This is a genomic window from Brevibacillus massiliensis, from assembly GCF_000311785.1.
Classification (GTDB): Bacteria; Bacillota; Bacilli; order Brevibacillales; family Brevibacillaceae; genus Brevibacillus_C; species Brevibacillus_C massiliensis.
On the sequence record NZ_HE978548.1, the window covers coordinates 60,162 to 110,397 of the forward strand.

43 protein-coding genes (1 of these 43 running past the window's edge) are annotated in these 50,236 nt (G+C 53.2%); 42 read left to right on the top strand and 1 reads right to left on the bottom strand.

Going from position 1 to position 50,236, the window contains the following annotated elements; translation table 11 throughout:
* The 28 genes from secA2 to HGBM_RS22275 form a co-directional block, all read left to right on the top strand.
* Positions 1–1,177, top strand: partial view of an accessory Sec system translocase SecA2 gene (gene secA2, locus HGBM_RS22135; RefSeq protein WP_019123278.1) — the 3' end only. 1,343 nt of this gene lie to the left of the window's left edge; the window shows 1,177 of its 2,520 coding nt (coding positions 1,344–2,520); the start codon falls outside the window, past its left edge; it ends in the stop codon at positions 1,175–1,177.
* A 116-nt stretch (positions 1,178–1,293) separates the two neighbouring features.
* Positions 1,294–2,298 (top strand): ketoacyl-ACP synthase III, encoded by a 1,005-nt coding sequence (locus HGBM_RS22140; protein ID WP_019123279.1) that lies wholly within the window; start codon positions 1,294–1,296, stop codon positions 2,296–2,298.
* 78 nt (positions 2,299–2,376) lie between these two features.
* A protein-coding gene (gene prfB, locus HGBM_RS22150; protein ID WP_147512961.1) for a peptide chain release factor 2 occupies positions 2,377–3,496 on the top strand; the annotation gives its coding sequence in 2 pieces (ribosomal slippage) (positions 2,377–2,457 and positions 2,459–3,496; 1,119 coding nt in all).
* 131 nt (positions 3,497–3,627) lie between these two features.
* The gene (locus HGBM_RS22155) at positions 3,628–3,897 is read left to right on the top strand and encodes a YciI family protein (RefSeq protein ID WP_019123281.1); all 270 of its coding nucleotides are present in this window, start codon (positions 3,628–3,630) and stop codon (positions 3,895–3,897) included.
* 135 nt (positions 3,898–4,032) lie between these two features.
* Positions 4,033–4,431 carry a cytochrome c551 gene (gene cccB, locus HGBM_RS22160; protein ID WP_019123282.1) on the top strand — a complete coding sequence of 133 codons (399 nt, stop codon included), beginning with the start codon at positions 4,033–4,035 and terminating at the stop codon, positions 4,429–4,431.
* A gap of 101 nt (positions 4,432–4,532) precedes the next feature.
* Positions 4,533–5,579, top strand: a complete 1,047-nt coding sequence (argC, locus tag HGBM_RS22165) for an N-acetyl-gamma-glutamyl-phosphate reductase (protein ID WP_019123283.1) — start codon at positions 4,533–4,535, stop codon at positions 5,577–5,579.
* Between the two features lie 9 nt (positions 5,580–5,588).
* On the top strand, positions 5,589–6,383 hold the full coding sequence (argB, locus tag HGBM_RS22170; RefSeq protein ID WP_019123284.1) for an acetylglutamate kinase: 795 nt from the start codon (positions 5,589–5,591) through the stop codon (positions 6,381–6,383).
* Between the two features lie 20 nt (positions 6,384–6,403).
* Positions 6,404–7,585 carry an acetylornithine transaminase gene (locus HGBM_RS22175; protein ID WP_019123285.1) on the top strand — a complete coding sequence of 394 codons (1,182 nt, stop codon included), beginning with the start codon at positions 6,404–6,406 and terminating at the stop codon, positions 7,583–7,585.
* 178 nt (positions 7,586–7,763) lie between these two features.
* Positions 7,764–8,606 (top strand): transporter substrate-binding domain-containing protein, encoded by an 843-nt coding sequence (locus HGBM_RS22180; RefSeq protein ID WP_019123286.1) that lies wholly within the window; start codon positions 7,764–7,766, stop codon positions 8,604–8,606.
* 132 nt (positions 8,607–8,738) lie between these two features.
* Positions 8,739–9,845, top strand: coding sequence for a carbamoyl phosphate synthase small subunit (locus HGBM_RS22185; protein WP_019123287.1), 1,107 nt, complete (start codon positions 8,739–8,741; stop codon positions 9,843–9,845).
* Positions 9,838–13,077, top strand: coding sequence for a carbamoyl-phosphate synthase (glutamine-hydrolyzing) large subunit (gene carB / locus HGBM_RS22190; RefSeq protein ID WP_019123288.1), 3,240 nt, complete (start codon positions 9,838–9,840; stop codon positions 13,075–13,077). Before HGBM_RS22185 ends, carB begins: the two co-directional genes overlap by 8 nt.
* Positions 13,022–13,993 carry an ornithine carbamoyltransferase gene (gene argF, locus HGBM_RS22195; RefSeq protein ID WP_019123289.1) on the top strand — a complete coding sequence of 324 codons (972 nt, stop codon included), beginning with the start codon at positions 13,022–13,024 and terminating at the stop codon, positions 13,991–13,993. Before carB ends, argF begins: the two co-directional genes overlap by 56 nt.
* A 503-nt stretch (positions 13,994–14,496) precedes the next feature.
* Positions 14,497–15,048, top strand: a complete 552-nt coding sequence (locus HGBM_RS22200; RefSeq protein WP_019123290.1) for a DUF5317 domain-containing protein — start codon at positions 14,497–14,499, stop codon at positions 15,046–15,048.
* On the top strand, positions 15,032–16,351 hold the full coding sequence (locus HGBM_RS22205) for an HD-GYP domain-containing protein (RefSeq protein WP_019123291.1): 1,320 nt from the start codon (positions 15,032–15,034) through the stop codon (positions 16,349–16,351). Before HGBM_RS22200 ends, HGBM_RS22205 begins: the two co-directional genes overlap by 17 nt.
* Before the next feature lie 132 nt (positions 16,352–16,483).
* Positions 16,484–17,743, top strand: a complete 1,260-nt coding sequence (locus tag HGBM_RS22210) for an argininosuccinate synthase (RefSeq protein WP_019123292.1) — start codon at positions 16,484–16,486, stop codon at positions 17,741–17,743.
* The gene (argH, locus tag HGBM_RS22215) at positions 17,740–19,185 is read left to right on the top strand and encodes an argininosuccinate lyase (RefSeq protein WP_019123293.1); all 1,446 of its coding nucleotides are present in this window, start codon (positions 17,740–17,742) and stop codon (positions 19,183–19,185) included. Before HGBM_RS22210 ends, argH begins: the two co-directional genes overlap by 4 nt.
* A gap of 138 nt (positions 19,186–19,323) precedes the next feature.
* Positions 19,324–21,327, top strand: coding sequence for a transporter substrate-binding domain-containing protein (locus HGBM_RS22220; protein ID WP_019123294.1), 2,004 nt, complete (start codon positions 19,324–19,326; stop codon positions 21,325–21,327).
* A 5-nt stretch (positions 21,328–21,332) separates the two neighbouring features.
* Complete coding sequence (locus HGBM_RS22225) at positions 21,333–22,688, top strand: sigma-54-dependent transcriptional regulator (protein ID WP_019123295.1); 1,356 nt, start codon at positions 21,333–21,335, stop codon at positions 22,686–22,688.
* A 146-nt stretch (positions 22,689–22,834) separates the two neighbouring features.
* Positions 22,835–23,662, top strand: a complete 828-nt coding sequence (locus tag HGBM_RS22230; protein WP_019123296.1) for a transporter substrate-binding domain-containing protein — start codon at positions 22,835–22,837, stop codon at positions 23,660–23,662.
* Positions 23,663–23,711: 49 nt separating this feature from the next.
* Positions 23,712–24,383, top strand: coding sequence for an amino acid ABC transporter permease (locus tag HGBM_RS22235; RefSeq protein WP_019123297.1), 672 nt, complete (start codon positions 23,712–23,714; stop codon positions 24,381–24,383).
* Positions 24,383–25,141, top strand: coding sequence for an amino acid ABC transporter ATP-binding protein (locus HGBM_RS22240; protein ID WP_019123298.1), 759 nt, complete (start codon positions 24,383–24,385; stop codon positions 25,139–25,141). The genes HGBM_RS22235 and HGBM_RS22240 overlap by 1 nt, the downstream gene beginning before the upstream one ends.
* Before the next feature lie 19 nt (positions 25,142–25,160).
* Complete coding sequence (locus HGBM_RS22245; RefSeq protein WP_019123299.1) at positions 25,161–26,138, top strand: agmatinase family protein; 978 nt, start codon at positions 25,161–25,163, stop codon at positions 26,136–26,138.
* Positions 26,139–26,335: 197 nt separating this feature from the next.
* Positions 26,336–27,493 (top strand): iron-containing alcohol dehydrogenase, encoded by a 1,158-nt coding sequence (locus HGBM_RS22250; RefSeq protein ID WP_019123300.1) that lies wholly within the window; start codon positions 26,336–26,338, stop codon positions 27,491–27,493.
* A 238-nt stretch (positions 27,494–27,731) separates the two neighbouring features.
* Positions 27,732–28,418 (top strand): cell division ATP-binding protein FtsE, encoded by a 687-nt coding sequence (gene ftsE / locus HGBM_RS22255; protein ID WP_019123301.1) that lies wholly within the window; start codon positions 27,732–27,734, stop codon positions 28,416–28,418.
* The gene (gene ftsX / locus HGBM_RS22260; RefSeq protein WP_019123302.1) at positions 28,408–29,301 is read left to right on the top strand and encodes a permease-like cell division protein FtsX; all 894 of its coding nucleotides are present in this window, start codon (positions 28,408–28,410) and stop codon (positions 29,299–29,301) included. The genes ftsE and ftsX overlap by 11 nt, the downstream gene beginning before the upstream one ends.
* A 36-nt stretch (positions 29,302–29,337) precedes the next feature.
* Positions 29,338–30,528: a murein hydrolase activator EnvC family protein gene (locus HGBM_RS22265; RefSeq protein WP_019123303.1), complete on the top strand. Its 1,191-nt coding sequence runs from the start codon at positions 29,338–29,340 to the stop codon at positions 30,526–30,528.
* 91 nt (positions 30,529–30,619) lie between these two features.
* The gene (locus HGBM_RS22270) at positions 30,620–32,107 is read left to right on the top strand and encodes a S41 family peptidase (RefSeq protein ID WP_019123304.1); all 1,488 of its coding nucleotides are present in this window, start codon (positions 30,620–30,622) and stop codon (positions 32,105–32,107) included.
* Positions 32,108–32,205: 98 nt separating this feature from the next.
* A complete protein-coding gene (locus HGBM_RS22275; RefSeq protein ID WP_019123305.1) occupies positions 32,206–33,486 on the top strand; it encodes a PDZ domain-containing protein in 1,281 nt (426 codons plus the stop codon).
* A 13-nt stretch (positions 33,487–33,499) separates the two neighbouring features.
* Here HGBM_RS22275 and HGBM_RS22280 read toward each other — a convergent pair whose 3' ends face one another.
* Entirely contained in the window at positions 33,500–34,198 is a 699-nt protein-coding gene (locus HGBM_RS22280; protein WP_019123306.1) for a flagellar hook assembly protein FlgD, read from the bottom strand.
* A gap of 178 nt (positions 34,199–34,376) precedes the next feature.
* Here HGBM_RS22280 and uvrB point away from each other — a divergent pair, with 178 nt between their 5' ends.
* From uvrB to HGBM_RS22350, 14 genes are all read left to right on the top strand, one after another.
* Positions 34,377–36,353, top strand: a complete 1,977-nt coding sequence (uvrB, locus tag HGBM_RS22285) for an excinuclease ABC subunit UvrB (protein ID WP_019123307.1) — start codon at positions 34,377–34,379, stop codon at positions 36,351–36,353.
* 16 nt (positions 36,354–36,369) lie between these two features.
* Positions 36,370–39,237: an excinuclease ABC subunit UvrA gene (uvrA, locus tag HGBM_RS22290; protein WP_019123308.1), complete on the top strand. Its 2,868-nt coding sequence runs from the start codon at positions 36,370–36,372 to the stop codon at positions 39,235–39,237.
* Positions 39,238–39,498: 261 nt separating this feature from the next.
* Complete coding sequence (gene hprK, locus HGBM_RS22295; RefSeq protein ID WP_019123309.1) at positions 39,499–40,431, top strand: HPr(Ser) kinase/phosphatase; 933 nt, start codon at positions 39,499–39,501, stop codon at positions 40,429–40,431.
* A 23-nt stretch (positions 40,432–40,454) separates the two neighbouring features.
* Positions 40,455–40,940: an acyltransferase gene (locus HGBM_RS22300; protein ID WP_026074601.1), complete on the top strand. Its 486-nt coding sequence runs from the start codon at positions 40,455–40,457 to the stop codon at positions 40,938–40,940.
* Between the two features lie 171 nt (positions 40,941–41,111).
* Positions 41,112–42,293, top strand: coding sequence for an ATP phosphoribosyltransferase regulatory subunit (locus tag HGBM_RS22305; protein WP_019123311.1), 1,182 nt, complete (start codon positions 41,112–41,114; stop codon positions 42,291–42,293).
* On the top strand, positions 42,290–42,949 hold the full coding sequence (gene hisG, locus HGBM_RS22310; RefSeq protein ID WP_019123312.1) for an ATP phosphoribosyltransferase: 660 nt from the start codon (positions 42,290–42,292) through the stop codon (positions 42,947–42,949). The genes HGBM_RS22305 and hisG overlap by 4 nt, the downstream gene beginning before the upstream one ends.
* An 18-nt stretch (positions 42,950–42,967) precedes the next feature.
* Positions 42,968–44,242, top strand: coding sequence for a histidinol dehydrogenase (gene hisD / locus HGBM_RS22315; protein ID WP_019123313.1), 1,275 nt, complete (start codon positions 42,968–42,970; stop codon positions 44,240–44,242).
* Positions 44,243–44,283: 41 nt separating this feature from the next.
* Positions 44,284–44,880: an imidazoleglycerol-phosphate dehydratase HisB gene (hisB, locus tag HGBM_RS22320; RefSeq protein ID WP_019123314.1), complete on the top strand. Its 597-nt coding sequence runs from the start codon at positions 44,284–44,286 to the stop codon at positions 44,878–44,880.
* 1 nt (position 44,881) lies between these two features.
* A complete protein-coding gene (gene hisH, locus HGBM_RS22325) occupies positions 44,882–45,502 on the top strand; it encodes an imidazole glycerol phosphate synthase subunit HisH (RefSeq protein ID WP_019123315.1) in 621 nt (206 codons plus the stop codon).
* A complete protein-coding gene (gene hisA / locus HGBM_RS22330; protein ID WP_019123316.1) occupies positions 45,499–46,236 on the top strand; it encodes a 1-(5-phosphoribosyl)-5-[(5-phosphoribosylamino)methylideneamino]imidazole-4-carboxamide isomerase in 738 nt (245 codons plus the stop codon). The genes hisH and hisA overlap by 4 nt, the downstream gene beginning before the upstream one ends.
* A 1-nt stretch (position 46,237) precedes the next feature.
* A complete protein-coding gene (gene hisF / locus HGBM_RS22335; protein ID WP_019123317.1) occupies positions 46,238–46,996 on the top strand; it encodes an imidazole glycerol phosphate synthase subunit HisF in 759 nt (252 codons plus the stop codon).
* On the top strand, positions 46,993–47,628 hold the full coding sequence (gene hisIE, locus HGBM_RS22340; protein ID WP_019123318.1) for a bifunctional phosphoribosyl-AMP cyclohydrolase/phosphoribosyl-ATP diphosphatase HisIE: 636 nt from the start codon (positions 46,993–46,995) through the stop codon (positions 47,626–47,628). The genes hisF and hisIE overlap by 4 nt, the downstream gene beginning before the upstream one ends.
* Before the next feature lie 85 nt (positions 47,629–47,713).
* Positions 47,714–48,424: a hypothetical protein gene (locus HGBM_RS22345; RefSeq protein ID WP_019123319.1), complete on the top strand. Its 711-nt coding sequence runs from the start codon at positions 47,714–47,716 to the stop codon at positions 48,422–48,424.
* Positions 48,425–48,591: 167 nt separating this feature from the next.
* On the top strand, positions 48,592–49,974 hold the full coding sequence (locus HGBM_RS22350) for an L-cystine transporter (RefSeq protein WP_019123320.1): 1,383 nt from the start codon (positions 48,592–48,594) through the stop codon (positions 49,972–49,974).
* Positions 49,975–50,236 lie beyond the last annotated feature (262 nt).

Here is a 50,236-nt window from a genome sequence, read left to right on the forward strand (position 1 = left end):
GTTGAAGGAAAAAGGCATTCCCCACAACGTCTTGAATGCGAAGCATCATGCCCGCGAAGCCGAGATCGTGGCCCGGGCCGGGCAGTTCGGTGCCGTGACGATCGCCACTAACATGGCGGGCCGCGGAACGGATATTCAATTGGGCGAGGGCGTTGCAGAGGTAGGCGGACTGCACATACTGGGTACGGAGCGCCATGAGAGCCGCCGCATCGACAATCAGCTGCGCGGCCGTTCCGGACGCCAAGGGGACCCGGGTTCTTCCCAATTTTTCCTGTCTCTGCAAGATGAGCTGATGCGCCGCTTCGGGGCAGAAAATATCATGAACATGATGGACCGCCTCGGAATGGAAGAAGACATGCCGATCGAAAGCCGCTTGGTGTCACGGGCTGTAGAATCCGCCCAAAAGCGGGTTGAAGGCAGCAACTTCGACGCCCGCAAGGTGGTTCTGCAGTACGACGACGTGATGAACCAACAGCGCGAAGTCATCTACAAACAGCGCCGGGATGTACTGGAGAATGAGAACCTGCGCGACATCGTACTGGGTATGCTGCACAGTGTGATCGAGCGCAGTGTAGAGGCGTACTGCCCGAAGGAGGAAGTGCCGGAAGAGTGGGATCTGCAAGGTCTGCTTGAAGTGATCAACAACACGCTGCTGCGTGAAGAGACCATTTCGCTCAGCGATTTGAAAGGCAAGGAAGCGGAAGAGATCCTGGAACTCGTCAAAGCCGAAGTCGAACGTCAATTCGCCAAACGCGAAGAAGAGATCGGCGACATGATGCGCGAGTTCGAGAAAGTCGTCGTGCTGCGTGCCGTCGACAGCAAGTGGATGGACCACATCGATGCGATGGATCAACTGCGGCAGGGTATTCACCTGCGCGCTTACGGACAGACAGATCCGCTGCGCGAGTATCAATTTGAAGGCTTTGAGATGTTCAATGCGATGATCGCCAGCATTGAGGAAGAAGTCGCGATGTACATCATGAAAGCAGAGGTAAGCCAAAACCTGGAGCGGCAGGAGGTCGTGAAAGGGCAAGCGGTTGACCAGAAAGCATTGAGGGCTTCCGGTCCGAATGAGCGGCCCAATTCCGAAACCAGCGGCGACGCGGAACCAAAAAATCGCGCCCAGCGCCGGGCTGAAGCGCAGGAAAAAAAGCGGCAGATAAAACGAATGAAGTAAATGAGAAATAGCAGCCTGCCATCGTCCTTTGCGGCGGTGGCAAATTTTTTTGCAATTTTTATTACCAGGTACTATAATCTAATAATAAAACCTAATTACAAACGGAGGGACAGACCTTGGACGACCAAACATGCCAAAATACCGCGGCCAAAGCGCGGATTACAGCAATTGGAACCTATGTACCGGAACGCAGACTGACTAATTTTGAGCTGGAACAGATGGTAGATACAAGCGACGAGTGGATCGTACAGCGAACCGGAATACGCGAACGGCGCATTGCAGGGCCCAGCGAGTATACCAGCGATCTCTGCGTGGCGGCGGTCAAGGATTTAATCGAACGTTACGGCAAATCGGTCAGTGATGTTGACTTTATCATTGTGGCGACGACGACGCCGGACTACCCTTTTCCCAGCGTCTCCAGTCAGATTCAGGCAAGATGCGGGATTGAGCAGGCAGGGGCGATTGATATCAGTGCGGCATGTGCCGGATTCACCTATGGGCTGCATCTCGCCAGCGGGTTGATTGCCTCCGGATTGCACAAGAAGGTCCTGGTGGTCGGCGGGGAAACCTTGTCGAAAGTGACCGACTATCACGACCGTACGACTTGTATCCTGTTTGGAGACGGAGCAGGGGCGGTACTGGTGGAGCGGGACGAGGAAGTATCAGGCTTTTTAGCCGCCCATGTAGGCGCCAAAGGAGAGGGAGGCGTTCATCTCTATCGAAGCGGCTTGTCGAAGCAGATGGGCGAAAAGGAATTGGCCGGGAATGGCTGCATCGTCCAAAATGGCCGGGAAGTGTATCGCTGGGCAGCGACCACTGTTCCGGTCGGGATGAGGAAGGTGATGGAAAAAAGCAGCTTGCAGCTGGCCGACGTGGATTGGTTTATTCCCCACAGCGCCAATTTGCGGATGGTCGAATCCATCTGCGAAAAATCCGGATTCCCGATGGAGCGGGCGTTGTACAGTATGGAGTATTACGGAAACACTTCATCAGCCAGCATACCGCTGGCGCTGGATAAAGGCTTGAAAGACGGCAAGGTAAAAACAGGCGACGTACTGTTGATGTACGGGTTCGGCGGCGGCCTGGTCCACGCCGGTCTGCTGCTGCGCTGGACCATCTAAGAGACGGCTGTGCCCTTGGTTTTATCGCGGAATTTGGCTACAATAGAACGTAGATAAAAAAGAAGGTGGTATCGATACATGGCATTAATTGATGTGGCAGATGTCAAGCAGGAGCTGGCAAGCATGGCTAAGCGTTTAGCGGATATCAGGGGGTCTCTTTGACTTACCGGTAAAACAGGAGCGAATCGGCGAGCTGGAAGAGCGGATGATCGCTCCGGACTTTTGGGACGACAATGAGGCCGCCCAGAAGACCATCAGTGAATTGAATGCGTTGAAACATCTGGTGGATAAGATGAACCAATTGGACTCATCCTACGACGATATGCAGGTCATGCTGGAATTGGCGGTAGAGGAAGGCGACGCTTCCCTGATCCCCGACCTGTACGACAGTACACAAGAGTTGAAGAAAGAGCTGGAAAGCTTCGAGTTGGAACTGCTGCTCAGCGACCAGTACGATAAAAACAACGCCATCCTGGAGCTTCACCCGGGTGCTGGCGGCACCGAATCACAGGACTGGGCATCCATGCTGCTGCGGATGTACACGCGTTGGGCGGAAGATCACGGCTTCAAGGTAGAAACGCTGGATTACCTGCCCGGTGATGAAGCGGGTGTGAAAAGCGTAACACTTTTGATCAAGGGGTATAATGCCTACGGGTATTTAAAGTCGGAAAAAGGCGTGCACCGGCTGGTTCGCATCTCTCCGTTTGACGCTTCCGGCCGCCGCCATACTTCATTTGTCTCCTGCAACGTTTTGCCGGAGATCGAAAACGATACGGAAGTGGATATCCGCAGCGAGGATTTAAAAATTGATACGTACCGCTCGAGCGGTGCTGGAGGACAGCACGTAAACACGACGGACTCGGCGGTGCGAATTACGCACCTGCCCACTGGGATCGTCGTCACCTGCCAGTCAGAGCGTTCTCAGATCAAAAACCGCGAGCGGGCGATGAAGATGTTGGCTGCCCGGCTGTTTGAACGGCAGCGGGAAGAACAGGAAAAGACATTGGCAGCCATCCAGGGCGAACAGAAAGACATCGCGTGGGGGAGCCAGATACGTTCCTATGTGTTTCATCCGTACAGCCTGGTGAAAGATCACCGAACCAATGTGGAGGTCGGCAACGTACAGGCCGTTATGGACGGGGAGCTGGACACGTTTATCGACGCTTATCTGCGCTCCCAGTTGAAAACTTCATCTTGATTGTCAATGACTGCCCTGCCGCTGCTCCGGCGGGGCGTTTCCATGAAGTTCACCAATTCGTTAGATTTGCCAATCGGCGTAAGTGATATACTTAGCAGTGGAAAATTACCATTTTGGAGGAATGACGTCCGATGATGTACGTTGCCATGCTGCCGATTATCGACGAGGCTAAAAACAGCCAATTTCGTCCCGCACACTTGGAGTATATCAACAAGTTGTTTTTGGAAGGGAAAGTTGTCATGGCCGGGCCTTTTACAGACAAACGCGGGGGTATGGTGATTTACCGGGCGGATACCTGGGATGAAGCACTGGCGCTGGCACAAGCTGACCCGGTAGTTGTCGAAGGGGCACGCTCGTTGGAATTGCGGGAGTGGAGCCCGCTGTCTTTGCCGCTGGGCTGAGGCCCCAAGTATAGGCGCTGATGTCGCTCAGGGGAAGGAATAGCTTTTCCAAGATGGAGTTATACTTTGAGAAGCACAAGAAATTCGTCCCCTGAAGGATGTCTTTCTTCCACGATACAAGGAGGTAACACCACCATGAAACGATTCTCATTCATCTTGCTCGCAGGTGCAATGGTCCTGGTGCTTGGAGCATGCGGTAAGTCTGCTCAACCGGCTCCACAGCAGCCTGCTACCCCCCCTGCGGAACAACCGGCAAAAGGTGGCGAGACTACAACGCCGACCACTGAACCGGGAGCGACTGCAGGTGAGTTTGACGCAGCCAAAGCGGAAGCTGTCTACAAGCAAAACTGCTCCAGCTGCCATGGTGTCGACCTGAAGGGCGCTGTCGGACCAGACCTGACGAAAATTGGAGATCAACTGAGCAAAGACGACATTTTAGGGGTCATCAACAACGGGAAAGGCATCATGCCGAAAGGTCTTGTATCGGGTGCAGATGCAGATAACCTGGCCGCTTGGCTGGCTTCCCACAAATAGGAGATCAGCAAACCAACGACCACTTTCGCTAAGAAGGTGGTTGTTTTTTTTATGTATTGTTATTATATTTATTGTATAAATATGCAGTAGGGGGAGAGGGAATGATCCGTGCTGGAATTGTCGGTGCGACCGGGTACAGCGGAATTGAGCTTGTTCGCTTGCTGTCCGGCCATCCGAATGTGCATATTCAGCGATTGTATACGAGTTCGGCTGCTTCCGAAGGGGAGGCGTTGGCCAAGGTTTTTGGACATATCGAACAGCTGCAGCTTCCCGAGCTTCAGGCGATTGACACGAAGAGCATGACGGACGACACGGATGTGATTTTTTTGGCCGCTCCGGCGGGAGTAAGCGCGAAACTGACACCCGGGCTGCTTGCGGGAAACTGCAGAGTGATCGATCTGTCAGGAGATTTTCGGTTAAAATCGGCAGACCTGTACCGGCAGTGGTACAAAAAAGACCCGGCGCCAGAAGAACAGCTGGCCCAGGCGGTATACGGCTTGCATGAATGGAATCGGGAAGCGATAGCAGACGCCGTCCTGCTGGCCAATCCCGGCTGCTATCCGACTGCGGTGCTGTTGGCGCTGGTTCCGCTCATCAAGAGCGGCTGGGTCAATCCCGGCAGCTTGATCGTTGACGCCAAGTCAGGGATATCAGGGGCGGGACGGGGGGCATCGCTCGCTGTGCACTTTAGCGAGGTGAACGAGAACTTTTCTGCCTACAAGGTAGGTCAGCATCAACACACTCCGGAGATTGAGCAGGAACTTTCCCGGTTTGGCCAAGAGAAGGTCATCGTGCAGTTCACGCCCCACCTGGTTCCGATGACGCGGGGCATCTTCGTGACAGCGTACGCTCAGTTGGAAGCGGGCAAATCGCTCGAAGAACTGCAGCAATTGTACGAATCTGCCTATGCTGACAAACCTTTCGTCCGCGTCCGTCCGGCTGGCAGTTACTTGCGAACCAAGGATGTATACGGTTCGAACTACTGTGATATCGCCCTGCATCTGGACGAGCGGACGGGACGGGTCATCGTATTGTCCGTGATCGACAACATGGTAAAAGGTGCGGCCGGCCAGGCTGTACAGAACATGAACACAATGTTTGGAATGGCGGAAACAACGGGTTTGCTGCTATCCCCCGTGTTTCCATAGGAGGGTGAAATGAGCTCAATACTGGTGATAAAATGCGGAGGCAGTACGATGGAGCAGCTCCCGGCGGATTTTTTTCAGGCGATGTCCGAGCTGCAGCAAACAGGTCATCAGCTTGTGATCGTGCACGGCGGCGGGCCAGCGATCAATGCCATGCTGGAAAAAGTGCAGATCACCCCCCGCTTTGTGGACGGGTTGCGCTATACTTGTGAGGCGACCTTGGAAGTCGTTGAAATGGTCTTGTCCGGTTCGATCAACAAACAGCTCGTGCGCCGCATCAGCCAGTCCGGCGGCAAAGCGTGGGGAATGAGCGGAGTGGACGGCGGTCTCATTACCGCCCGGCAAACCGACAGGCCGCTTGGGCTGGTCGGCGAGATTGTGCACGTGGAGTCAGCCATGCTGGGCCATCTCCTCGAGCTGGGGTATATTCCTGTGGTCGCACCGCTTGCCGTCTCCGCAGACGGTCAGAATGTTTACAATTGCAATGCAGATGTGGCTGCCGGAGCGGTCGCCGCGGCCCTGGGTGCGGATAAACTGCTGATGGTGACAGACGTTCCCGGCATTTGCCTGCCGCAAGCCGACGGGGAAATGCAGGTAAAAAGGGAGACAGACCCGGCAGAAATCGATCAATTGATCAAGGAAGGGATCATCTACGGGGGGATGATACCCAAGGTACAGTCGGCTGTTGACGCCTTGAAACAAGGCGTGGGCCAGGTGGTTATTTGCCGGGGGACGGCGTCGGATTTGCGCGATGCAGTGATCGGACGCCCGGTAGGCACAGCGATCAAAAGCACCATACTGCAATAGAGGAACGGGGGAAAAGGAGCATGGAGACGACTGAACAAACATTCAGCTTGATGAATAATTATTCCCGTTGGCCGGTTCGCCTGGTCAGAGGGCAGGGCAATACGGTGTGGGATGAAGCGGGGAGGTCCTACCTTGACTTTACATCCGGCATCGCCGTAGCGTCCCTCGGCCATGTGCCGCCGCGAGTGGCAAAACGGCTGCACGAACAGGTTGATACGCTGTGGCATACGTCCAATCTGTTTGAGCACCCGCTGCAAGAGCGGGTAGCTGATGCTCTGACCCGGCTCTCCGGGCTGGATCGCGCCTTCTTTTGCAACAGCGGAGCCGAAGCCAACGAGGGGGCGATCAAGCTGGCCCGCCGCTATGCCCAAAAGGTGAAGGGAACCGAGCGGTACGAAATCATCACCTTCCAACAGTCGTTTCACGGGCGGACGCTGGCAACTTTGACGGCCACCGGGCAGGACAAGGTAAAGGACGGATTCGCACCGCTCCCGCCGGGGTTCAAGACGATTCCTTACAATGACAGCGAGGCCTTGCGAGCGGCTATTTCCGACAAGACATGCGGGATTTTGCTGGAATTGGTGCAAGGAGAGGGCGGCGTTCATGCGGCAGATCCCGAGTGGGTGAAGGAAATTCGCCAACTGTGCGATCAGCACGGCCTGTTGATGCTGGTGGATGAAGTGCAGACCGGAATTGGACGCACGGGCGAATGGTTTGCCTTTCAGCATTACGGGATCAAGCCTGATGTCATCTCCTTGGCCAAAGCGCTGGGCAGCGGATTTCCGGTGGGCGCAGTGCTGGCTACCGAGCAGGCGGCTGAGGCGTTTGCTCCGGGCTCACACGGGACGACATTTGGCGGAAATCCCCTGGCGATGGCAGCCGCACTCGCTACGCTTGAGACGATCGAGCAGGAGAACCTGCTTGCCCGGGTGCGTGAACTGAGCGGAGAGCTGGAGAAGCGGTTGAAGCAGATCCAGCAGCAGCTGCCGGAACAGGTGACATCCGTGCGCGGCAAGGGCTTGTTGCTCGGGGTGGAGCTGGCCCGGCCGGCGGCAGATGTGATTACCTATGCCCGGGAAAAAGGGCTGCTGATACTGTCAGCGGGGCCGCAGGTGATCCGCCTGCTCCCTTCGTTTATTACGACCGAGGAAGAGATCGCCCATGCCTGCGAGGTGCTGGCGGAGGCGATTCAACATCAATAGGATAAGCAGCGCAATGCTTGTTGCTTGGGGAACAACTGCACAGAGAAGCTGAAAAAAGGTACCTGAGCGCACGAATAGGACGCGGGCTATCCCGCGTCTTTTTCTTCCTCTTGTCCTAGAAAATACATTATAATACATATCAGTAAATTTAAAATAATCATTCAAGGAGGAAAATGACATGGCAAACATAAAGCAAACGGCAGCGAAAGGGCTGCTCGCCTTCGCCCTTTTGGCAGGCGGCTTCGCAGCGGGGAATTTTTTGCCTGTGGCCGGGGCAGACCAGACGGTGCAGCAAGGCGCCGGCGTAAAGGCAGAATCGCGGTTGGATGAGGTTATTGCCCGAGGTTACATACGCGTGGGCACCGCAGGAGATTACAAACCCTTTACATACCTGAACCCCAAGACGGGGGAATACGAGGGCTACGACATTGATGCCGCCAAACAGTTGGCCGAAGCGCTGGGAGTGGAGGTGCGCTTCGTAAAAACGACCTGGCCTACCTTGATGGACGACCTGCTGGCGGATAAGTTCGATATCGCCATGGGCGGGATCAGTAGAAACTACCAACGGCAAATAGCCGCGCATCTCTCGCAGGCGTACTACCTGGACGGGAAGACAGCGCTCATCAACGAAAAGAACAAGGACAAATTCAAGAGCTTGGCCGATATCGACCAGCCTGGCGTGACGATCGCCGTCAACCCTGGCGGAACCAATGAAAAATTTGTCCGTGCCAATATCAAGCAAGCCAAGATTACCGTCATTGAAAACAATATGGATATCCCCGGCCTGATCGCGGAAGGCAAATACGATGTGATGTTTACAGACGGAGTAGAGGCGAAGTACTACGCCAAGCAGGACAAACGCCTGTACGCCGCGTTTACCGATCATCCTTTTACTCATGACGACAAGGCGTATTTGATGCAGCGGGGTGACGCGATCTTTCAAAACTTCGTCAACTTTTGGGTCGAGGAAATGAAGGCAAAGGGCGGATTCGCAGCGTTAGAAAAAAAGTGGCTTCAGTAAGTATGTCGGACAAATGCAATCGGAAAAACCGATTGCATTTTTATTGATCTGTATGTATAATAATTCACAGTTGCGAATATGTATACGATTATAGAAAAGTGCGTCAACTGTCTTGGAGAGGAGATGGAACAATTGGAAATGTACGCACAATCAAACGGAACTGGCTATATCACCTTGACGACGGGGGAAGTCTTTAGCGGGCGGCTGTACGGAGCGCCGCTGACGGCGACTGGTGAGGTGGTTTTTTATACAGGTATGACTGGATATCAAGAGGTGATGACCGATCCGTCCTTTGCCGGGCAGCTGGTCACCTTTACGTATCCGCTGATCGGAAATTACGGAATCAACGATACCGACTACGAGTCGGGAAAGCCGGCGCTGTCTGGCATGATTGTGGGCGATCTGTGCGAGCAGCCCAGCCACTACCGGGCGAAGTACTCGCTGGCCCAGGCAGCGGAGCGCTTTGGCTTTCCCATCCTCGCGGGTATCGATACGCGCGCGATCACCAAACTGGTGCGCAGCCATCACCTGGTACACGGCGTGATCAGCGACAGGCCGCTGACACCGGAAGAGATGTCAGCCTACCGCTGGGATCACGCGAAAAAATCCCTGGTGGCAAGCGTTTCCACCGCGGCGCCGATTCACTATCCCGGCAAGGGCGAGCATGTCGTGATCGTAGATTTGGGCATGAAGCAGTCGATCGCCGACGCGCTGGTGCAGCTGGGCTGCAGCGTGACAGTCGTGCCGTTTGACACCAGCTTTGCCGAGATCGAAGCACTGAAACCTGCCGGTGTCGTGTTTTCCAACGGGCCGGGAGATCCCTATGATTTGATGGCGTACTGCAGCGAGTGGCGCAAGGTGGCAGAAAGATTTCCGACACTGGGCATCTGCCTCGGAAATCAGTTGCTTGCCCTGATGTTCGGCGGCCGGACCGAGCGCCTGCCTTTCGGGCACCGAGGAGGCAACCATCCGGTCGTGGAGCTGGCAACAGGAAAAGTCTACATGACTTCGCAGAACCACGGCTACGTCGTACAGGAGGAATCGCTCGACAAGCGGCAGCTGGAGGTTACGTACCGCAATGTCAACGACGGTTCGGTAGAAGGTCTGCGCCATCAGTACCTGCCGATTACCGGCGTGCAGTTCCATCCCGAAGCCCACCCGGGCCCCAGCGACACGTCGCATATTTTGCTGCAGTTTACCCAGTTCTTGCAGTTACAAGGAGCGAGACACTATGCCTAAACGAGAACACATCAAAAAAGTGCTGGTGATCGGATCGGGTCCGATCGTGATCGGGCAGGCGGCGGAATTTGATTACGCTGGTGCGCAAGCCTGCCTGTCTTTAAAAGAAGAAGGAGTACAAGTCGTCCTCGTCAACAACAATCCGGCGACGATCATGACGGACGAGCAGATGGCCGACAAGGTGTATCTGGAGCCGCTTACGGCGGGGTCGCTGACGAGAATTATTGAAAGAGAGCGTCCGCACGGCCTGCTGCCTACCCTGGGCGGCCAGACGGGGCTTAATCTGGCGGTGGAATTGGCAGAAGCGGGAGTGCTCGAAAAGTACGAAGTCACGCTGCTCGGAACTCCGCTGGAAGCGATTCAGAACGGAGAGGACCGTGAGCTGTTTAAAAAGATGATGGCGGAAATCGGCGAGCCGGTGCCGGAGAGCACCACCGTGCATACGGTTGAGGCGGCGCTTCAGTTTGCCGCGAAGATCGGTTACCCGGTCATCGTCCGCCCTGCTTACACCCTCGGCGGAGCAGGCGGCGGTATTGCGGCTGACGAGGCGGAACTGAAAGCAGCGGCGGCACGCGGCATCGACGCCAGTCCGATCGGGCAGATCCTCGTCGAACGGAGCGTCAAGGGCTGGAAAGAGATCGAATACGAGGTGATGCGGGACGAAAACAACACCTGCATCATCGTCTGCAACATGGAAAACCTTGATCCAGTGGGGATCCACACCGGGGACAGCATCGTTGTCGCCCCTTCCCAGACCTTGACCGACCGCCAGTACCAGATGCTCCGCAGCGTCTCCATCAAAGTAATCCGCGCCCTGGGAGTGGTGGGCGGCTGCAACATTCAATTTGCGCTTGACCCGGATTCTGACCGTTATTACCTGATCGAAGTAAATCCGCGGGTGAGCCGGTCCAGTGCCCTGGCATCAAAGGCTACCGGCTATCCGATTGCCCGAATCGCTTCCAAATTGGCGCTCGGCTATCGCCTGGACGAGGTGCTGAACCCGATCACAGGTCACACCTACGCCAGCTTTGAACCGGCCATCGATTACGTCGTCGTAAAGATCCCGCGTTGGCCGTTTGACAAGTTCGTCACAGCAAATCGTCTGTTGGGCACGCAAATGAAGGCGACCGGCGAGGTCATGGCGATTGGAAGCAATCTGGAGGCCGGGCTTTTAAAAGCAGTCCGTTCGCTGGAGATCGGCGTGCAGCATCTGTCTCATCCCGAGACGGAGGCCATGTCTGCCGACGAGTTGAAAAAGGAGCTTGCCGAAGCGACGGACATCCGCCTGTTTGCCTTGGCGGAGGCGATCCGGCGGGGATTGCCGGAGGAACAGCTGCACGAGATTACCGGGGTTGACCCCTTCTTTTTGCGCAGCATACAGCGGATTGTGCAGCTGGAAGAGCTGCTGAGCCAGACAGGTATCGACCAGCTAGTCCCCGAACTGCTGCGGGAGGCAAAGCACCGCGGCTTTACGGACAAGACCATCGCCCTGCTCACCCGGACAACGGCCGATGAGGTGCGGGCGAAGCGGTTGGAGTGGGGGATTTTGCCCAGCTATAAAATAGTAGACACTTGTGCAGCCGAATTTGATGCCGAAACCCCTTACTATTACTCCACCTGGCAGGGACATGACGAGGTGGCCGAACAGTCGGGACGCAAAGTGTTGGTATTGGGGTCCGGTCCGATCCGCATCGGACAGGGAATCGAATTCGACTACTGCTCCGTGCATGCGGCCAAAGCCTTGCAGGCACAAGGAATTGCCGCCATCGTCGTCAACAATAACCCGGAAACGGTCAGTACCGATTACGAAACAGCCGACCATCTCTACTTTGAGCCGCTGACGGTGGAAGACGTGCTGAATGTGGCGCAGCGGGAACAGGTGGAAGGCGTGATGGTTCAGTTCGGCGGCCAAACGGCGATCAACCTGGCACTGCCATTGGCCAAGGCAGGACTTGCCGTAATGGGAACGCCGCTCTCGGCGGTGGAACGCGTCGAGGACCGGGAGATGTTTTACGAATTGCTGCGGGGCCTTAAGATTCCGCATATTCCCGGAAAAGGGGTCGCCTCCTTATCAGAAGCCCTCGAGACAGCAGAACGCATCGGCTATCCGGTGCTGCTCCGACCTTCCTATGTGATCGGCGGCCAGGGCATGACGGTAGCGGAAAATCAGGCGGAGCTGACAGAGGCAGTCGAAGGCTGGCTAACAGCCGGGCGGGAAGCCAATTTCTTTCCGCTCTTGGTCGACAAGTTTATTTCCGGGCTGGAAGTGGAAGTGGATGCCGTCAGCGACGGGGAGAACGTCCTCATCCCGGGCATTTTTCAGCACGTGGAGAAGGCCGGAATCCATTCCGGAGACAGCATCGCGCTGTTCCCGGCCCCCGGGTTGACCGAGGAGCAGCGGGATGCGCTGGTATCGTATACGAAGCTTATTGCCAAAGAGATGGGCGCTGTAGGTTTGGTGAACATCCAGTTCGTTATCGGCGACGGCACGGTGTATGTGCTCGAGGTAAACCCGCGGGCATCGCGGACCGTCCCGATTATCAGCAAAGTGACAGGCGTGCCGATGGTGGAGCTGGCGATCCGGGCTCAGTTGGGGGAGAAGCTGGCGGATATGGGGTACGGTCTCGGACTGCTTCCCGACATTCCGTTTGCGGTCGTAAAAGCACCGGTATTTTCTACCGTCAAACTGCTCGGGGTCGACCCGGCCCTTGGTCCGGAGATGAAATCAACGGGCGAAATCCTCGGCTTGGGCCGCACGTTTGCGGCTGCGGCTGCCAAAGCGTTTTACTACAAAGACGGGATCATTTCTGCGCTGAAGCCGGGAGATCTGCTGCTGCTGTCGCTGTCGGCAGGAGACAAGAATCGCTTCCAGCCGCACCTGGAGAAGCTGCGAGCCGCAGGCGTCCAGTTTGCGGCAACGCCGGGAACCGCCCGCTTCCTGCGGGAAAATGGTGTCGAACCGGCATGGGAAGTAGCGGACGAAAGCAGCTGTCTTCAGTTAATCGGTGAGCGTAGGGTCGCCCTTTCGCTGATCACCGCGACCAAGGGCAACCGTCAGGGACGATTTGGGTTTGCCCTGCGCAGCTTGTGTCTGCAAAAAGGAATTCCGTTATTTACGGCTTTGGAAACATTTGCCCTGTTCATACAAACATGCCTGGAAGGGGAGAGTGACGAACATGAATCTTGCGAAGATATCGGAGAGCTGGCCAACCGTTCAACCGTCGGCCTTTAAAGGCAAGGATCTGCTGCGGATTGACGAATTTTCCGGTGATGAGCTGCTGTATCTGCTGCAGTCGGCCCTGCACCTGAAACAACTGCAAAAAAGCGGGCAGCAGTACGAACCGCTCAAGGGAAAGACGCTGGGGATGATTTTTGACAAAGCATCGACCCGCACCCGGGTCTCTTTTGAAGTAGGCATGTACCAGCTTGGCGGCATGGGCATGTTCTTAAGCGGCAAGGAGCTACAGCTTGGGCGGGGAGAGCCGATCAGCGACACGGCGCAGGTACTGTCCCGCTATATCGATGCGATCATGATTCGCACCTACTCCCATGCCGATGTGGAGCAGCTGGCAAAGTATGCGAGCATTCCGATCATCAACGGTTTAACGGACATGTTCCACCCTTGTCAGGCCCTGGCAGACATGATGACGATCCTGGAACACAAAGGGCGTTTGCAGGGCGTCAAGCTGGCTTATGTAGGGGACGGGAACAACGTAGCCAACTCACTGGTCCTCGCCGCTGCCCTGCTCGGAGTGGATGTGAGCGTAGCTGCTCCCCCCGGATACAACATGTCCGAGGAGATCGTCAAGACGGCGCAGCAATACGCCGACGAAAGCGGCGCTTCGCTGACGTTTACGGACGATCCGGTGCAGGCTGTGACCGGGGCTGACGCCATCTACACAGACGTGTGGACCAGCATGGGCTTCGAGGCGGAAAATGAAGTTCGGCTCAAGGCGTTTCAAGGATACCAAATCGATCAACAGCTTGCCCGGCATGCCGCTGCGGACTACATTTTCCTGCACTGCCTGCCGGCTCACCGCGGCGAAGAAGTTGCGGCGGATATTATTGACGGCAGACATTCGGTTGTCTTCGACCAGGCGGAAAACCGCTTGCACGCGCAGAAGGCAGTATTGGCGGCGGTAATCTAAAAGCAGGCTGATCAAAACGATTGTTCACTCGCGACAGCTCCGTTAAAAGCGAGAGCGAAGAGTGAACAATCGTTTTTTTGCATGAAAAGCTTCCTCTCAGGAGGGACTCGACAGCTTCTGCGAGAAAGCTTCAATCAAAGCTTTTCTTACAGCAAAATTCGATAGATTTCTAGGAAAAAAGAACTATTTTCTGAAAAGTCTATCAAAACATGAAATTGATGATTGCCGAAATTTGTCATTCCCATGTAAAATAAACACTAAAGATGGGGACTCCAAAAGAGGAGGGATCAAGATGAAGAAGCTGTTTACAGCTATTCTCTTGGTCGCAGGAATTGTGGCTGCGACTTCGGCAAACTGGCACATCGGATAATTGCAGAAGTGGATGCCTGGAAAACACCGCTAGAAAGTGGTGTTTTTCACTTCATACCAAAACATTCCATAGAGTAGTATTGCGGGTGCATCAGACAGTGAAAGCTTTTAAATCTGACAAAGGGGGGAACGTTGTGCTGTTGGACGTAATCTTATTCTCTTTTATTGTTGCTTTCTTGCGTGGCGGTCGAATCAAAAACATACCCACCTTTCACAAGCTGCCGTTTCTGGCGGCAAGCCTCCTGCTCCAGCTTTGCTCAGCACTGATGCCAGAGTGGGGCGGCGGATTTGTTTCACTGGCTTATGTATGTATGCTGCTTTTCTTCTTTTATAATCGCGCACACGAAGATATTCGAATTTTTTTAATCGGTTGGCTGTTGAATTCATTGGTTATCTGGACCAATCTGGGGCGGATGCCCGTTGACCTGGAACTGGCGAGCAAGCTACCGTATTCCATCGAACCGATCGTGAATGGGACGGACTTCAAACACACCGTATTGAGCGAGGCGACCCATTTGCCCTTTCTCGGTGACATTATCTATATGCCGCTTCCGATACCGCGCCTGATTAGCGTCGGGGACCTGTTTATCATGTTAGGCACCTTCTTTTTGGTTCAACGGATCATGAACAAGCCCATCTCGCTTGTTCGCCTAAGAGCAGGGAAACACTATGCGGCCAGACATTGAGATTCGCCGTACGCTTGTTTCTCTTCTGGTCCGCGTCGGCTATCCGCTGGCCGGGCTGATGATTCTTTATTCCGCGCTGCCATACTGGGAAATGAGGGAGCATTGGAGCATCTTGATCGGCTACACGGTGCTTACGATCATCTGCACGTTTGCACCGGTAAGCACCTATCATGCGAGATTGACGCTTAACAATGCGATTCTCTTCTCGGGTATCCTTTTGTACGGATCATGGATAGCTGTGTGGTGCGCGATTCTGGAAATTCTGATCGTCTCCTCGCTTGTCAGATCATCGGTCAGCAAGGCAGCTGCAAATGCGGGCCAGATGTTGATTACCGTCTGGGTTGCAAGCTTGTTCCGGGATTGGATGTTTGGAGCCTTCGACGCTTCCTGGTGGGTTGTCCTCGACCTGCTCCTGATCTTGATCTATTGGCTTGCCAACACATGTTTGGTAGCTGTAGGGATATCCTGTTTCTACCAGTCACCGTGGCTGGAAACGGCGATCAGGATGGTAAAAACGGGGACGACTACTTATATGCTGTTAATGCTGATCGGCGGGCTCGGCGCCCGGCTGGTCAGCGCGTACGGCGTCTTTGCCTTTATCCCGCTCATTGCACAGATCGTCGCGATAAGCATTGTTTTTCACAGATATTTTGGGGGGATGAAAAAGCTGGAGCATCTCAACGACTCTTTCCTCGTAACGTTGGCAGCTTCGATTGATGCAAGAGATCCGTATACACACGGGCATTCCTATCGGGTGGCGCACTGGGCCCGAGAAATCTCCCAAGTGCTGGGACTCGGCAAGGCGCAGGTTGATGAAATCTACTACGGGGGGATCCTTCACGACATCGGCAAGATTGGCATAGAAGATGAGATCCTGAAAAAGGAAGGGAAACTGTCCAAGGAGGAATACGCGAAGATCCAACAGCATCCGGTGATCGGATATCAAATCGTGAGACAGGCGGGCGTATTTGACGAACTGCTGCCAGCGATTCGTTCTCATCACGAACGCATGGATGGAAAGGGGTATCCTGATGGTCTCAGCGGGGCCGACATTCCGTTGGCGGCGCGCATCCTCGCTGTATCAGACGCTTTTGACGCCATGGTGTCAGACCGTCCCTACCGCAAAGGGCTTCCGGTAGAAGTGGCGCTCGAGAGGATTGAGGAGGCTTCGGGAACGCAGTTTGACGCCAATATTGCCGAAAAGTTCGTCAAGATTATCAGGAATTACCCGCCCGAGGAGTTTGAGATCATCATGAATAAAAAAGGTCACTGGAAGAGTGACTCAAAGGAAAAGACTGGGTAGAGAGCAGCCCTGGTGACGGTAACGGAGCCAGGGCTGTCCGCATGGTTGGGACCAAAAAAGTGATTGTATTTTTATTAGTTCGTATGTATAATTAATCAAAGATGAAACCTGAACGAATGGAGAGGGGAAACTATGGCAAAAGAAAAGATCGTTTTGGCCTATTCCGGCGGATTGGATACATCTGTGGCAATCAAGTGGCTGCAGGAAACATATAACTACGATGTCATCGCTGTGGCGCTTGATGTCGGGGAAGGAAAAGATCTCGACTTCGTCCAGCAAAAGGCTTTAAAAGTAGGGGCATTGAAGTCGTATGTCGTCGATGCGAAGGAGACGTTCGCTCAGGAGTACGTACTGCCGGCGTTAAAGGCAAACACGATGTACGAAGGAAAGTACCCGCTCGTCTCGGCGCTGTCCCGCTACCTCATTTCGCGCGTGTTGGTAGAGATCGCGGAAAAAGAGGGGGCCGTAGCCGTAGCTCATGGCTGCACAGGCAAAGGAAACGACCAGGTTCGTTTCGACGTTTCCTTTACGGCGCTGAATCCTAACCTGAAGATCGTCGCCCCTGTTCGTGAATGGGGTTGGACCCGCGACGAGGAGATCAAATACGCGGCGGAACACGGCATTCCGATTCCGATCGACCTCGACAATCCGTACAGCATTGACCAGAACCTCTGGGGCAGAAGCTGTGAGTGCGGAGTGCTGGAAGATCCGTGGGCAGCACCGCCTGAAGGAGCGTATGAATTGACCAAGTCGATCGAGGAAGCTCCCGATCAAGCGGAAGAGATCGAGATTACCTTTGTTCAAGGGGTGCCGACAGCTCTGAACGGCGAAGAACTGCCGCTGTCCGAACTGATTCTCAAGTTAAACAAAATCGCCGGCGAGCATGGCGTAGGCCGGATCGACCACGTGGAAAACCGCCTGGTCGGCATCAAGTCCCGCGAAGTGTACGAGACGCCGGCAGCCACCACGCTGATCCTGGCGCACCGCGAGCTGGAAAGCCTGACCCAGCCGCGCGAAATCGCCCAATTCAAACCGATCATCGAGTTGAAGATGGCTCAGGTCATCTACGAAGGACTCTGGTATTCGCCGATTCGCAACGCGCTGGAGGCATTCGTCGAAGAAACGCAAAAATTCGTCAGCGGCGTCGTCCGGGTCAAACTGCATAAAGGACATGCGGTTGTCGTAGGGCGCAAATCGGCTTCTTCCCTGTACAGCCACGAGCTGGCTACTTATGCGGAAGGGGATCAATTTGACCACAAAGCGGCGCTCGGCTTCATCAAGCTGTGGGGCCTGCCGACGAAAGTACACGCTCAAGTGAACGAAGGACATACGAAATCGTCGTTTAAGACCGATATCAAAATCATTGGAGCGAAGGATGCGGTAACACCATGAAATTGTGGGGAGGACGCTTCACCAAGCCGACCAATCAGCTGGTAGATGAGTACACAGCTTCGATTTCCTTCGATCAAAAAATGTGGCGGCAGGATATCGTCGGCAGCCTTGCCCATGTAGCGATGCTGGGGAAATGCGGCATTTTGCCGATGGATGAAGTGAAGCAGATCATCGCCGGCCTGAAAAAGGTGAAAGAGAAGATCGAACGGGGACAGGTCACTTTCCAATTAGCCCATGAAGATGTTCACATGAACATCGAAAAAATGCTGATTGAAGAGATTGGTCCCGTAGGCGGGAAGCTGCATACCGGCCGCAGCCGGAACGATCAGGTCGCACTGGATATGCATCTCTACTTGCGCGAACAGATGATGGAGATTATCCAACTCTCCATGTACCTGCAAAAGGCGTTAACCGATAAGGCCAGTCAGCATTTGGATACGGTCATGCCGGGTTATACTCATATGCAGCGGGCACAGCCCGTACTTTTCGGTTATCACCTGATGGCATATGTCTCCATGCTGCAGCGCGATATTGAGCGGCTGCAGGAAGCGTGGCGGCGCGTAAACGTGCTGCCGCTGGGGGCAGGGGCGCTGGCGGGTACCACTTTTCCGATCGACCGCGAATTTGTCGCCGACATGCTGCAGTTCGACGGGATTTACATCAACAGCATGGACGCCGTAAGCGACCGCGACTTTATCGTCGAATTTCTGTCGGCGTCGGCGCTGTTGATGGCTCACTTGTCCCGCCTGTGCGAAGAGTTGGTGATCTGGAGCAGCCAGGAGTTTGCGTTCATCGAGCTGGATGACGCCTTCTGTACCGGGTCGAGCATCATGCCGCAGAAAAAAAATCCGGATGTCGCCGAACTGGTTCGCGGCAAGACGGGGCGCGTCTACGGAAATTTGTTCAGCCTGCTGACAGTCTTGAAAGGACTGCCGCTGGCCTACAACAAAGACATGCAAGAGGACAAGGAAGGCATGTTTGATACCGTCCAGACGCTGCACGGGGCGCTCTCGCTGCTTACCCCGATGATCGAGACGATGGCGGTGAACAAGCAGCGCATGCGGCAGACGGTGACCGAAGACTTTTCCAATGCGACCGATCTGGCTGATTACCTCGTCACCAAGGGCCTGCCCTTCCGCCAAGCTCATGAGGTTGTCGGGAAAGCGGTGCTCGCTTGCATCGAACAGAAAAAATACCTGCTCGATCTGACGCTGGAGGAATTCCAGACCTTCTCGCCGCTCATCAAAAGCGATGTGTACCAAGCGCTCGACGTAGAGACTGTCGTCAATGCCCGCAACGTGATGGGCGGTACGGCCCGCCAGCAGGTGGAGAAGCAGATCGCCGCCTACCGCGAAGCGATCGGCAAGACGGAAACCTGGATAGCCGAGCACAGTCAAAAAGTCATGATCGAATCCTTGATCGACGTCGGATCGCCGCTATAAGCGGGTCATACAAAAAGAACAGCTTCCTTCCTTATGGGAGGAGGCTGTTTTGGTTTTGCCGATTGTTAGTTAAATATGAAAGCGTTAGAATTTTGTATAGTTATATCAAAGAGATCAAATCTGGATGGAGGAAAATCGTTGAAAAGACACAAGTATCTCAGGATTTTGCAATCTGTCGTCAGTGTTTTTTCACTAGTAGTAATATTTCCATATATGGCACATTCAGAAAACGGAACAGTCATTCGCGTTGCAGGAGATAAAAACTTTCCTCCTTTCGAATTTATTGGTAACACTGGGGATTACATCGGATTTAACATAGATGTAATGAAGGCGCTTGCAAGCAAGAAAGGCATCCGCATTGAATTCTACCCCATGTCCTGGAATGAAGCTGTTGAGGCGCTAAAAGCCGGTCGGGTAGAAGCGATTCAGGGAATGAAGTACAGTCCAGGCCGCGGCGAAGTGTTTCGTTTCTCCGATCCTTACTTTACCAGTTCACAGGGAATTTTTGTGTTAAAGGATAATCTGAACATTCGAGAACTGCAAGACCTGGAAGGCAAAAGAGTAGCTGTACAAAAGGGTGATATTGCCAATGACCTGCTCGGCAAATTGAACCGCCTTGAGTTCATCAAGACAGATAGTCAGCAAGAAGCGATTCAACTGTTGGTAGATGGAAAGGTTGACGCTTTTGTCGGAAACAGAATTACCGGGCAGTACTTCATTCAAAACAGCAATCAGCAAGATTTGATTAAAATTGTCGGAGAGCCGATCGATCCCACTGCATACGGGATTGCCGTACTGCCTCGGAATAAAGCATTGCTGGACGCACTGAACGATGGCATCTCTCAGATTAAAAACGACGGAACGTATAAAAAGATTGAGCAGCATTGGTTTGGCGAGTATATCATGCCTTCTGCGCTCAAGCTCCGAGAAGCTTTGGTATATTTTGAATGTGGATTTATTATCACCTGTTGTCTGGTTTTGGCCGTGGTCTGGTGGAACCGGGTGCTCAAACGGGAAGTGGCCAAGAGAACCGCTGAAATCGCCGCGATAAATAAAAAGCTGGAAGATAAAATGGGTCTTCTCGAAGAAAATGTATTCTTTCAGCAGCAGTTGTTAGACAGCACATACAGCTGCTTTATTACGCTAAACGAGTCAGCCGCGATATCAATGATGAACCAAAGGGCGATAGATTACCTGGGTCTGCAAGAAAATCTTGTTGGCAAGAAACTTGCTAATACTTTGATCGCCGATTTTATTCCTGTGTTGGAAGTGGAAGAAGCGCTGCAGCACAAGCGTGTTTATCTGCAAAAAGAGGTCTTATGGCAATGTGACATGACAAGTGAGAGGTCGCACAAGAGGTGCATTACTTACAGCATTCATCCGATTGCCACCACCTCGGGGGAAATCGCCGGAGCAGTGCTCAACTTTACGGATATTACCGAGCAAAAAGAGTTTGAGCAAAAACTGGCTCAGGAAGATCGGCTGCGCTCCCTGGGACGTCTCATGCTGGGAATCGCCCACGAAATTCGCAATCCGTTGACATCCATCCTGGCTTATACCGAGTTGCTGCCAAAAAAGTTTGATAACCCGGAATTCCGCACTTTTTTTGCACTTCAGGTTTCTAGTGAAATTACCCGCCTAAACTCTTTGGTCAACGATTTATTGGATTATGCTCGTCCCAGAAAATCGGAACCCAGCGTTTTCTCCGTTTTGGAGGTGGTGACATCCATACTTCAACTGTTCAGACAAAAGATTAACGAAAAAGACATTCATATCGATCTTGAGCTTGATGAAAAATTGGAAGTGATTGCTGACAAGCAGCAGATCAAACAAGTATTGATGAATATCATCTTAAACGCTATCCAGGCAGTCGAAAACAACGGAAAGCTAAAGATAACAGGTTCCTGTAAAGGGGGGGTGACCGTTATCGAGATCGCAGATGATGGATGCGGCATAGCGGAAGAGGAATTTTCCAAAATCTTTGAGCCGTTTTACAGCAATAAAGCAAATGGGACTGGGTTGGGATTGCCGATCTCTTATCAGTTGGTGAAAGAAAATCTGGGAACGATTGATGTGATCAGTACAAAGGAGAGCGGAACGACGATGATTGTAACTTTGCCCGGTCCGGAAAGGAGGCCCTAGGATCCATGTACAATGTAGTCATTATCGATGATGAACCGGCGATTTGCCAGTCGCTGAAATTCGCCTTGGAGGAACAATACCAGGTGTATACGTTTACCGAACCGGGAGCGGCACTGTCGCTTTTGGAAAGAGTTGAAGTCGCCATCGTATTGTTGGACCTGAAAGTAGGTGAATACAATGGCATCGAGATTCTACAGCAAATCAAAGTGGTATCTCCATCCACCGTTGTTATCATGATGACAGCATATGGGAGTATTCCTTCCTCTGTCGAAGCGATGCGCAAAGGGGCGTTTTCTTATGCGACCAAACCGCTGCATATCGACGAGCTTGGCATTCTGATACAGAAAGCAGAGGAATTTTACAGTCTTCATTCTAAAGTGCAATGGTTAAGTGAGGCATTGGAAAAAGCATCAGATAACTTTGGATTGATCGGCAACAGTCCGGCGATCAGAGATGTGCTTGCGATGATCGACAAAGTGAAAGATATTGATTCCAACATATTGATCACCGGAGAAAGCGGAACGGGGAAAGAGGTAGCGGCACGTACCATCCACAATCAGAGCAAACGAAGATTTAAACGGTTCCAGGCGATTAATTGCGCTGCCATACCGGGGAATTTGCTTGAATCCGAATTGTTTGGCTACGAGAAAGGAGCTTTTACAGGGGCTTCTCAACGAAAAACAGGACTGTTTGTGCAAGCGGAGGGAGGAACGATTTTTCTTGATGAAATTGGCGAGATGGATTTGGCGCTGCAGAGCAAACTTCTGCGGGTGATTCAGGAGCGAAAGGTTACTCCGCTGGGGGGAACGGAAGAAATAGATGTGGATGTGCGGATCATCGCTGCGACCAATCGGGATTTAATGAAAGAAGTGAAAGAGAATCGCTTCCGTGAGGACCTCTATTACCGTTTGAACGTGATTCCCATTAAGCTTCCGCCATTAAAAGAAAGGCGGGAGGACATACCGCTACTGGTGGAGTTTTTTATTCGAAAGATAGGAGACGGGATGGGAAAACCGGTTGACGGCATTTCACAGGAAGCCTTGAAGATTCTGCAAACGTACTCTTTTCCCGGCAACGTAAGGGAACTGCAGAATATCATTGAACGAGCGATTGCCTTGACCAACTCGTCCTATATTCAAAAAGCGGACCTGCCGGATGAAATTCAAACGAAAGAACAGGCCTTTATTTCTCATACACTGATCCCCGTCTACGTCGGAGAAACGATGGAGGAAGTGGAGAAAAAAGTGATCCTGCATAACCTTACCGCATTTAACGGCAATCGAAGAAAAACAGCCCAAATCATCGGCATCGGGGAGCGAACTCTCCGTGACAAATTAAAAAAATATCAGGATGAGAAGTAGGCAATTTTTGCAAGGCGGCAATTTTGGCCGCTTTTTTTATGCAATGACGCAGATGGAACCCTCATCATTCGGGGATACTGGCATTGGCATAATTTCTGCTATTAAAGAAATTGTGAAAATAAATGATTTCACTAGGGGGTTAAGAAATGAAAAGATTTTCCAAACAGTTTGCGTCAATGCTGCTTCTGGCGATGTTATGCAGTCTTGTTTTGGCAGGGTGCGGAGGAGCGTCAAATAAAACTCAGTCGACGGGTGGGCAAACGGAGCAAGCAGCCGATGATGCCGTGTTGAAAAAAATCAAGGAAACAAAAACGTTGACTGTCGGTACCGATGCTACATTCCAGCCTTTTGAGTTTAAAAATGACAAAAAGGAATTCGATGGATTCGATATTGACCTGATTCGTGCTGTGGCGAAAGAACTTGGTGCAGATAATGTTGAGTTTGTTGATACCGAGTTTAAAGGATTGATTCCAGGCCTTCAAGCTAAGAAGTTTGATCTAATCGCTTCAGCTATGTACATCACGGATGAACGAAAACTGTCAATCGCTTTCTCCGATTCCTACTATCCCGGTGGACTGGCTATCATGGTAAAAAAAGATGACAATTCAATTAAGGGCATTGAGGATTTGAAAGGAAAAAAAGCTGCCGTTCAAATTGGAACCAAATCAGTTAAATTTCTCGAAGACAACTACCCTGACGTGACAAGGGTGGAGGTAGAGAAAAATGTCGAGATGTTCTTGGAGTTGGAAAGCGGACGGGTGGACGCAGTCGTGACCGGGATGCCGGCGGCAAAAGTGTATGCCAAACAAAGCGGGAAGGTAAAAGTTCTGGAAGAGCCGTTAACACAGGAAGAGTACGGGTATGGAATCCGCAAGCAAGATACCGCATTTGTACAAGCAGTGAATGAGGCGATACAGGCGGTAAAGGACAGTGGCGAATATCAGAAAATTGTCGAAAAGTGGTTTGGCAACTAAGGGAGCATAACTTGCTCCCTTCTTTAAAAGAAGGGGGTCGAATTTGATTATGGAACTTGAATTCTCGGTTTTGTTTCAGGATGGAAACCTTGCCTTTCTCTTAAAAGGGCTGTGGATGACGATATCGATGACGTTTTTTGCGCTTGTATTAAGTGCGATTATCGGTTTGATTATCGGAATCGGCGGGATGTCGAAGAACAGGATTATTTCATCGCTTTGTTCCATCTACCTCGCCTGGTTTCGCGGGACTCCGCTGCTTGTTCAGTTGATGATTCTCTACTACGGATTGGCGATTGGCATGCAGGTTGACTTAAGCGCTACGGTGGCGGGAGTATTGGGTATGGGGATGTACAGCGGTGCATACGTTTCCGAAATTGTTCGCGGTTCTATTCAGTCGATCGATAAGGGGCAGATGGAAGCCGGCCGCTCGCTGGGCATGAGTCACTGGCAGTCGATGCGGAAAGTGATTTTGCCGCAGGCGCTGCGCAGAATGCTCCCGCCTCTGGCAAATGAATTTATCGCCCTGACCAAAAACTCTTCTCTGCTGTCTGTCATTACCGTTCCTGAGTTGATGAGAGCGGGAAACTCTATCGTATCGAACAATTTTCGATACTTTGAAATTTATATCGCTGTTGCTGTTCTCTACTTTATCGTAAACTACGCTATTTCAAAATTAATTGGTTATTTTGAAAGAAGATTGCATGTGGGAGTGACGAGATAATGATTGTGGTAAACAAGGTTAACAAACATTATGGCGCTCACCACGTATTGAAAGATATTGATTTGCGTATTCACAAAGGTGAAGTCGTCGTCATTATCGGACCCAGCGGTTCTGGAAAAAGCACGCTGCTCAGATGCATCAACTATCTGGAGCAGATTCAGGATGGATCCATTGAAATTGAAGGAAAGCCTATCGGATTAATTCATAAAAACGGGAAGCTTGTGGAAATGCCGCAAAACGAACTGAATGCAATGAGAGAAAAAGTGGGGATGGTCTTTCAAAACTTCAACCTCTTCCCGCATAAAACGGTTTTGGGCAACATCATCATGGCGCCGCTTACCCTGGGTAAGATGAAAAAACAGGAGGCTGTCTCGATGGCGAGGAAGCTCTTGGAGAAAGTCGGCTTGGCGGATAAGGCCGAAGCTTACCCCGATAATCTCTCTGGAGGGCAAAAACAGCGCGTGGCGATAGCCAGAGCGTTAGCGATGAGGCCTCAAATTATGCTGTTTGACGAGCCGACTTCTGCACTCGACCCGGAATTGGTCGGAGAAGTGCTATCCGTCATGAAGGAACTGGCAAAAGAAGGAATGACTATGGTCGTGGTTACACATGAGATGGGCTTTGCCCGTGAGGTGGCAGACCGCGTTGTGGTCATGGCCGACGGAAGGATCATTGAGAAAGGGCCCCCAAGCAAAATATTCCTGTCACCTGAGAATGAGCGGACGAAAAATTTTTTAAGCAAGGTATTGCCACATTAAGTCGACAGGAGAGAGAAACATGAGCCAATTTACCTTCATTCAAAAGCCGGCAATGATTCACACCCCAGGGAAAAGCGATCCTTATGTAACCAGAGTGTCGGAATGGATCGAGCAGGATTGGAGTTGGAATGGGACGTACGATCTGGGCGTGGTAGGGATTCCCCTGTCGAAAAGCTCGATCAGTTTCTCCGGGGCACACAGTCATCCTGCGGTCTTTCGCCAGTTATGGAGTGCCTTTACCACATATAATTGGGATGAAGATATCGATCTGAAAGATTTAAAAGCGGCCGACTTCGGAGACGTAACCATGCACATCACTGACATTTTGCAGTGTCACCAAAACATCGAGGAAGGCGTGGTGGAACTGGTTCAGCGCTTTCCTTCCTTGCTCCCGATATTTGTGGGCGGAGATCATTCCATCACATACCCAATAGTAAAAGGATTGATGCGGGCAAGGCAGCAGCGCATTGGACTGATTCATTTTGACGCCCATCTCGATGTCCGGGATACATTGTATGGCGGCCCTTCCAATGGCACACCGATGCGGAGCTTGATTGAGACACAGGCAGTACAGGGAGAAGACATCGTTACACTTGGCTTGCGCAGCTTTGCCAATTCCAAAGAGTATCGGGAATACGCAGAGGGCAAGGGAATGAAATTATTTACCCAAAAGCAGGTAAAACAGCAGGGTTTAGCCAACTTGGTCACCTGGGCAATGGAGTATTTGGGTGAGAAATGCGATGCGGTATACGTAACCTTTGACATTGACGTGATGGATCAATCTGTCGTCCCTGGTGTGCCGGCGATCGGACCTAATGGACTGACTGCAGCAGAGATCTTTGAAAGTGCAGCCGCTTTAGGGCAATGGGAGAAAACGCTTGCCATGGATATGGTGTGTGTCGACCCCACGAAGGACACACGGGATATAACCACCCGTGTCAGCGTCCACACATTTCTTCATTTTTTAACAGGGTACTATAAGCGGGTCAATCGGTAATTCCTGACGAAGGCGATAATCGCTTAATCCTGCCGGAATAAAAAGAACAGCTTCCTTTTATTCTACCAAATATAACCATGTCGGCTCGTTTCCCCTGTTTGTCTGTGTTCATATTGCTTGCAGCCCAAATTTTTGCCTCGCGCTCCAGGTGTGTTACTATTATTTTGTCGAAAAACTACATCTGGAGGCGGTTGTTGATGAATCCTTTTATCTACCACAACCCGACTGAATTGATCTTTGGCAAGGGGGCGATTGCTCATCTTGCCGACAAGGTAAAGACATTTGGGAAACGAGTTTTGCTGGTGTACGGGGGCGGGAGCATCAAGAAGTTCGGCTTGTACGATAACGTCATTTCGATCTTGGCTGAACAGGGCTGCCACGTAGTGGAGTTGGCCGGTGTCGAGCCAAACCCTCGTCTCAGCACCGTATATAAAGGCATTAAGCTGTGCCGCAGCGAGCAGCTCGATTGGATCCTGGCAGTAGGCGGAGGAAGTGTCATTGACGCCTCGAAGGCAATTGCCGTCGGCGTGAAATACGACGGGGACGTATGGGATTTTTACTTGCGAAATGCTGTGCCGCAGGCAGCGCTGCCGCTCGGGACGATTCTTACACTGGCTGCTACCGGATCGGAAATGAACCGCAGCAGCGTGATCACCAATTGGGAAACGAAGCAGAAGTTAGGGGTATCGACGACGTTTCCCGCTTTTTCGATCCTGGATCCGGAATACACGTTTTCCGTTCCGCGCGATCAGACCGTCTACGGAATTGTGGATATGATGTCGCACGTGTTTGAGCAGTATTTTACGCACACGACAGAGATCCCCTTACAGTCGCGGTTTGCCGAATCCATCCTGCAAACGGTAATCGAAAATGCGCCGCGCGTCCTGGAAAATCCGCATGATTACGATGCCAGGGCCAACCTGCTCTACTGCGGAACGATGGCGTTGAACGGCACGCTGCCGGTAGGGGTTGAGACCGATTGGGCAACCCACTCCATCGAACATGCGGTCAGCGCTGTGTACGACATTCCGCACGGCGGCGGACTGGCGATCCTCTTTCCTAACTGGATGAAGTACGTGTACAAAGAGAATGTGGAGCGGTTCAAGCAGTACGCAGTCCGCGTCTGGAACGTCGATCCTGAAGGCAAGTCGGATGAAGCGGTCGCCTTGGAAGGAATCGCCCGGACACGGGAGTTTTTCAACAAGATCGGGGCGCCAAGCCGCTTGGCGGATTATGGCATTACGGATGAACAGCTCGAAGTCATGGCCCAGAAAGCAACGCCGTTTGGTCCGATCGGCCGCTTCAAACCGTTGGAAGCAAGCGACGTGCACGCCATTCTGCAGATGAGTTTGTAGAGCCGACCCGTTTTTCCGAGAGTGTCCCTTCGCGGGGCGCTCTTTTTTTTGCTTCACGCTTTAGGAAAAATGTCCGAAAAAACAAAGAGGGAAACGACAAGAATTGATAGAATTAGGGGATAACATTGAAGTTTTCCGATGGTATAATGGGGAAGAGAGTAAACAAAGAGGGAGTTTTTGTCAAATTGCGCAGCAATGAGAGTCGAATGACAGCAAAGAATAGTAGGATGTGATAGCTTTGATAGAAATGTTCGATGTTTGGAAGACCTATCCAAACGGAACGAACGCTTTAAAAGGGATTAACGTTCGAATCAATAAAGGCGAGTTTGTTTACGTAGTAGGCCCGAGCGGAGCGGGAAAATCGACATTTATCAAATTGATGTACCGCGAAGAAAAGCCGACCAAAGGGCAAATCTTTCTCGGCGGGTTCAATGTCAGCCGGATCAAGGAACGGCAGATTCCCAGCGTTCGCCGCAGTATCGGAGTCGTCTTTCAGGATTTCAAGCTCCTGCCCACGCTTACGGTATTTGAAAATGTCGCTTTTGCGATGGAAGTGATCGAAGCGGGCAAGAAGCAGATCAAGCCGCGGGTGATGGACGTACTCGGACTGGTGAAATTAAAGCACAAGGCGAAAATGCTGCCTTCCGAGCTGTCGGGCGGCGAGCAGCAGCGTGTTGCTCTGGCCAGGGCGCTGGTGAACAACCCTGGGATTATCATCGCCGACGAGCCGACGGGCAACCTCGACCCCGAAACCTCCTGGGAGATTATGAACCTGTTCGAAGAGATCAACCAGCGCGGGACGACAGTAGTCATGGCTACTCACAACCGCGAGATCGTCAACACCATCCGCAAGCGCGTCATCGCCATTGAGGGCGGCCAGATTGTTCGCGACGAACAAAAGGGGGAATACGGCTATGAAAATTAGCACCCTGGGCCGTCACGTTCGCGAAGGTGTCAAGAACCTGGGCAGAAATGGCTGGATGACTTTCGCTTCTGTCAGCGCAGTGACCATTACGCTTATGATTCTCGGAGTTTTTCTGCTGCTGGCGCTCAATGTCAACCACATTACCCAGAAAGTAGAGGATCAAGTGGAGATCCACGTCTTTTTGAATGTTTTGGCAGACAAACCCGCGATTGACCAGGTAGAGTCGCAAATCCGGGCGAATCCCTTGGTCAAGAGCATTGTATATGTTCCCAAAAAGCAGGGTTTGGAAGAATTGCGAGAATCGTTTAAAGAGAAAGCGTATTTCCTCGACGGGCTGGAGAACGAGAATCCGCTTCCCGACAAGTTTGTCGTCAGGACCAAGAAGCCGGAGGATACGGTTGCCGTCGCCAAACAAATCGGCAATATCGAAAATGTTGATAAAGTGGTGTATGGCGACGAAACGGTCGAAGCGCTGTTTGCCGTGACAAAGGTAATCCGCAACATCGGTTTGGTGTTTATCATCGGCCTGGCGTTTACGGCGATGTTTTTGATCGCCAATACCATTAAACTGACGATTGTCGCCCGCCGCCGGGAGATCGAGATCATGAAACTGGTCGGGGCGACCAACTGGTTTATCCGCTGGCCGTTTTTTATCGAGGGTCTGTTCATGGGGATACTGGGCGCGATTATTCCGATTCTACTGCTGGGCACGGGCTATTACTTCCTGCTACGTGCCATGGATTCCAATCTGGCCGGATCCCTGTTTGACCTGCTGCCGATGTTCCCGCTGGCCTATCAAATAGCGGCCATTTTGCTGGCTATCGGAGCGTTTATCGGGATCTGGGGAAGCCTGGTGTCGGTGCGCCGATTCCTGCGAGTATAAAAAGCACAGAAGGAAGCTGAGATTGGGAGGGGACTCATGAAAAAGAAGGTCGTACTGCCTGTCTTGTTAACCGGCTTGCTGGCATGGGGAAGCGTGCCCGCCGAGCCGATCCTGGCGAATAGCGCCTCACTAGATAAGATCAACAAGGAAATCCAAGAAATTCGCAAAAACAAGAAGGCGAAGGAGCAAAATCTGCAGTCGATCAAAGGTGAGATCCAAAATTTAAAGAATCAGCAGGCCAACCTGGAAGACGAACTGATGGCCATTGATTTGCGCCGCAATGAAACGCAGCGCAAGATCGACAAGCTGGATAAAGAGATCAAAGCGACGACGAAGAAGGCAGTCGAAGCGCAAGCAGAGCTTGACGAAGCCACAGAACGGGTGAAGAAGCGGGATGCGCTGCTGAAAACCCGCGTCAAAGCGATGTATGAGGGCGGGACCGTCACCTACCTGGATGTGCTGCTCGGTTCGTCAGACTTTGGCGATTTCCTTACCCGCCTGCAAGGCTTGCAGATGATCGTGGAGCAGGATACGCGCATTTTGGAAGACAACGTCCGCGACAAGAAAACGATCGAAGCCAAAAAGAAAGAAGTGGATAAGCAACTAGCCAGCTTAAATGATATGATAGAACAACAGGAAGCGTTAAAGGCTGACTTGGACAAGCAGTATGAGCGCAGCAAACAGGTGAAGGCAGCTCTTGCGGAAAAAGAATCACACCTGCACGAAATTCAGGAGGAAGAGGAGCAGGAGCTGCTGGCGATGGCCCAACAGGAAGCGGCCAAGGTCGCAGAGCGGTCCAAGCTTCAGGCAGTAAGTGACTACAAGGGAGGAAAGATGTTCCTTCCGCTGCCGCCTGGCTCGTTCTACATCAGCTCCGGTTTCGGAGCGCGCATCGACCCGTTTACCGGCAAACAGGCTGGACATAACGGCCTCGACATGGCAGCCCCAAAGGGGACGGATATCTACGCGGCCGCTGACGGCATCGTCATCGTGGCGGGATATGTCAACGGGTTCGGGAATTGCGTAATGATACAACACAGCGAAGAAATCAGGACCCTCTACGGCCATATCCGCGAGGGCGGCATTCAAGTCTCCGTCGGGCAGTCTGTCAAGGCCGGAGACAAGATCGCTGAAGTAGGTTCGACTGGGCGCTCGACCGGGAACCACCTCCACTTTACGGTGTATAAAAACAATATAGCGGTAGATCCGTCACCGTATATCCGCTGACGTAACGCTCCTACAAATATTGTGCCTTCGGTTTGCATACACTAGCTGCATACCTTTTTCCACCGGGTGCACAAAGGATGGTGTTTGAAGAATGAAATGGAATGGACGTTCTGTGTTTGTGGTTGCCCTTGTCTGCATGGTCGCCAGCAGTTTGTTGACGCTGGCTGTCGTGCGGGGCGGGTCGGCAAGCATAGGCACCCAGGGAGCGGTTGCGACGGCGGGTAACCTCTTGTCGCTGGGAGGCAGTCAAAGCTACCCGAAAGAGTTTTCCAAGCTATTTGATACTTATCAAATTATCAAGAAAAACTACGTTCACGACGTGCCGAGCGAACAGTTGATCGAGGGAGCCATCGAAGGGATGGTCGGATCGCTTGACGACCCGTATTCCTCCTACATGGATCCGACTGCGGCCGAGGAGTTCAACACATCGCTGCACTCTTCATTTGAAGGCATCGGGGCGGAAGTAACCCTGAAAAACGGCCGGGTGACAATCGTCTCGCCGTTTAAAGGATCGCCAGCGGAACTGGCGGGGCTTAGGGCCAACGATCAAATTCTCAGTGTCAACGGCGAGTCCCTGGAGGGACTGGACCTGCAAAAGGCGGTTTCCAAAATTCGCGGCCCCAAAGGAACGAAGGCAACGCTCAAGGTTCTTCGTCCGGGAATGACGGAGCCGATTACAGTCGTGGTCATTCGGGATAACATTCCGATCGAGACTGTACACCAGAGTATCATTCAAAGGGGCGCAGACAAATTCGGCAGAATCGAGATCACCCAGTTTTCCGCCGACACTGCCAAGCACTTCTTTGAAGAACTGGCCCAATTGGAGAAAGAAAACATCAAGGGTCTTATCATTGACGTTCGCGGCAACCCCGGCGGTTACCTGACGGCCGTAAGAGAGATTGCCGAACAGTTGATTCCGGAGAAGAAAGCGATCGTGAAAATCGAATACGGCGATAAATCCAGAGAGGTCGAAGAGTACCACTCCAAGGTGGATGCCGCCAAACCTTACCCGATTGTGGTGCTGACCGACGGAGGCAGTGCCAGCGCGTCCGAGATTTTGGCTGGCGCGATGAGCGAGAGCGGAGGGTACAAATTGGTCGGCGAGAAGACCTTTGGCAAAGGCACGGTACAGAACACCGTCGAGATGGGCGACAAGAGCCAGTTGAAACTGACCATCGCCAAATGGCTGACTCCAAACGGGGAGTGGATTAACAAAAAAGGGATCGAACCGGATGTTGCCGTTTCCCAGCCGGAGTATTTCAAAGCGACGCAGCTTCCCCAGGACAAGGTGCTGGAGCAGGACATGACCGGGGTAGATGTGAAGAACCTGCAGCTGATTTTGAACGGCTTAAAACTGTCGCCGGGACGAAATGACGGCTATTTCGATGCCAAGACCAAAGCGGCAGTGGAACGTTTCCAAAAGGAGAATAACCTTCCAGTTACAGGAAAGGTGGATCCCGCTACGGGAGCGGCTCTGCAGGATGCGCTCATCGAGCAAATCCGCGATCCGAAAAACGACAATCAGCTTCAAAAAGCACTCGACGTCCTGCAGCAGGAAGTAAAAGCCAAAGGAAAATAACGTACCCCTGCGGCAGGGAATTGCTTTCTATCTGTAGAAGTTAAAAACCACGGAAAACAGTCCGTGGTTTTTCTTTTTCCCAAACACGAGGTGATACCATGACAAACGGATGGGTGTTTTTGCAGCAGTATCTGCAGGCCGTCTTCTACTTCTTCCTCAATCCGTTGTTTTACATCTTCGTCTTGTTTATCTATTTGCAGTATCGGAAGCAGATGGCGATGGAACGTCAGTTATTCGCTGTTCGCATACATTCACCGTTTTTACAGACGCTTCGTTCCGTTGGCCTCGGCCTGGTCGGCGGGATGTTTGTGTCGCTGGCAGCGGGCGCCTTGGGAATCGTCGTCCAGGCCGGTGACCTCTGGATCGTTTGGGCAATTTCGATCGTCCTAATCTGTTTTCGCGTCCGTTTTCTCTGCTTTGCCTATGCCGTTGGCGGCTTGACGCTCCTGCAAGGGCTCGCCCTTTTGTGGCCGGCGGGAGTCTCCGTGCAGGGAATCGGCACGGTCTGGAGCTGGATATTGGCCTCCAAGCCGGTGCCGCTGCTGGCAGTCGTGGCGTTGATGCATTTTGCCGAAGCGGTATTGATTCGCTGGAACGGGGGAAGAGACGCGTCTCCGCTGTACCTGGAAGGCAAGCGGGGAAAGATTATCGGCGCGTACCATTTGCAGTCCTTCTGGTTAACTCCGCTATTGCTCCTGGTGCCGATGCAGGCAAACAGCGGACTTGCGCTGCAGTTGTTTTCGGGCTGGCCGCTGTTTTCCCCCGGCCTTGCAAGCAGCGTTTACGGGCTGCTGCTCATCCCGGCGGTAACCGGCTTTTCCGACATGACACAGACGGTGACACCTGACCAAAAGGCGCGTGAAACTGCCGGTCCGCTTGGCCTGTATTCGCTTGTGCTGCTCCTGCTGGCGTACGCAGCCGTGCATGTTCCCGCCCTTTCCATCGCGGCGGCCTTGTTTGCGATAATCGGACATGAGGGGTTGTTCCGGTTCAGTCAACGACGCGAACAGAAGCATGCGCCGTTTTTTATTCAGTCGTCGAGGGGCGTAAAGGTGATGGCAGTCATACCGGGAACGCCCGCAGAAGAGATGGGGATTCTCTGCGGAGAGGTCATCGTCAAGGTCAATGGGATTCCAGTACGGGATAGGACAGAGCTGTACACGGCACTGCAGGCCAATCCGGCCTACTGCAAAATGGAGGTCCTGACTTACAATAAAGAGCCGAAATTCGTTCAATGCGCCATCTATGCCGGCAATCACCATCAATTGGGAATTATCGTGGTGCCGGATTCCGAGACCAAGTACTACGTCGATGTCCGCAGGCTCAATCTCGTCCGATTGTTGAAACAGCGGATCGGCAAGATAAAGCTGGGCGCATGAAAAGAACCCGAGGTCAACTGGCCTCGGGTTCTTCCCTTCTTGGTGTCTCTAATCCGGTTATATCTTGCGGCGTGATCTTGTCTCCATTGTCCAGGTGGAATTCGATCAGGCCGTTTTTCATGCTGACCGCTGCAATCACGCCGCTTTTATCCGTGCCGGACGAAGTGCCGTCCGGGTTTTCCTGCTGTCCCTTGTAGGAGACGGTATAACCGATCATCTGCGTGTACTTCAATGTGCTGTCCAACCAATCGCCGGTGTCGCCGGTGCTGCTCGAATCCACGCCGGTGACATCCTCGCGCGGTACGACATCTTCTCCGATGATGAAGTAGATTTTCCCGTCTTTCATCTTGACGCCGTCAATCGAGCCGGTCTTGGGCTCTTTGCTGACTTCGCCGGTATCAGGATCTTTTGTCGTCAGATCATACGTGGCCGTTTTTCCCACGAGTTGCTCATATTGGCGGATGTTTAGCAGGCTGCTGTTGGATTCTTCCATCAGCGACTGCATGCGCGTCAAGCGTTCCACCATCGTCATGATGGCGGTCTGCTGGACGAACTGCTGATTGTCCATCGGCGACAGCGGGTCCTGATACTTCAACTGCTCGATCATCAACCGCATAAACGCATTTTGATCTATATCCGTGGAAAACTCTTTTTTTCCCTTGTAACTGTAATTGGGCGGAATATATAGCGAATTGTTTACGCTGTCCGGCATGTGCGATCCTCCTTGGGAAGCGGCGCTTCCAAGCTTTCCTTTTCTTTATCGGCAAAAGGGGAAAGGGAGAACAGACAAACGTTTGTTCGAATTTCCTGCTTAAAATTCGAATGTTTGTGCTATAATGAGTGATAGGTTAAAGAAAACGGTTCGTGTAAAAAGAAGGAGGAGCGGCAGGATGGAGCGTTTTCAATTAGTTTCGGAATATCAGCCATCCGGTGACCAACCGACAGCGATTGCCGAGTTGGTGTCTGGCGTCCGGGCGGGGAAGCGGCACCAGACCCTGCTGGGAGCAACCGGAACGGGCAAGACCTTTACGATTGCACATGTCATCGCGCAAGTGAACAAACCGACCCTGGTCTTGGCCCACAACAAAACACTCGCTGCACAGTTGGCGGCGGAATTTAAGGAGTTTTTTCCGCGTAATGCGGTGGAATACTTCGTCAGCTATTACGACTACTACCAACCAGAGGCGTATATCCCGCAATCGGACACGTACATCGAGAAGGACGCCAGCGTCAACGAAGAGATCGACAAGCTGCGACACTCGGCTACCAGTGCTCTTTTTGAGCGGCGGGATGTGATCATCGTAGCCTCCGTATCCTGCATCTATGGATTGGGTTCGCCGGAAGAGTACCGCGAGCTGGTACTCTCTTTGCGCGTCGGCATGGAAAAAAGCCGGGAAGAAGTGCTGCACCGGCTGGTCGATATCCAGTATACGCGCAACGACATCAATTTTGTCCGCGGAACCTTCCGGGTACGCGGTGACGTACTGGAGATCTTCCCGGCATCCAACAGCGAACAGGCGATCCGCGTCGAATTTTTTGGCGATGAAATCGAACGGATTACTTCGATCGACGTACTGACCGGGGAAATTCTCGGGACCCGCGAGCATGTTGCCATTTTCCCGGCATCCCACTACGTCACCCGCGAGGAGAAGATGAAGCTGGCGATTGCCGGCATTCAGGCGGAATTGGAGGAGCGGCTGAAGGAACTGCGCGACCAGGGCAAGCTTCTGGAAGCACAGCGCTTGGAGCAGCGCACCCGCTACGACATTGAAATGATGATGGAGATGGGCTTTTGTTCCGGGATTGAGAACTACTCGCGCCATTTGACCGGACTGCCGCCCGGACATCCGCCGTACACCCTGCTGGATTACTTCCCGGACGATTTTCTGCTGATAGTCGATGAGTCTCACATGAGCCTGCCGCAGGTGCGCGCCATGTACAATGGCGACAAGGCCCGCAAAGACGTCTTGGTGGAACACGGGTTTCGGCTTCCGTCGGCGCGGGACAACCGCCCGCTGACATTTTCCGAGTTTGAGCAGAAGATCCATCAGATCATATACATTTCGGCAACGCCCGGGCCCTACGAGCTGGAACACTGCCCAGAAGTCGTGCAGCAGGTCATTCGGCCTACCGGCCTTGTGGATCCGACAATCGACGTTCGGCCGATCAAAGGGCAGATTGACGATTTGATCGGCGAGATCCAAGCCACGATCGCCAAAGACGAGCGCGTGCTTGTGACTACGCTGACGAAAAAGATGGCAGAGGATTTAACCGACTACCTGAAGGAGATCGGGATCAAGGTTCGCTATCTGCACTCCGATATCAAGACGATCGAGAGAATGCAGATCCTGCGATCCCTTCGGCTCGGCGAATTTGACGTGCTGATCGGGATCAACCTGCTGCGCGAGGGTCTCGACCTGCCGGAAGTGTCACTGGTGGCCATCCTGGACGCGGACAAGGAAGGCTTCCTGCGCAACGAGCGCTCCTTGATCCAGACGATCGGCCGCGCCGCCCGCAATGCGGAAGGCCGGGTCATCATGTACGCCGACCGGATGACGGATTCGATGGCTGCCGCGATCCGCGAGACCGAGCGGCGCCGCAGCATCCAGTTGGCGTATAACGAGCAGCATGGCATCACGCCGCAAACGGTAAAAAAGGCGGTTCGCGACGTGATTGAGGCCACCCGGGTCGCCGAGGAAAAGGCCGATTACCTGCCGCACGCCGATTTCAAAAAGCTGTCGAAAAAAGACCGCCAGCAGGTAATCGAGCGAATGGAAGAAGAGATGAAGGAAGCAGCGCGCAATCTGCTGTTCGAACGGGCGGCGGAACTGCGTGACTTGATTCTTGAGTTGAAAGCCGAAGGATAAGGAGTGGAAAAGAGACATGCCGCTTGAACACATCGTCGTCAAAGGCGCGCGGGCCCACAACCTGAAAAATATCGACGTGGTGATTCCGCGCGACAAATTTGTCGTGCTGACGGGCCTGTCCGGCTCGGGGAAGTCGTCCCTCGCTTTTGACACCATATACGCTGAGGGGCAGCGGCGTTATGTGGAGTCCCTCTCCGCATACGCCCGGCAGTTCCTCGGTCAGATGGATAAACCTGACGTGGATTCGATCGAGGGGCTGTCGCCCGCGATCTCCATCGATCAGAAGACTACCAGCCGCAACCCGCGGTCCACTGTCGGCACGGTAACCGAAATATACGACTACCTGCGGCTCCTCTACGCCCGGATCGGCAAGCCGATCTGCCCGGAACACGGGATCGAGATTACTTCGCAGACCATTGAACAGATGGTGGATCGCGTGCTGGAGTATCCGGAACGAACCCGTATTCAGATCTTGGCGCCGCTCGTGCAGGGGCGCAAAGGGGAGCACGTCAAGCTGCTGGATGATATCCGCAAGCAGGGCTATGTGCGTGTACGCGTCGATGGCGAGGTTCGCGACTTGTCGGAAGAGATCAAGCTGGAAAAGAACAAGAAGCACTCGATTGAAGTCGTCATCGACCGGATTGTCGTGAAGCCGGACGTTCAGTCGCGGCTCGCCGACTCCTTGGAGACGGCGCTGCGGCTGGCCGACGGCAAAGTCATCGTGGACGTCATCGATCAGGAAGAGCTGTTGTTCAGCGAGAAGCACGCCTGTCCGATCTGCGGATTTTCGATTGGCGAGCTGGAGCCGCGCATCTTTTCGTTCAACAGCCCATACGGAGCATGTCCGGAATGTGACGGCCTGGGAGTCAAATTGGAGGTCGACCCCGATCTGGTCATCCCCGATCCGACCAAGACCCTGGAAGAGGGGGCGATTGAAGCGTGGGAACCGAAATCCTCCACCTATTACCAGCAGCTGCTGACTTCGGCCTGCCGCCACTTCGGGATTCCGATGGACGTGAAGGTGGAAGAACTGCCCGAAGAGCAGCTGCAGATCATCTTGTACGGAAACAAAGAGGAGAAGATCCACTTCCGCTATGAGAATGAATTTGGACAAGTACGGGAGGCGGTCGTGCCTTTTGAGGGCGTGATTCCCAATTTGCAGCGCCGCCACGTGGAGACCAGCTCCGATTACATTCGTGAGACGATCGAAGGTTTTATGGGGCAAAAGCCTTGCCCGGTCTGCAAAGGGCAGCGCCTTCGCCAGGAGAGTCTGGCTGTGATGGTCGGCGGGCGAAACATCTCCCAGTTCACCGATTTGTCGATTGTCGATGCCTACCAGTTTGCAGATGAATTGCAGCTAAGTGAAAAAGACGCGAAGATTGCCAATCAGGTCCTGAAAGAAGTGAAATCCCGGCTGCGTTTTCTCATCGACGTCGGCCTGGATTACCTGACGCTCAGCCGGGCGGCCGGCACACTTTCCGGCGGGGAGGCGCAGCGCATTCGCCTGGCGACGCAGATCGGCTCCAGTTTAATGGGTGTCCTTTACATTTTGGATGAGCCGAGTATCGGGCTTCACCAGCGGGACAACAGCCGGCTGATCAAGACGCTGGAACACATGACCAACCTCGGCAATACCCTGATCGTCGTCGAACACGACGAGGATACGATGATGGCCTGCGATTACATCATTGACATTGGCCCCGGCGCAGGGATTCACGGTGGACAGGTTGTCGCGGCCGGCACGCCGGAAGAAGTGATGCAGAACCCCGCCTCCTTGACAGGCGCTTATTTGAGCGGCCGCAAGTTTATTGCGGTTCCGGCGGAGCGGCGTCAGCCCAACGGCAAGTGGATTACCATCGAGGGCGCCAAGGAAAACAACTTGAAGAACATCAACGCGAAGATCCCGCTCGGGGTGTTTGTCGCCGTGACGGGAGTCTCCGGCTCGGGCAAGAGTACGCTCGTCAATGAAATCCTGCATAAGACCTTGGCTCGTGAATTGAACCGGGCAAAAACAAAGCCGGGCGCTTACCGGCGCATCACCGGTTTGGAGCACTTGGACAAGGTGATCGATATCGACCAGTCTCCGATCGGACGGACCCCTCGTTCCAATCCGGCTACGTACACGGGCGTGTTCGACGATATTCGCGACTTGTTTGCCCAAACCAATGAAGCGAAGGTACGCGGCTACAAAAAGGGCCGCTTCAGCTTCAACATCAAGGGAGGGCGCTGCGAGGCGTGCAGCGGCGACGGGATCATCAAGATCGAAATGCACTTCTTGCCGGATGTCTACGTGCCTTGTGAAGTATGCCACGGAAAGCGGTACAATCGCGAGACGCTGGAAGTAAAGTACAAGGGGAAAAGCATTTCCGACGTACTGGAAATGACGATCGAGGATGCTCTTGAGTTTTTCCGCAATATCCCGCGGATCGAACGGAAGCTGCAGACCATCGTTGACGTCGGTCTCGGCTATATGAAGCTGGGTCAGCCGGCCACGACGCTGTCCGGCGGAGAAGCACAGCGGGTGAAGCTGGCATCCGAGCTGTATCGGCGCAGCAACGGCCGTACGCTGTACATTCTGGATGAACCGACGACGGGTCTGCACACGGACGATATTGACCGTTTGCTGAAGGTGCTGCAGCGGCTGGTGGATAACGGCGATACGGTCCTGGTGATCGAACACAACCTGGATGTGATTAAAACGGCCGATTATCTGATCGACTTGGGGCCTGAAGGAGGAACACGCGGCGGACAGATCGTTGCCACAGGCACTCCAGAGCAGGTGGTTCAGGTAGCAGAATCCTATACCGGCCAATTTCTGGCGCCGATATTGGAGCGGGACCGCCAGCGGACCAAGCAGCGGATGGAGCAGCTGGTATCCGGCTAGAACGGCGGATTGATCAGGCGAGAAGTGCAGGAAGACAGGCGGAACATGTAGGTGTTCCGCTTTGTTCACGTTCCTGCATGATTGCGATGATCGCTCCCCCTTGGCCGGTCTGTTGGGGCAGCTATCGGTGCCGCGGTAAGCAAAAAGGGAACGGGACGAAAGAAAATGGGCAGCGGAGGTTGTTCCGGGCAGTCTATCTCCGATACAATAGAGGAAATGCCTGTTGACGGGAAAAGTGTTCGCGCCGTAAAGGAGAGAAGCATGCGTAAAACAAAGGTAAGCCATGTCGTCGAACATTTTCATATGAAAGTGCTGAGTGGAGAGCAAGGGCTTGGACGTGAAATCACTGTGACCGATTTAAGCCGTCCGGGTTTGCAGTTGGCCGGCTATTACTCGCACTATCCTGCCGAGCGGATTCAACTGTTTGGCTTGACGGAGATGGAGTTTTTGCAAACACTGAGCCGCGAAGACCGGCTGGAGCGGTTTCGGTTTTTGATGGATGACGAGACCCCTTGTATCTGCGTGACCCGCAATCAGCAGGCGATGCCGGAACTGCTGGAAATATCCGAAGAAAAGAGCGTTCCCGTACTCTTATCGCCGCTGGCGACGACCAGTTTGGTCAGCAAGCTGACCAACTTCCTGGAGAACCGGCTGGCGAAGTCGACCACGATCCACGGTGTGCTAACCGATGTTTACGGCATCGGGGTGCTGATCGTCGGTTCCAGCGGGATCGGCAAGAGCGAAACCGCTTTGGAACTGGTAAAGCGCGGACACCGCCTGGTAGCCGACGACGCCGTCGAAATCAGCCAGTCACAGGAAGGGCAGCTGGTGGGAACGGCACCAGAGTTGATTCAACACTTGCTGGAGATTCGCGGTCTGGGGATCATCAATGTCATGACGATGTTCGGGGCCCGCGCCGTGCGCAATATGAAAAACATTGCGCTGGTGGTTCAACTGGAGTTGTGGGAGAAGGACAAACAGTATGAACGTCTTGGCCTGGACGAAGAGAAAATGAAGATCATTGACACGGAGTTGCCGGTCATTACGGTTCCGGTAAGGCCCGGACGAAATCTGGCCGTCATCATTGAAGTAGCGGCGATGAACTATCGGTTGAAACGGATGGGATATAATGCCGCCATGCATTTTGCCAAACGGTTGACCGATACCATCGAGGATTCCGATCCAGACTTATGACAGCGAAGGAGCAGGGAATGACAATGCGTCGGACAAACAGATATTCGGTAAACGGAGCGAACCCGCTGTGGCAGCTGTATCGGACTGTTAGTTTTTGGAAGGTGATGAAGAACTTTATCGTCATCCAAATCGCCCGCTATTGTCCGTTCCTATCCTGGAAAAACTGGCTGTATCGGACATTTCTGCGCATGGAGGTAGGCGAACATACGGCAGTGGCGTTAATGGTCATGATGGATATCATGTTTCCGGAGTTGATCAAAATCGGAAGCAACTGCGTAATCGGATACAATACGACGATACTGGCCCACGAGTACCTCGTCGACGAGTATCGCCTCGGCGAAGTGAAAATCGGCGACCGGGTGCTTGTCGGTGCCAACTCGACGATATTGCCGGGGGTGGTCATCGGCGATGGGGCGATCGTCGCAGCCGGTACTGTCGTGCACAAAAACGTCCCGCCAGGCGCTTTTGTCGGCGGAAATCCGATGCAAATCATTCGGGAAGCGGATTGAATCAATCCGCTTTTTTCTGTGACCGCTTGCGGTCCACAAAACGGCCATGACCGTTTGTGCAATTGTCTGACTATTCGGTTGGCCGTTGACCAACTGTCCGTTTAGTGGTACATTTCAACTAACCTTTCACTTTAGTTTATTAGCAGAGTAAAGCGTTTGGAGGGAAAAGCTATGGCAAGGCCGTTAGTATTCGAAAAACCGCTGGGCATGCGGGATATGTTGCCGGAGTCGCTCGTCAAACAACGCCAGTTGGAGTCGGCGCTTCGACATTGTATCGAAAAATGGGGATACGACGAAATTGTCACACCCTCCCTGGAATATTACGACACGGTAGGAGCGGCAAGTGCGACATTGGAAAGTCGCATGTTCAAACTGCTGGATAAGCAGGGGCACACTGTCGTGCTGCGTCCGGACATGACATCCCCGATTGCCAGGGTTGTCGCTTCGCTGTACAAGGATGTGCCTTTGCCCATCCGGCTGTTTTATCAAACCAATGTGTTTCGGGCCCAAGAGAAGGAAGCCGGGCGAAATGCCGAATTTTTCCAGACGGGCGTTGAGTTGATCGGCACAGAGTCAGGCGATGCCGATGCAGAAGTGATCGCGTTGGCGGTGTCTTGTCTGCAAGCAGCAGAAGTGAATGCCTTTAAGATCGCGATTGGACATGTGGACTTTGCCGGCGGGCTGCTGGAGGAGATCGTTTCCGAACAGGCTGACCGAGACCGCCTTTGGCAGTTTTTACAGGATCGAGATTACGTCGGCTACCGGCAATTGGCCGGGTCATTGAACATAACAGATACGGAGCGGCGCAGGCTGCACGCCTTGCTGCATTTGCGCGGGGGGAAGGAGAAAATCGAGGAAGCGCGTCAATTGACAGTGAACGGGAAGGCCCGCAAAGCCGTTCAGACGGTTGTCTCTCTGTGGGAAGCGCTGGAAGCGTATGGCGTGACAGAGCATCTTCTGCTCGATTTCAATCTGGTCAGCAGTCTAAATTATTACACCGGTGCTGTTTTTGAAGGGTATGCCGCCGATCTCGGATCCCCGCTGGTAACCGGCGGCCGCTACGATCACCTGCTGGCTCAATTTGGCCGGCCCGCTCCGGCTACCGGTTTTGCGATCAAAATGGATCGGCTGATGCAGGTCACGTCGATTCGACCGAGAGAAATAACACAGCGCCTGGCTGTTGTGTACCCGGCGAGCAGTCGCCAGGAAGCGCTGTTGGAAGCGCAGAAACTGCGAAAAAACGGCCATATCGTCATCACTCACCTGTGTGAGAGCGAAGAGGCGGCTAATGCGTGGGGCCGGGAGCGAGGATACGAGGTACTGTATGTCAACGGTAGGGAGGAACGAGAATGAGTCAGCCGATCAATCTAAAAAAGCTGACGATAGCCATGCCGAAAGGGCGGATATTTGAAGAGTCGCTGGTGTTTTTACGGGAGGCGGGGGTGAAGGTGGGCGCTGATTTGCCGGATTCCCGCAAGCTCATCATTCCAGTGGAGGAGAGTGAATTGGAGTTTATCTTGGCGAAGCCGGCCGACGTCCCGACCTATGTGGAGTACGGTGTAGCCGATGTCGGGGTCGTGGGAAAAGACGTGCTGCTGGAAGAAGAGCGCGATGTCTACGAGCTGCTCGATCTGCTGATTGGCCGCTGCCGCATGATGGTCGCCGGGCTCCCCGATTGGCAGCCGACAGAGGCGCCCCGCGTGGCGACGAAATATCCGAGGATCGCTTCCCGCTATTTTCGCGAGCAGGGACAGCAGGTGGAAGTGATAAAACTGAACGGATCAGTCGAGCTGGCTCCATTGATCGGTCTGGCCGACCGGATCGTCGACATCGTCTCTACCGGGCAGACCTTGCGCGAAAACGGCCTTATCGAATTGGAGCATATCTGCGATATTACGACTCGGCTCATCGCAAACCGGGCCAGTTACCGGATGAAAAGCGAAGCAGTAGATGAGATTGCCCAGAAGTTTTTACAAGTGATTCCAAAGAAAAATACGCCAGTGATGTAAATAGGGATGGGGATAAAAATGGTTAAAATCGTGGATTCCGGTCAATTTGACACCCGCCGCAGCGTCGACAGCGGCACGAGCGAACAGCAGGCAGCAGTACGGGCGATCCTCGAACGGGTTAAGGCAGAGGGAGATGAGGCAGTCCGCTTCTACACAAAGGCATTTGATCAAGTCGAGCTGCGTGATTTTCGGGTGAGTGAAGCAGAATTTGCGGAAGCGGAGAAGCTGGTCAGCGCCGATGTGGCCAATGCACTCCGGGAAGCGGCGGCCAATATTGCCGATTACCATCAGCGGCAGGTGCGTCAGTCGTGGTTTGCGGCCAAGGAGAGCGGTACTCTGCTGGGACAGCTGGTGCGTCCGCTCAAACGAGTGGGACTTTACGTCCCGGGCGGGCGGGCAGCGTATCCTTCGTCTGTTCTGATGAACGCAATCCCCGCGCGCGTAGCTGGGGTAAGTGAGATCGTGATGGTATCCCCGCCGGGGAAAGACGGCAAGGTAAATCCGGCCATTCTCGTCGCCGCGCGAATTGCCGGCGTCACAGAGATCTACAAAGTGGGCGGCGCACAAGCGATTGGGGCGCTGACCTACGGGACGAAGACGATTCCCGCGGTGGATAAAATCGTCGGTCCCGGCAATATCTACGTCGCCTTGGCCAAACGTGAGGTATTTGGGCTGGTCGATATAGACATGGTGGCCGGACCAAGCGAGATTGTCGTCTTGGCCGATGATTCGGCCAATCCGCGATATGTTGCCGCCGATCTGCTGTCCCAGGCCGAGCACGATCCGATGAGTTCGGCAGTGCTCGTTACCCCGTCGCGATCGCTGGCGGAGCGGGTAGCGGCGGAGCTGGAACGGCAGGTGGCATTGCTCCCCCGCCGGGAGATTGCGGAGGCCGCATTGCGCGATTATGGCGCGATCTGTGTCGTAGGTGATCTGGAGGAGGGCTTTGCAGTCGTCAATCGATTGGCTCCGGAGCATTTGGAGCTGTTGATCGACGATCCCTTTGGCCAGCTGGGCAAGGTGGAAAACGCCGGGGCCATTTTTCTCGGACCGTACAGCTCGGAACCGGTCGGCGATTACTTCGCCGGCACGAACCACGTCCTGCCGACCAATGGAACAGCGCGATTTTCTTCCCCGCTGTCCGTAGACGACTTCATTAAGAAGTCCAGCGTCATCGCCTACAGCAAGGCTGATCTAAAGGAAAACGGCGCAAAAATCGTCGCACTCGCCGAGCAGGAAGGGCTTACCGCCCACGCCCGCGCCATTCAGGAGCGGTTGACTGATCTTAAATGATGGGAATGAAAATTAGATTTTACGTAACGGAGTGAACCAAGATGGCAGAAATGACGCGAACAGCAAGCATTTCCCGCAAAACAAATGAGACCGACATAACCCTGGCCTTTACAATCGATGGGGAAGGCAGCAGCCAATTGCAGACAGATGTGCCGTTTTTAAATCACATGCTGGATTTGTTCGCCCGCCACGGTCAGTTTGATCTGGACGTACGGGCAAAGGGCGACATCGAGATCGATTACCATCACACGGTAGAGGATATCGGCATCTGCCTGGGGCAGGCGCTGCGGGAGGCATTAGGAGACAAAAAAGGCATCAAAAGATACGGAAATGCCTTCGTCCCGATGGACGATGCGCTGGCGCAGGTCGTGATCGATTTGAGCAATCGTCCGCACTTGGAGTACCGGGCTGTGTATCCGTCGGCACAAGTGGGGCAGTTTCCCACCGAATTGGTTCACGAGTTTCTTTGGAAATTGGCTCTCGAAGCGCGGATGAACCTGCACGTGATCCTGCATTACGGCCATAACACCCACCACATGATTGAAGCGATTTTTAAGGCGTTGGGACGCGCTCTGGATGAGGCTGTTTCGATTGATCCCAGAGTTAAAGGCGTACCGTCGACAAAGGGGATGCTGTAGCGTGATTGGTATCGTCGATTATGGCATGGGAAACCTGTACAGTTTGGGAAAGGCCCTGGAGAGGCTGAACTGTCCGCACGAATTTGTAGCGGCTCCCGAGAGGCTGGCCGCGTATGGAGGGATCATCCTGCCGGGAGTGGGAGCGTTCGCCGATGCGATGAACAACATTCGCGAACTGGGACTGCTGGCGGCTATCCGCGAATACGCCGAAAGCGGAAAACCGCTGCTCGGCATCTGTCTGGGCATGCAGCTGCTGTTCAGTTCGAGCGAGGAGCATGGATGCAATGAAGGGCTGGGGCTATTGGCAGGGAAGGCGGCGCGATTTTGCGGCGAGCTGAAAATACCGCATATGGGTTGGAACCAATTGCAGTTGAAGGCGCCGAAACATCCGCTTCTGCAAGGCCTTGCTGATGGAGAGTACGTCTATTTCGTTCATTCTTATCACGTCTGTGTGGACGATCCCGGCGACTTGTTGGCGGTTACCGATTACGGGCATGAGGTGACAGCGATCGTCGGACGCGCCAACATTTACGGTATGCAATTTCATCCCGAGAAAAGCGGGGAAACAGGCATGCGCCTGCTCCAAAACTTTGCCAAGCAGTGCGAGGGGGTTTTGCTATGAGCTTTACCATCTACCCGGCAATCGATATACGAGGGGGCAAATGCGTCCGGCTGTATCAGGGGGATTACGCGCAAGAGACGGTCTACGGGGAATCGCCCCTGGAGGTAGCGAAGAAATGGGTGGCTGAGGGGGCGAAGTGGCTCCACCTCGTCGATCTGGACGGAGCCAAGGCGGGAGAGCCCGTTCACGCCGACCTGGTGTCGGCGATCGCCCAGGAAGTAGATGTTCCCGTGCAAATTGGCGGCGGAATCCGTACGGAAAAGGACATTTACCGCTATGTGGAGGGCGGGGTCAGCCGTATCATACTGGGGACAGCTGCCATTGAAAATCGAGGGTTTGTCGAAAAATCACTGCGTCTGTACGGCAAACAGATAGCGATCGGCCTTGACTGCCGCCGGGGATATGTCGCGACCCGCGGTTGGCTGGAGACGACGGATTTAAAGGCGGTTGATCTCGCCAAGGAACTGGCCGCCCTGGGCGCTGGAACCTTCATCTATACGGATATATCGCGGGACGGCACACTTAGCGGCCCGAACGTGGAAGAGATTGTCGGGCTGGCGAGGGCCACAGGCAAACAGGTGATTGCCTCAGGCGGCGTGAGTACAACGGCAGATTTGCTGGCGCTGGCGCAGTTTGCTGCCGAAGGGGTATCAGGCGCAATCGTAGGGAAAGCTCTCTACACCGGTGCCGTTCAGCTGTCTGCCGCACTTCGCCGGATGCAGGAGGAGGTCTGACGTGTTAGCAAAACGGATCATTCCTTGTCTGGACGTAAAGGATGGACGAGTCGTAAAGGGGGTCCAATTTCTCGGATTGCGCGATGCCGGAGATCCGGTGGAGTTGGCCAAAAAATACAGTGAAGAGCGGGCCGACGAGCTGGTGTTCCTCGATATATCCGCATCACATGAAGGGCGCAAAACGATGGTGGACGTCATTGAACAGACTGCGGCAAACATTACGATTCCGTTTACGGTCGGGGGCGGCATTAACAGCGTAGAAGATATGAAGCGGATTTTGCGGGCCGGTGCCGATAAGATCTCCCTTAACACGGCTGCCGTGCTGCGGCCGGAATTGATACGGGAGGGTGCAAGGGTCTTCGGGTCTCAATGTATTGTCGTCGCGATTGATGCCCGCCGCACTGGCGAAGGCAAGTGGGAGGTCTACACCCACGGCGGCCGAAACGCTGCAGGGCGGGATGTCATCGACTGGGCGAAAGAGGCTGAATCGTTGGGAGCGGGAGAGATCCTTTTGACCAGCATGGATCACGATGGAGAAAAGCAAGGATTTGGCATCGAATTGACCCGCTCAGTCTCGGAAGCAGTCGGCATTCCGGTGATCGCCTCGGGAGGCGCCGGGGGCGTAGAACACTTTGCCGAAGTCTTAACAGCAGGGAAAGCGGACGCAGCCCTTGCCGCTTCTATTTTCCACTACGCGGAGACGTCGATTTCTTCCGTAAAAGCTTATCTAGCTGAGAGAGGGGTTGTGGTTCGGCCATGAAGAATGCTATTCCCTGGGAGAGCTTGCGCTTTGATGCCGACGGGCTTATCCCGGTTGTTGTACAGGATGCTGTCAGTAAAGAGGTACTGACGCTTGCCTATATGAACCGTACTTCATTGGAAAAAACAGCGGAAACAGGTGAAACCTGGTTTTGGAGCCGGTCCCGACAGGAGCTTTGGCATAAAGGCGCTACCTCTGGAAACACCCAGCGCGTGGTCTCGCTTCGCGTAGATTGTGACGGAGATGCCCTGATCGTTCAGGTGATTCCAAATGGTCCGGCGTGTCATCGCGGCACCTACTCCTGCTTTGCCGGTATCTCTCCTGAATCGCAGGACAACCTTGGAGAGCCGGATCGCTTTGCCATTTTAAGTGAACTGGAGAGTTTGATTGCCGCCAGGGAAGCGGAGCGTCCGGAAGGCTCTTACTGTACGTATCTGTTTGAAAAAGGCGTGGATAAAATCTTGAAAAAGGTGGGGGAAGAAGCCGCCGAAGTGATTATTGCGGCAAAAAACCGCAGCCACGCCGAACTGCAATACGAAGCGGCTGATTTGCTGTTTCACCTGCTCGTCCTGCTGCGGGAACAAAAGCTCCCGTTGGATGATGTGCTGGCTGAGCTGAAGAATCGCCGCTAAGCTGCGGCGTGCCAATTTGAAATAAGATGTATCGTTTCGGAGAAAATCGCGCATCCTATGGTAAAAAAAGGGTGGGTGATTTTCTTTGATTGAGCAAAAATGGATGAAAGCAGTTGCTTCATTGGTGTTGGCGTTTACACTGTGTGCCTGGGCTCCGCAACAAATGGCAGATGCCAAAGAAGGCGGCCGTCACCATCATGATCGACCGTATGGTTTGGATATTATGGGGTCTTCAGCTGTTCAGCGGCTGCTAAATGTTGACGAAGCGACTCTGAGGCAGGCTTTACGGGACAAGGACCAATCGTTGGCTGAGTTTGCTGCAGCCAAAAAGGTAAGTGTCGACGATTTGGTTGCCGCGATCGCGAAAGAAAGGGCAGCGCTCCTCGATAAGGCCGTATCGGAGGGGAAACTTACAGCAGCCGACGCTGAGCAGATGAAAAGCAGGCAGGCAGCCGGAATTAAGATGAAAGTAACGGCAAAGCCGTCTGATTGGAAGCTTTGGAAGCAGAAAAGGCTGCAGCTGTTGGCTGAAACGCTGAAGATGGAACCGGCCCAGTTGACAGATCAGCTGAAGCAGGGAAAATCGCTTGCGGAAATTGCCAGCAGTCAAAATGTCTCCCAGGATAAGCTGAAAGCGGCCCTACATACGATGATGACAGATCGGATTAACCAAAAGGTCGCGAACGGCCTGTTGGCTCCGAGCAAGGCAGAGAAATGGAAAGAAAAGCTGAATGAACAGATTGACAAGCGAATTCATTTCAAGCATGGGATGAATAAACACAAGGAACATGAGTAACATGAAGAAGGAGGGGAAACCCTCCTGTTTTTCTTTGTCAGTAAAAGGAAATCGCTGTAAGTGCAGAAGAAATAAAAACCATGTTGACATATCGGAATAGAGGTAATATAACTGGAATATCTCTTCAATACAGAGAAGAATTCTAGAGAATAACGGGAGGGATTCCGATGACCATGCTATGGACGGTTGTCAACATTGCGGTTTTGGCAGCAATGATCTATGGCCTATATTCTTTGCAAAAAAAGCATGTCTCGTTCTCAAAGCGCGTTTTTCTGGCTTTAGGCGTGGGGATAGTCTTTGGTTTTGCTCTGCAGTACATTTACGGACCGACATCAGCTGTGATGAAAACCTCGATGGATTGGTTTAACATCGTAGGGAAGGGCTATGTCAAGCTGCTGCAGATGATCGTGACGCCTTTGGTCTTTTTGTCCATTCTCTCGGCCTTTACAAAAGTAAAACTGACCCAAAACGTGGGAAAGATCAGTTCTCTGATCATTGGCTCTTTGGTCGTGACGACGGCAATTGCTGCAGTTATCGGGATAGGGTCATCGTATGCATTCCATCTGGAGACTATTCAAATTGAGCAGGGCAACGCGGAGGCAGCCCGTGCCGAGCAGGTGGAACAGCGTCTAAACGATATACAGGGACTTACTTTCCCTCAAAAGATCCTGGAACTGCTTCCAGCCAATCCGTTTCTTGACTTTACAGGGGAGAGAGCTACATCGATTATTGCGGTGGTGATTTTTGCGGCGATTCTCGGAGTTGCATACCTTGGAGTCAAACGGAAAAACCCTGAGCAGGCTGACCGTTTTGCGGGTATCGTAGAAACCTTTTACGCGATTATTATGAGAGTGGTCACACTCATTTTGCGATTGACCCCGTACGGAGTACTGGCGTTGATTACGAGAGTGGCAGCAACGAGCGATTACGCGGCCATTTGGAAATTAGGCACGTTTGTCGTTGCCTCTTACGCCGCCCTGCTGCTTATGTTTGTGGTCCATCTGCTGTTGGTTGCGGCCGTCAAGGTGAACCCCATCTTTTACGTAAGAAAGGCATTCCCGGCACTCTCCTTTGCTTTTACCTCCAGAACGAGTGCGGGTACTTTACCGTTGACAGTGAAAACGCAAACAGACGAGTTGGGCGTACCTGAAGGGATTGCCAACTTTGCCGGGACGTTTGGCGTCTCCATTGGTCAAAATGGCTGCGCCGGCATTTACCCGGCGATGCTGGCCATGATGGCGGCGCCTTCGGTAGGAATCGATCCGTTTACGCCTTCATTCATCCTGACCCTGATCGCAGTAGTAGCCATCAGTTCGTTCGGCGTAGCCGGTGTTGGCGGCGGTGCTACTTTTGCTTCGCTGCTAGTGTTGTCCACACTCAACCTGCCGATTGCGCTGGTTGCTTTGCTCATATCTGTCGAACCGTTGATTGACATGGGGCGGACAGCTTTAAATGTCAGCGGAAGCATGGTTGCCGGCATTCTGACGAGCCGCATTACCAAGGATGTCAATCCGATCGTTTCTACCGAGCAAAGTCACGCGGAAGCATAAATAGAGAGTGGATATCAGTTGATCCATCCCCTTCCTGTTTGGAAGGGGTTTTTTTCTTCAGGTTCTTTTACGGCAGTAATGTTGGCAAAAAAATAGTGAAAAATAGTATTGACTTTCTATATGCTAATGTGATAGATTATTCATTGTCGCTGCTGAGCGGCGAAATCGATAGAGTAAAAAAGAGAGACGGCTTCAAAAAAACTCTTGACTCTATGAAAACAAATGTGTTATAGTAGATAACGTTCGACAAAAATGTTCTTTG

Bases quoted from the DNA above. Each gene is read 5' to 3' on its own strand.
- HGBM_RS22155 (WP_019123281.1), top strand. From the start codon at position 3,628: ATGATGTACGTTGCCATGCTGCCGATTATCGACGAGGCTAAAAACAGC.
- cccB (WP_019123282.1), top strand. From the start codon at position 4,033: ATGAAACGATTCTCATTCATCTTGCTCGCAGGTGCAATGGTCCTGGTG.
- argC (WP_019123283.1), top strand. From the start codon at position 4,533: ATGATCCGTGCTGGAATTGTCGGTGCGACCGGGTACAGCGGAATTGAG.
- argB (WP_019123284.1), top strand. From the start codon at position 5,589: ATGAGCTCAATACTGGTGATAAAATGCGGAGGCAGTACGATGGAGCAG.
- HGBM_RS22175 (WP_019123285.1), top strand. From the start codon at position 6,404: ATGGAGACGACTGAACAAACATTCAGCTTGATGAATAATTATTCCCGT.
- HGBM_RS22180 (WP_019123286.1), top strand. From the start codon at position 7,764: ATGGCAAACATAAAGCAAACGGCAGCGAAAGGGCTGCTCGCCTTCGCC.
- carB (WP_019123288.1), top strand. From the start codon at position 9,838: ATGCCTAAACGAGAACACATCAAAAAAGTGCTGGTGATCGGATCGGGT.
- argF (WP_019123289.1), top strand. From the start codon at position 13,022: ATGAATCTTGCGAAGATATCGGAGAGCTGGCCAACCGTTCAACCGTCG.
- HGBM_RS22205 (WP_019123291.1), top strand. From the start codon at position 15,032: ATGCGGCCAGACATTGAGATTCGCCGTACGCTTGTTTCTCTTCTGGTC.
- HGBM_RS22210 (WP_019123292.1), top strand. From the start codon at position 16,484: ATGGCAAAAGAAAAGATCGTTTTGGCCTATTCCGGCGGATTGGATACA.
- argH (WP_019123293.1), top strand. From the start codon at position 17,740: ATGAAATTGTGGGGAGGACGCTTCACCAAGCCGACCAATCAGCTGGTA.
- HGBM_RS22225 (WP_019123295.1), top strand. From the start codon at position 21,333: ATGTACAATGTAGTCATTATCGATGATGAACCGGCGATTTGCCAGTCG.
- HGBM_RS22230 (WP_019123296.1), top strand. From the start codon at position 22,835: ATGAAAAGATTTTCCAAACAGTTTGCGTCAATGCTGCTTCTGGCGATG.
- HGBM_RS22235 (WP_019123297.1), top strand. From the start codon at position 23,712: ATGGAACTTGAATTCTCGGTTTTGTTTCAGGATGGAAACCTTGCCTTT.
- HGBM_RS22240 (WP_019123298.1), top strand. From the start codon at position 24,383: ATGATTGTGGTAAACAAGGTTAACAAACATTATGGCGCTCACCACGTA.
- HGBM_RS22245 (WP_019123299.1), top strand. From the start codon at position 25,161: ATGAGCCAATTTACCTTCATTCAAAAGCCGGCAATGATTCACACCCCA.
- HGBM_RS22250 (WP_019123300.1), top strand. From the start codon at position 26,336: ATGAATCCTTTTATCTACCACAACCCGACTGAATTGATCTTTGGCAAG.
- ftsX (WP_019123302.1), top strand. From the start codon at position 28,408: ATGAAAATTAGCACCCTGGGCCGTCACGTTCGCGAAGGTGTCAAGAAC.
- HGBM_RS22265 (WP_019123303.1), top strand. From the start codon at position 29,338: ATGAAAAAGAAGGTCGTACTGCCTGTCTTGTTAACCGGCTTGCTGGCA.
- HGBM_RS22270 (WP_019123304.1), top strand. From the start codon at position 30,620: ATGAAATGGAATGGACGTTCTGTGTTTGTGGTTGCCCTTGTCTGCATG.
- HGBM_RS22275 (WP_019123305.1), top strand. From the start codon at position 32,206: ATGACAAACGGATGGGTGTTTTTGCAGCAGTATCTGCAGGCCGTCTTC.
- HGBM_RS22280 (WP_019123306.1), bottom strand. From the start codon at position 34,198: ATGCCGGACAGCGTAAACAATTCGCTATATATTCCGCCCAATTACAGT.
- uvrB (WP_019123307.1), top strand. From the start codon at position 34,377: ATGGAGCGTTTTCAATTAGTTTCGGAATATCAGCCATCCGGTGACCAA.
- uvrA (WP_019123308.1), top strand. From the start codon at position 36,370: ATGCCGCTTGAACACATCGTCGTCAAAGGCGCGCGGGCCCACAACCTG.
- hprK (WP_019123309.1), top strand. From the start codon at position 39,499: ATGCGTAAAACAAAGGTAAGCCATGTCGTCGAACATTTTCATATGAAA.
- HGBM_RS22300 (WP_026074601.1), top strand. From the start codon at position 40,455: ATGCGTCGGACAAACAGATATTCGGTAAACGGAGCGAACCCGCTGTGG.
- HGBM_RS22305 (WP_019123311.1), top strand. From the start codon at position 41,112: ATGGCAAGGCCGTTAGTATTCGAAAAACCGCTGGGCATGCGGGATATG.
- hisG (WP_019123312.1), top strand. From the start codon at position 42,290: ATGAGTCAGCCGATCAATCTAAAAAAGCTGACGATAGCCATGCCGAAA.
- hisD (WP_019123313.1), top strand. From the start codon at position 42,968: ATGGTTAAAATCGTGGATTCCGGTCAATTTGACACCCGCCGCAGCGTC.
- hisB (WP_019123314.1), top strand. From the start codon at position 44,284: ATGGCAGAAATGACGCGAACAGCAAGCATTTCCCGCAAAACAAATGAG.
- hisA (WP_019123316.1), top strand. From the start codon at position 45,499: ATGAGCTTTACCATCTACCCGGCAATCGATATACGAGGGGGCAAATGC.
- hisIE (WP_019123318.1), top strand. From the start codon at position 46,993: ATGAAGAATGCTATTCCCTGGGAGAGCTTGCGCTTTGATGCCGACGGG.
- HGBM_RS22350 (WP_019123320.1), top strand. From the start codon at position 48,592: ATGACCATGCTATGGACGGTTGTCAACATTGCGGTTTTGGCAGCAATG.